The sequence below is a fragment of the Herbidospora yilanensis genome, from assembly GCF_001570565.1.
In the GTDB taxonomy this organism is placed as follows: Bacteria; Actinomycetota; Actinomycetes; order Streptosporangiales; family Streptosporangiaceae; genus Herbidospora; species Herbidospora yilanensis.
Genome location: NZ_BBXE01000039.1, coordinates 53,271 through 106,083 on the forward strand (window position 1 = coordinate 53,271; position 52,813 = coordinate 106,083).

The following is a 52,813-nucleotide window of genomic DNA, read 5'->3' on the forward strand; positions in this document are numbered from 1 at the left end:
ACCGGCGGGATGTTGCTCCAGGGGGCGGCGCTGGCGTGGATCGCCGCCGCGGACGACTTCGCGCCCTGGGCGGTCGCCGCCGCCCTGGTCGGAGCGGGCACCGCCATGGTCTACCCCACGTTGCTGGCGGCCGTGGCCGACGTCGCGCACCCGTCGTGGCGGGCCCGCGCCGTGGGGGTCTATCGGTGGTGGCGCGACTTCGGATTCGCGGTGGGCGCGGTCGCCGCCGGGCTGCTCGCCGACTCCTTCGGCGTGCGCGTCGCGGTGGTCGTCACCGCCGCGGTGACCGTAATGTCCGGCCTGGTGGTGGCCGTACGGATGCGGGAGACACGGCCGGGTCCAGGCGCGGTCAAAGCTTCGCTTTAGATTCATATAGCTGGGTGTTAGGCTTGAAAAATCTATAGCTGGCTCTGCGCCGTGCAGGAGGCGTCATGACCGACCCCGTAGAGACCGTTCCCCGCCGTTCGCTTCTCCTGGGCGCCGCCCTGGCGGGCGGCGGGCTGCTCACCGGCGCGTGCACGAACGCGAACGCCGGTGCGGGCGCTTCCGGAGGCGCTCCGGCACCCGCGTCCGCGAAGTTCGACCCGCGTGACTGGACGTCGGTGCGGGCGCAGTTCCCGCTGACCCCGAACCTGGCGCACTTCTCGGCGTTCATGTTGTCCTCCCATCCGGCCCCGGTGACCGCCGCGATCACCAAGTTCCGGCAGGGACTGGACGCCAACCCGATCGAGTTCGGCATGGGCATGGCCGACTTCGAGTTCAGCTCCCAGGCCCGCCAGGCGCTGGCCAAGTACATCGGCACCCAGCCCAACGAGATCGCGCTCACCGACAGCGCGACCATGGGCATCGGCCTGCTCTACGGGGGGCTGGCGCTCAAGGAGGGCGACGAGATCCTCACCACCTCCCACGAGTTCTACTCCACCTATGAGGCGGTGCGGCTGCGGGCGACGGCCACCGGCGCGAAGGTGCGCACCATCCGGCTCTACGACGACCCCGCCCAGGCGAAGGCCGACCAGATGGTCGCGCGGGTGAAGGCCGCGATCACCTCGAAGACGCGGGTGCTGGCGATGACCTGGGTGCACTCGATCACCGGCGTGAAGATCCCGGTCAAGCAGATCGCCGCCCTGCTCGCGACCGTCAACGCCGGCCGGAGGGAGCCCGACCGGGTGCTGCTGTGCGTCGACGGCGTGCACGGCTTCGCCGCCGAGGCCGCCACCATGAAGGACCTGGGCGCCGACTTCTTCGTCACCTCGACGCACAAGTGGCTGTTCGGACCGCGCGGCACGGGCTTCGTCTGGGGCACCCCGGCGGCGTGGCGGCGGCACCGGCAGATCATCCCGAGCTTCTCGATGCCGGCCTTCCAGGGCTGGTTCACCGGCCAGCCTCCGGGCGGCGCACCCGGCGACCTGGCCACGCCGGGCGGCTACCACACCTTCGAGCACCGGTGGGCGCTGCCCGCCGCCGTGGAGTTCCACACGGCGATCGGTCCCGCGCGGGTGGCCGAGCAGATCAAAACCCAGAGCGAGCAGCTCAAGGCCGGGCTCGCGGGCCTGCGGCACGTGCGCCTGGTCACGCCCCGGTCGGCCGAGGTGTCGGCGGGCGTCATCTGCTGCGCGGTCGAGGGCATGCACCCGGAGGCCGTGGTGGAGCGCCTGGTCAAGGAGCACCAGGTCGCGGCGGCGGCGACACCGTACCGGGAGACCTATGTGCGGTTCGGGCCGAGCATGGTGACCACGTCGCAGGAGGTCGACAAGGCCGTGCGCGCGATGGCGGCGCTGGCCTGAGACGCGAAGGGAACCGGCCGGGCCCCTGGGCGCCCGGCCGGTTCCGTCTTTCCGGGGTCAGACGTTGATGGTCCGGTCGGCCCACATCGTCCAGGTGGCCAGTTCCTTCATCGAGGAGCGGTGGGTGCCGTTCGCGACGTTCGCCTCGTTGATGCCGCGGGCGTCCAGGCAGGTGCCGCAGGAGCCGATCTCGGCGTTCTTGGTGACCAGGCCGCGGATCATGTTGCCCACGTTGTAGTAGCCGTCAGGGGTCTTCTGCCCGGCCATCACCGCGGAGACGGCGTCGCCGAACATGAAGACCTTGACCTCGTTACCGTCGTCCTCCAGCATCTGCCGGGCCCACCGGATGCCGTTGTAGGTGCGCTCGCTGCCGTAGGGGGCGTCGTGCAGGACGAAAAGAATCCTCATCGCTTGCTCCTCCAGAAGGATCGAATCGCGGACGGCACCACGCCGCCCGAACGCTCGGAGGCCGCCCCGAGGCGCCCCCGGAAAATCTTCGAGATCCGGTCCACGGCGATGACGAGGATCACCACCGAGGCCATGAGCGTGGCCAGTTCCTGGTAGCGGAACAGGTGCAGCGCGATGCCGAGGGCCTGGCCGATGCCGCCCGCCCCGACGAAGCCGATGACCACGGAGCTACGGATGTTGCACTCCCACTGGTAGAGGATCTGGGAGGCGATCACCGCACGCGCCTGCGGCACGATGCCGAGCAGGGCCGTGGTGAGCCGGGAGCCGCCCGTCAGCCGCATCGCCTCCACCGGGCCGGGGTCGACGGCCTCCAACTGCTCGGAGCAGAGTTTGGCCAGCACCCCCGCCGAGTGCAGGGCGATCGCGTAGACGCCCGCCGCCGGGCCGAGCCCGACCGTCGCGACGAACAACAACGCCCACAGGAGTTCGTGGACGCTGCGCAGGGTGGTCGCGACGGTCCGCGCGCCGGCCGACAGCCAGCGCGGGGCCTGCACGTTCCCGGCCATCAGCACCGCGAGCGGAAGGCCGATCAGGACGCCGAGCAGCAGCGCCGCCACCGAGATCTGGATGGTCTCCACGGCCGCCGTGGCGACCCGGCCGAGCAGGTCGGCGTCCAGGTCCGGCGGGAACAGGCCGCCGACGATCTGGACGGCGCCCTCCCGGCCCTCGATCAGGGAGCCGAGACCGATGCCGGTGCCCGCGACGGACCAGCCGATGACGACCAGTGCGACGAGCGTGAGCACGACGCGGGGAGCACGCCGCGGCGCGGGTGGCAGGGCCGTCGTCACGCGTTCCTGCTGCAGTGTCATGACCTCAGCTCCGCCGGTCCGCCGTAGATCTGCTCCAGCCGCCGGGCGTCGGGCGGGTCTCCGTCGTGGACGACCAGACCGTCGCGCAACGCCACGACGCGGTCGAACCGGCGGGCGACGTCGAGGTCGTGGGTGGTGGCGATGAGCGTGGCGCCGCTGCCGTCCAGATGGTCGAGGGCGACCGCCGCGCGTACCGGGTCGAGACCTGAGGTGCACTCGTCGGCGAGCAGCAGGCCAGGTGCGGTGAACAGGGCGCGGGCCAGTGCGACGCGCTGCCTCTCCCCGCCGGACAGGCGCTCGACGCGGGTGCGCAGTAACGGGGTGATGTCGTGGATGGCGGCCAGCTCGGCCAGCCGGGCGGCGAACCGCGCCGGCACCCCTCCGGCGAGCACCACGGCCCAGTCGGCCGGCCGCCAGGCGTGCGCGACCCCGGCCAGGATGTTGGTACGCGCGGTGAGCCCGACGATCAGGTCGTCGCGCTGGCGTACACATCCGATGCGGCGGCGCAGCCGGGTGACCTCGGCGCGGCGTCCGAACGGGTCGGCGCCGTCGATCGCGACCTCCCCCTCCGAAGGGCGCACGGCGCCGATGATGACGCGGAGCAGGGTCGTCTTGCCCGCGCCCGATGGACCGAGCAGCGCGACCCGCTCCCCCGGCCCGACCTTGAGATGCACACCGGACAGGACGGTGCGACCGGCGAAGGCCACCGTGACCCCGCCGACGTGCACCTCCATCGCCTGTACGGTCATGGCTGTCCTTGCTTGGGGGTCAGCAGCCCGAGGCCGGCGGCCTGTTCGCGTACCTCGTCGTAGTCCGCGGCGGTGACGGGGGCGTACTTCTTGGCCCTCATCAGGTCGAGCAGTTCCGGCTGGTCGATCGCGAGGAAGGCGTCGGTGACGGCCGTGCGCGCCGCCTCGGGCAGATCGGGATGGGCCACCCACGGGTAACCCATGACCTCGCGCGTCTCGATCACCTGCAGCGCACCCTTCTCGACGCTGCCCTGCTTCTCCAGGCGGTGCAGGATGCGCAACTCGATGCCGCCCGCGTCGACGTCGCCCTTCGCGACGGCCTGCGCGGTGGCGTCGTGGCCGCCGGTGAAGGTGACCGCCTTGAGCGGCGGGCAGGCCATCATGTCGCCGGTGTCGCAGCGGGCCCCCGCCTGGGTGATCATGATCCGGGGGTAGAGGCTGCCGGAGGTGGAGCTGATGTCGCCGAAGGCGAAGGTGCCGCCGCCCGCGACGACGTCCTTGGTGGTCTTGTACGGCGACCCGGCCTTCACCACCACGGCCGAGAGGTATTCGGGCGTCCCGGTCTCCTGGTCGACCTCGGTGACCAGAGGCACGATCTTCGTCTGCGCCTCGGCCTGGACGTAGGTCAGCCCGCCCAGGTAGGCGACGTCGAGCTTCCCGGCGGACAGGGCGGCTACCACGCCGGCGTAGTTGGTGGCCACGAACAGCTCCACCTCGGTGCCGAGCTTGCTTGCGAGGTAGGCGCGGAAGGGTTCGTACTGGGCGCGCTGCTTCTCCGGGGAGATGTTGGGCACCACGCCCACCCGCAGCTTTGCCGGGATCCCGGCGGCCAGGTGGGCGGTGTGCCCGCCGGTGCCGCAGCCGACGGCGGCCAGCAGCAGGACGGTGACGGCGGCGAGCAGTCTCCTGGTCATCGTCCCTCCCCGCCGGGCAGGACGAACGGCGCGACCGGGGCGAGCTCGACGCCGAGCGTGCTGGCGCCGATCAGCTCCTTGCCGGTGCGGTTGTTGATGGGCATGAACAGGCCCGCCTGCACGTCGCGCCAGATGCGCTCATAAGCCGAGCCGCGCCGGTAGGCGGCCCCGCCGACGACGTCGATCAACCGGTTGACCACGGCCGCGGCGTTGTTGGTGCAGACGTTCTTGACCAGCGCGCAGCGGGCCAGTCCTTCCTGTACGGGTAACTGGGCGACCAGCGCACCGCTCATGACGTCGGCGGCGTGCCGCTGGAGCATGGCCCTGCTGGTCTCGATGGCGATCTCGGCGTCGGCGATCGCGTCCTGGGTCCGGCTGTCACGCTCCAGGCCGTTGCGGCGGGCCAGGTCGACGGCCCAGTCGAGGGCGGCCACGGCGAGGCCTGTGTAGACCGCGCCGAAGCTGGGCGTGGTCCACGAAAGGATCATGTCGAGCACCTGGACGTCGAAGTGGCCGACCGGGATCGACTGCAGCACGGCCATGTCGGGCACGAACAGTCCGTCGAACACGATGTCGTCACTGCGGGTGGCCCGCATGCCGAGGGTGTCCCAGGTCGGCTCGATCGTCACGCCCGGGGTGCTCGGGTCGACCATCACGATCAGCACCTTCGGCCCGTCGGGGGCCTCGTCCCAGCGGGCGGTCGCGGCCCACATGGTGGCGATGGCGCTGTTGGTGCCGAAGGTCTTGCGGCCGTGCAGTTGGAAACCGCCGGGCACCTTGGTGGCCCTGGTCTTGGCGTCCATGAACAGGGCGGGGATGCCGGGCTCGCTGGCGATGGCGGCCAGCACGAGGCCGTCCTGACCGGCGATGCGCAGGACCTGCTCCAACGGGGGCGCTCCGGTACGCCGCCAGGTGTGCGCCCACGATCCGAGGGGGGCGGCGTGCATGGCGTACGACAGGGCGGTGGCGCCGTCGGCGGTGGCGAGGCGTTCCAGCACCCGCAGCAGCTCGCCCTGGCCGGCGCCGAGCCCGCCCAGTTCTTCCGGCACGGTGAGGCGGAGCAGCCCGCCCGCCCGCAGGTCGTCGTAGTTGTCGGCGGGGAAGGTGTTGTCCCGGTCGTGCCGGGCCGCGCGCTCGCTCAGGGCCGGCAGGACCTTGTCGGCCAGAGCGAGGAACGACTGTTCGCGTTCCGTCAGGAGCTGACGCATGGTTGATATCTCCTCGAGACTCGATGAGATGGCCGGACGCGACGGCGGGTGCCGCCGCCCGGGTCATGGACGGTTCGTGAGCGCGTCGTCTCTGACGTGCCGCGGCAGGAGGAACAGACCGGCGAGGCCGGAGAACAGGGCGAGTGCGGTGAGCGCGCCCGCGGCGGTCGTGAAAGCGTCGGGACCGGCTTGGGCGATGCCGCCGATCACGGCGACGCCGAGCAGGGAGGCCGCTTGACGGGCGGTGTTGAGCACGCCCGAGGCGGCGGGCACCAGATCAGGGGCCAGCCGTCTGATGGCCTCGGTGCTGGCCGGCGCCATCACGAGACCGACGCCCAGGCCAGCCACCGCGAGCGCGGCGACGGCCGGACCCGAGGTGAAAAGGGCGAAGCCCGACGCGCCGACGCCGAGGGCGACCATGCCGGCGGCCATGATCGGCCCGCCGCCGATCCGGTCGCTGAGCCATCCGGCGACCGGTGACACCAGCCCGGCCGCCACCGCCATGGGCAGCAGCGCCAGCCCCGTGTCGATCGCGTCGCCGCCGAGTTCTCCCTGGACCCGTACCGAGACCAGGAGCATCAGGCCCGCCAGGACGCCGAACTGGGCGGCGCCGAGCCATCCGGCGACCAGGAACGCGCGGTCGCGGAACACCCGGGGCGGCATCAGAGGATCGGGGTGGCGGCGTTGCCGCGCGGTGAACACGGCGATCAGCACGGCGGCGGGCACCAGCCACGGCAGCCGGCCCGGTCCGAGCAGCGCGTAGGACGTGGTGGCCAGCCCCACGCCGATCAGCACGACGCCACCCCAGTCGAGCCGCCCCCGGGAGGCCGTGACGCCCGGCGGCACCCAGCGCCGGGCCAGCACCACCGCGGCCAGGCACACCGGCACGTTCACCAGGAAGACCCAGCGCCAGCCCCAGGTCGTGACGACCAGACCGCCGCCGACGGGACCGAGTACGGCGGCCAGCGCCATCGTCGCGCTCACCAGGCCGAGCGCGGCGCCGCGCCGTTCGGCGGGGAAGACGGTGGCGATCAGGGTGAGCGCCTGCGGCACGATCATCGCCCCGCCGACCCCCTGCGCCACCCGCGCGGCGACCAGCTGCGGCAACGAGGCGGCCAGCCCCCCGGCCAGCGACGCCAGGGCGAACACGACAAGGCCCGCGATCAGCAGACGCCGCGGGCCGTGCACACCACCGAGCCGCCCGGCGGTGATGAGCAGGGCGGCGTACGCGATGACGAATCCGTTGAAGACCCACAGGACGTCGTCGAGCCCGGCGCCGAAGGAGACGGTCAAGGCGGGGACCATCACCTGGACGACGGTCGAGTCGATCATGACGACGAACGCGGACAGGCAGAGAACGGCGACCGAACCGGCGACTCCGGCCGACTGGACGGATTCCTCTCGGGTGGACATGCGCACTCCCGGGGCACAGGATCGGTCGAATTCCCACACTTACTTTAGAATTATATAGTCATATTCTCCGGCGCCTCCGACGCTGTCAAGGCCCCCGTAAGGAGGCCTTGCATCACGTACGGAGCCGCCTCCATCTGGAAATCCATCAGCGGATGAAGCCGCCGCACCGTGCCCTCCAAAGCGAGCAGGCAGAGCAGCGGAAACACGAATTCCGGCTCCGCGAAAACGGCGTGGCTCCGCTGCAGGTCGAACAGCCTGACCGCGAAGGGGCCCAGCTCGAAGTCCTGCGCGACCGCACCTGAGCTGCGGTTCACCAGATCGGCGACCTCGCGCTGAAATCCGGCCACATCGGCACCATCGGCAACTCCCCGCGCACTGGCCAGCAGAATGCGCGCGCAAGATTCGCCGTCGCCTTTGATCATTCCGCCGAAGAATCGCGTGAAGCTGGTCCGCGCCATTTCACTGAGCGGGAACATGAATCCGGCGTCGAGCACGACGACCTCGCCGCCGGCGCGGATGTAGGCGTTTCCCTGGTGCAGGTCGACGTGGATGAATCCGCGTACGAAAAGCATGTGGTAAACCGCGCGGACCAGGGTTGTCACGCCGCGTTCCACCGCTGCCCGGTCGCCCGGCTCCTTCGTCAGCCCTTCGACGAACGTCATCGTGATGACGCCGCCGGCGGTCAGCTCGTCCACCGCCTCCGGGACGATCACGCCCGCCACGTCCGCGAGATCGGCGCGCAGCCGGTGGAGATGCCGGGTCTCCCGGTCGAAGTCGAGCTGGCCGCGCAACGCCTCGCCCAGCTGGCCGACGATGTCGGTCAGCGGCAGCCGGGCCAGACGGGGTATCCGGGCGGCGAAGCGGGCCAGTCCGCCGACGACGGCGGTGTCGGCGGCGAACACGCGGGCCACCCCCGGCCGCCTGACCTTGACCGCGAGGTCGCGGCCCTGCCAGGTCATCCGGTAGACGCACGCGATCGAGCCGCTCGCGATCGGCGGACGCGCCAGCGCCGCGAGCATCTCGTCGGGAGGCCGCGCGAAGGACCGCCGGGCGGTCAGCAGCGCGTCCTTCGCGGACATGGGCGCCACGTGGTCGTGCAGCCGGCCCAGCTCCGCGGCCAGGGTCTCCCCCACGACGTCGACCCGGGTCGCCAGCAGTTGCCCGGCCTTGAGGAAGGCACCGCCGAGCCGTTCGAGCAGGCGGGCCACCTCCGCGGCCGGCGCCGCCCGCCGCCGGGTCACCAGGGCCACCACCGCCATCCGGCCCAGCGCGATCACCAGGTGGACGGCCACCTGGACGACGCGGAGGGCCACGGTCATCGCCGTGCCCCCGCCCCGGCAAGCGCGATCTCGACCGCCTCGCGCAGCGACTCGGGGGTGCCGTCGAAGTCGTCGCAGGCCAGCGGAACGGCCGGCCCGCTCCGGGTGAAGTCGGTCCGGTGCCCGCTGTCGAGCCGGGACACCCGGACACGGCGGGGCAGCCAGTCCTCGGCGCGATCGCCGAGTTCCAGCGCCTGCCAGCGGCGGACCGCCTCCCCTCGCTGCTCGACCACGCGGTCGACGACCACGCCGGTGCCGGGCACGAAGCACTCCCGCACCGCCAGGCCGTTCAAGCGAGCCGGTCCCCGGTACACGCGGGTGCCCGCGCCCGGCTCGCCGTCGTGGGAGAGCTGGAGCACGGGATGGGGCCAGGCCATCAGGTCGATGTAGCCGATGTCGGTGAGCGGAAGGCAGTCGAAGGCCAGGCGGTCGACGACCTGGATCGGCTTGCGCATGGTCGGCAGGAAGGTGCTGATCCGGCAGTCGCCGGGCTCGCGGTCCTCCTCCATCCACACGTAGGTGCCGAACAACACGTCGGGTTTGATCACGAAGATCGCGGTCACCGCCGTCTCCGGAGCGGCGGAGAAGCGGCGCGCGAACAGGTACCGCATCGGGTTGGCCCCGATGGCGGCCTCGACACCGAAGGCATAGGACACGAGCCGGCCCGCGCGGAAATTCGCCCGAGCCGGCCCGGCAACACGCACGTCATCCATCGCTAAGGGTGCCTACGCGAGCAGTCGTGCCAGCTCGGCGGGGATCACCGCGCTGGCGATCGGGACGTGGTGCAGGAGGTTCCCGATCTCGATGTCGGCGGCCAGGAGCTCACCGACCTGACGACCTTCGCTGTCGTACAGCGCGTAGTGCTTGTTCGTTCGCGACACGTCCCCGATCGGGGGGACCATCGCGACCCGCGACTCCAGACGGACCACCTGGTCGCCCGTGTCGACGGTCGTGCCGAGCTGCTCTACCTCGAACCGAGGATAGATCATGGTGATACAGTCCTTGATGGGCATCGGTGTCCCATCGTCCGGGGTCGGACTCGGCTTGACCCGCGCCCCTTCCGACTTGCCAGGCGTGTTCGACACCTTGACCTGGCCGAAGAGCTCGCTGTGCCCCGTCACCTGAAGCGACAGGAACTGGGCCGTGATCGTGGCGCTGGCCCAGTTCAGCTCGCCGGCGGCGTGCGGGTCGTGGCGACGGTAGATCGCCATGCCGTGGAGGTCGACGATGTCCTCACCGAGACCGTCGATGCGCACGTGGATGCGCTCGCGGACGATGAACGTCTCCAGAGCCGACGGCGTCAGCGTGTAAGGGCGGATGGGGTAGAGGTTCCCCGGCCCTCCCCACGCTGAGTCGTGGCCCCGGACGACCTCCGCCGGAGAGAGGGACGCGGGGTCGATGTCCGCCGCGACCCCCCTCTCCAGGAGTTGTCTGAGGATTCCCTGTGGTTCGCTCACAGTTCAACCTTTCGAGTGAGAGCGATGGTGGTGGCCCTGCGCCGCCCTCGTCAGTCGTCGAGGGAGGACATCAGGGCGTCGAGCGAATCGATGACATGCGCGAAGTCCACGGTCCGCTCGCGGAGGCGGGTCTTGTCGACCGTCTGGTCGCCGAGCTCCACCGCGAGCACCTCGATCAGCCGGTCGAGGTTGTTGTAGGCGACGCTCACCGGGAAGTGGGCCAGCGGCGTCTCGTGCCGGGGGTCGGCGGGCGGGCCGCCCGACTCCAGCAGTCCCGTCGATCCGCTCTGCTCCCGCCAGGCCCGCTCCACCGTCACGTCGTACTGGTGGAAGGTCCCGTAGTAGTGCGGCTTCCAGCGTTCGCGGAGCTCGTTGGCGCTGATGCGCCGTTCGAGGTAGTCCACCGCGGCGGGGACGAACACCTCGCGGTACTCCTTCAGCAGAGGACCGACGTCCGGCGATGTCGTCGGCAACGGACTGTCAGCGATGGTCATGTCGTCTCCCAACCAGGGCTCGGAAGGTCTGAACGTCGATCCTCAGTTGAGTGCTTTAAATTCATATAGTCAAGGCGATCGAATGCTGAAGAGTTCCAATGAACAAACCAGCCTTTGAATACCCTGATCAGGGCCTCTACCTGGAGAAACCTTCCGGAACCCGGTTGACGACGCGCCTGTCAATATCGTTAGTTACTTCGTGGAGGCGTTGGGTGCCTGGTGGCCCTCCCGGTCTACAAAACCGATGGGGCGGCGGTCGACGTCGCCGGCGGGTTCGATTCCCGTTCGCCTCCGCTTTCGCTCCACCGCGGGATTCTTCAGGGTGAGGAGTGGCGCGCATGCACGTAGTCGCGACCGCCGGTCATGTCGACCACGGGAAGTCGACCCTCGTCCGCGCCCTCACCGGGATGGAACCCGACCGCTGGGCCGAGGAACGGCGGCGAGGGCTGACGATCGACCTGGGGTTCGCATGGCGCACCATGCCCTCGGGACGCGCGCTGGCCTTCGTCGACGTTCCCGGCCACGAGCGGTTCGTGACCAACATGATGGCCGGGATCGGCCCGGTGCCCGCCGTGCTGATCGTGGTCGCGGCCGACGAGGGATGGATGCCCCAGTCGGCCGAGCACCTCGCCGTCATCGACGCGTTGGGCGTGCACCACGGACTGCTCGTCGTCACCAGGTCGGACCGGGGGGACGCCGAGCTGGCCATCGAGGAGGCCCGGCTGGAGCTGGCCGATTCCTCGCTGGCCGACGTGCCCGCCGTGGCCGTCAGCAGCATCACCGGTGCGGGCATCGACGACCTGGTGACCGCCCTCGACGAACTCGTCGCCTCACTTCCCGCCCCCGACGACGCGGCGCCGGTCCGGTTGTGGATCGACCGCGCGTTCACCATCAAGGGCATGGGCACCGTCGTGACCGGGACCCTCCCGGCCGGGACGGTGAACGTCGGCGACGAACTCCAGCTCAGCCCGTCGGGCCGGATCGTGAAGATCCGCGGCATGGAGTCGCTCAAGCGGAAGGTCGAGACGGTGACGGGCGTGGCCCGGGTCGCCCTCAACCTCAAGGGCGTCGACCTCGACGAGTGCCGGCGAGGGATGGCCCTGGTCACCCCCGGCCGGTGGAGCGACGCCGACACCGTCGACGTGCGGCTGCGCGCGGGCACCTCCGACCTGCTGCCTCGGGAGTCGTTGTTGCACGTCGGATCGGCGTCGGTGAGCGTGCGGATCCGGCGGCTGGGCGAGACCACGGCGCGGCTGACGCTCGAACACCCCCTGCCGCTGCACGTCGGCGACCGCGTGATCCTCCGCGATCCTGGCTCACGACGGGTGACCGGCCTGACGGTGCTCGACGTGCGTCCGCCGCCGTTCCGGCGCCGGGGCGCGGCGGTCCGCGCGGCCGACGAGCTGGCCGAGTGGCCCGACCCGCCGACCGCCCACGAGCTGCTGGCCCGTCACCACTACCTCAAGGAGCACGACTTCGGCCTGATGGGCCTGCGCGCGGTCGGCCGGGCGGTCGACGGCGACTGGCGGGTGGACCCGGGGTGGTGGGTCAGCCAATGCCAGCGGCTCAGCGCCCTCGCCAAGGACTACGCCCTGGGCAACCCTCTCGCTCCGACGCTTCCCGTCGAGGTGGCCCGGCAACTGCTGGACCTGCCCGACCGGCGGCTCGTCGAGGCGCTGGTGCGGCCTCCGCTGCGAATCGAGGCCGGGCGGATCCACCGGCCCGCCGACCGGCCCAAGCTCCCCGAGGCGATCGCCGCCGCCGTGCGCCGCCTGGAGCGGGAGCTGGAGACGACGCCGTTCCAGGCGCCGGAGGCGGGCCGGCTCGCCCAGCTCGGGCTGGACTCCCGCGCCGCCATCGCCGCGCACAAGGTCGGCGCCGTCTTACGGCTGGCCGAAGGGGTCGTGCTGCCGATCGCGGCAGAGCCGCGAGCCGTGGAGATCCTCGGGGAACTGCCACAACCGTTCACCGCGAGTGAGGCCCGCAGCGCGCTGAGTACGAGCCGACGGGTCGTCATTCCGTTGCTCGAATTTCTCGACGAACGTGGGCATACCGTCCGCGTCGACAACACGAGCCGGCGAATGAGGCCTCGGTTGATTGTCTGAACTTCGCGCGGAACTCGGAAGGTCCAGCAGACAGCCGTTGAGGCGCCATGAAGCCCTCTTTCCGCCATCTGCGAATGGCCGAGGGCATGCGTGCTCGTCACCCTCGACACCCCGATCTCGTCGCCGCCGCGTTGCCGCTGGTCACCGAACACGGCGCAGCCGTCACCACAGGACAGATCGCCCGAGCCGCGGGCATCGGCGAAGGCACGATCTTCCGTGTCTTCGCCGACAAGAGTGAACTAATGGACGCCTGTACCGCCGAGGCGATGAACCCCGACCACGTTCTGCGCGAACTGGCATCCATCCCGCAGGACGATCCGCTCCCTGACCGGCTGGCCCAGGCGGCCGAGGCCTTGCGCGCTCACCTTGAACGCATGGGCACGGTGATCGGCGCCCTCCACACCTCCGGTCACCGCCGCGAACGTCCTTCCGGCGAGAACCCGGCGCCGGGCGGCAGAGAGGCTTCGATGAAGGCGACCTGCGAGGCCGTCGCCGAACTGATCGAGCCCGACCGCGATCTGCTGCGACTGGAACCCGAGAAGGTCGCCTCGCTCTTTCTGGGAATGCTCTTCACCCGCTCTCAAATGGCTTCCCACCAGGGAGAACCGTCTCCCGAAGAGCTGGTGGACACTCTTCTCAACGGCGCCCTCGCCGACCCGGGGAGGACACGATGACCATCACGCTGAACCACGCCATCGTCCCCGCCGTCGACAACCGGGAGGCGGCCCGGTTCTTCGCCTCCGTCATGGGCCTGCGACGGCTTCCACCCGCGGGCCGAAACGGCCACTTCGCCCCCGTGCGGATCAACGACGCGCTGACCTTGGACTTCATGACCGTGGACAGCCCCGTCGGCGTGCACCTGGCCTTCGACGTGGACCCCGCCACCTTCGAACAGATTCTGGACCGCCTGCAGCGGACGGGTGTGCCCTACGGCAACCACCCGGCCCACCCCGACAACGGCCGCATCGATCATCCGTTGTGCCCGCGCGGGCTGTTCTTCGTCGACGCCGCCCGCAACCTCTACGAGGTGATGTCCCCGGCGTGACGGTCAATGGCTGGACAGTTCGCCCGACAGCCTGCCGTGGATTCGTTCAGGCCGATGATCTCCACGATCTTCCCCCGCGCTGCGTATCTGGCCTGGACGGCATCCAGAGCGGCGACGCTGGAGGCATCCCAGACGTGCGCGCACGACAGGTCGCATCGCTCGCCGGCGGGCGGACCGGGCACTGGTGTGCGCGGAATGACGCCCGCCATCGCCGGCCGCGCTGGGCGGCGGCAGCGAATCCATGTTCGCCTTCTTCCGTAACGCCGAGATCTGCGTCTACGGAAGGCCGAGGGCGGTTACGGCAGTGCCGCCAGCAGCGCCTTCTCCAGAACGTCGTCCTCCTCGGGGGCGACCGTCCGCAGGTCGACCAGCACCCGCCCGCGTTCGGCCCGCACGATCACCGGCGTCTCCCCCGCCCGCAGCGCCGCCATGACGGCCGCCTCACCCGACGGCCCGCAGCTCAGCTCGACCAGCACCGACGGCAGCCGTTCCGCGGGCAGGCTGCCCCCGCCGACCATGCCCGTGCCCTCCCGCACACGGGCCCGCCACCCGATCGAGCCGGCCAGCCGGTCGGCCCGGCGGGTGAGCTCGTGGAGGGGCGCGTCCAGCATGCGCCACACGGGCAGTTCGCTCCGGCGTCCGCCCAGATGAGACAGCAAAGTGGCCTCCAGGGCGGCCAAGGTCAGCTTGTCGATGCGCACCGCTCGGGCGATCGGATGCCGGGACAGGCGCTGCACCAGCGTGCCGTCGCCGACGACGATCCCCGCCTGGGGGCCGCCGAACAGCTTGTCGGCGGAGAAGACCGTCAGGTCGGCCCCGGCCGACAGGCTCTCCGCCAAGGTCGGCTCATCGCCCAGGTGGCCGGTGAGCAGTCCCGATCCCAGGTCGTGCAGGAGCGGAAGGCCCGCCTCGTGAGCGGCGGCGACCAGGGCGGGCAGCGGCGGCGCGGCCGTGAAGCCTTCGATGCGGTAGTTCGACGGGTGCACCACGAGGACCATCGCGGTGCGGTCGGTGACGGCGTTCACGTAGTCGGCCAGGTGGGTGCGGTTGGTCGAGCCGACCTCGACGAGCCGGGCTCCGGCGGCCTCCATGATGTCCGGGATACGGAACTCGCCGCCGATCTCGACCAGTTCGCCGCGCGAGACGATCACCTCGCGGTCGCGGGCGAACGCGCCGAGCGCGAGGAACAACGCCGCCGCGGCGTTGTTGACCGCGAGGGCGCCGGGGGCGCCGCTCAGCTCGCGGAGCAGGGTGTTCACGGTGGCGCCGCGTTTGCCCCGGCCGCCCGTGGCCAGGTCGAACTCGACCGTGGAATAGCCGGCGGCGGCGTTCACCGCGGCTCGCGCCGCCTCCGACAGGGGCGCGCGGCCGAGGTTGGTGTGGAGCACGACCCCGGTGGCGTTGATCACCGGCCTGACCCGGGCCGCGTCGAGAGTGGTCAGTGAAGCGGCCACCGTCTCCGCGACCTCGTCGGGGGACGGCACGGTCCCGCCTTCGCCGATGGCACAACGGGCGTCGTCGAGCACCCGGCGGACCTTGTCGGTCACCAACGGGCGGCCCCATGTGGCGGCCATCTCTCCCATGAGCGGTAACGCGAGGACGGCATCGGTCTTCGGCAACGCGCGGCGGGGGTCGATGGTCATCTGGATTCCCTTCACGCGCCGGCGTGGACGGAGATGTGGCCAGGGCGCCCGGCGACGGCCTCGCCGATGACGGCCGTGGACACGTCGTGCTCCCGCAGCTTCTCGACCAGGTCCGCCGCCGACGGCGGCACCGCCAGCAGCAGGCCGCCCGAGGTCTGCGCGTCGTGCAGCAGGATCGCGACCTCCTCGTCGACCGACACCGCGACGTCGACCCAGTCGGTCAGGAAGCTCATGTTCGCTTTGGTGCCGCCGGGCACGAACCCCTTGGCGGCCAGTTCGCGAGCGTCGGGCAGCAGGGGCACGCGGTCGGCGTCGACCTTGGCGGCCAGGCCGCTGGCGCTGAGCATACGCCGCAGGTGGCCGAGCAGCCCGAAGCCGGTCACGTCGGTGGCGGCCCGTACTCCGGCTGCTACCGCGGCGCGGGCGGCGTGCGCGTTCAGGGTGGTCATCGACGTGACGGCCTCGGCAAGTGTGGCGGGGTCGGCGGCGTCCTGCTTGAGGGCGGTGACGATGACGCCGGTCCCGAGCGGTTTGGTCAGCACGAGCAGGTCACCGGGGCGCACCTTGTCGATGGTCATCAACTGCGTGGGGTCGGCCAGGCCGATGACGGCCATGCCGTATTTCGGGACGGGGTCGGCGATCGTGTGGCCGCCGACCACGGCGCAGCCGCCTTCGGCGGCCTTGGTGGACGCGCCGCGCATGACGTCGGCGAGCATCTCCAGTGGCAGGCCGTCGCCCGGCCAGGCCGCCAGGTTGAGCGCGGCGACGGGACGGCCGCCCATGGCGTACACGTCGGACATGGCGTTGGCCGCGGCCACGCGGCCCCAGTCGTAGGGGTCGTCGAGGACGGGGGTGAAGAAGTCGGTGGTCAGGATGAGCGCCTGGCCGTCGCCCAAGCGGAGCACGGCGGCGTCGTCGCCCTCGGGCAGGCCCACCAGCAGGTCGTCGGCGGCACCGGCGCCGAACCCGTTGAGGCTGGTCATGAGCGTTTCGAGTGACGCCTGCGGCAGTTTGCAGGCGCATCCCGCGCCGGGCGACAACGTGGTCAGTCGGACGGTGGTGTTTTCCCTCATGGGGCCCTTCCCGGACGTGCGTCGGCGGAACGGGGCGGCTGCCCCGGCGGCTCGGCGCCACCGGGACCGCCGCCTGGGAGGCCGTCAGTGGCCGGTGGCGCACATCCGGTAACCGTCGTTGATGATCATCTGGGCCATGCCCGCGTATGCCCTCGGGTCGTCGGGCACGATCGCCGCCAGCCCGTCGCAGTAGCGGTTGAACATGCAGAACGCCGCCGAGATGAGCACCGAGTCGTGGATCTCGGTGTCGGTGGCGCCGGCCTGCCGGGCCGCGTCGACCAGTTCGGCGGTCACGGCGTGGCCGCCTTCGACGGTCGCTCCGGCGATCTTGATCAGGGCGCGGAGCTTGGGCGAGATCGGGGCGCTGTCGACGTCGTCGAGCACCTTGTCGACCAGGGCCCGCCCGCCCTCGATCTGGGCGGCGCTGACCTCGGAGTGGGTGGAGCTGCAGAACTTGCAGTGGTTGAGCACCGACACGTAGGTCGCGATGAGCTCGCGGTCACCCCGCCCGAGCGAGTGGGGGCTGCGCAGCAGCGTCTCGGCGAGTTCGCCGAGAGGGCGCCCGGTCTCGGGGCGGTACTGGAACAGACCGGGCGTGCCGGGAGCAAGCTCGGGGGACATGGCGATGTGCGGCATTGGTCTCTCCTCTGGAAATGGCGAGTACGCCCGCGGAGCCGCCGGACGAGCGTCAGGTTTCGACCCGACTCTTCCCAGTAGAGGACTTTAAGTTTATATAGTCAATAAGGGCCGCATGATCCTTGAGATCGGATTCCGTCGATGGTCTCTACATCTAAGTCAAGCTCACTCGACCGGTGCCATCAGACCGAGCAGCACGCTGGAGCGCACGATGGCGTCGGTGTCGCCGGTGAGCTGCAGCCGTCCCGAGGCCAGGGCCTCGAACGGGGTCAGTCGCTTGGCGCCGATCTCGACGAAGGTGCGCGCGTCGGTGCTGGCCACCACGGCGGGCTCGCCGTCGGCCGGTCCTTCGAGGGCCACCGGCTTGCCGTGGGTGACGGTGATGTGGAAGACCACGTCGTCGACGCGGAACTCGTAGGACTCGTCGATCTCCGTGGCGCGCTCGGGGTCGATCATCGCCTGGACCGCCAGGAAGCCCCAGTGGGCGCGGGTCTCGACGTCGGGCGTGGGAGCGTCGAGGAAGTTCAGCCCCCAGCGGGCCATGGAGAGCACCGGTTCGCGCAGCTCGTGGCCGAGCTCGGTCAGCGCGTAGCCCTGGTCGCGGGACTGCGGGCGGGTGATGACGCCCAGCTCGTGGAGCACTTTGAGGCGTTCGGCGAGCAGGTTGGTGCCGATGCCCGGCAGCGCCTCCAGGAGCTCGCCGTAACGGCGGGGCCCGAGCAGGAGTTCGCGGATGATGAGCAGGGTCCAGCGCTCTCCGATGACGTCGAGGGCTGCCGCCAGCCCGCAGTACTGGCCGTAGTTGCGGCGCACGTGACCCATGGCAGCCTCCTTGCTTCGCCTGGTTACTTTAATTATACATAGAATACGTAAGTTGTCTCGGCAACCCCGAGGAGGGCACATGACCCAAGGCGTCCACGTCCCGGTCGTCACCGAAGGCGCCGCCACCGGCGACATCGCTGACCTCTACCACGAAATCCGTGACCACTTCGGGCTCGGTCTGGTGCCCGACGTCTTCAAGCTCGTCAGCACTCGCTCGTCATTTCTCAAGGTGTTCTGGGACGGCTACCGCTCGGTCTTCGACGACGGCGAGTTGCCGCGCGACGTGAAGGAGCTCATCGCGGCGTACGTGGCCCGCGAGGTCTCCTGCCAGTACTGCGTCGACGCGCACGTGCTCTTCCTCGATCTGCTGAACGCCGACGCCACGTTGAAGGCGAGCCTGGGGGTGAAGGACGTCGAGCAGATGGAGCTGCCGGAGCCGGTGCGCGAGCTGCTGCGCCTGTCCGGGCGCATCACGAACGAATCCCACCGCATCACCGAGGCCGACTTCGCCAAGGCGCGCGCGTGCGGCTGGAGCGACGCGCAGATCCTGGAGGCGCTCTGGACCGCCTGCCAGTTCAACTGGGTGACCCGGATGGTGAGCGCGGCCGGGCTGGTCTCCCTGGGGCAGCTCGCCGAGGTCGAGACGCTCACACCACGGTGAAGGTGAGCGACGGGTGCTCCCCGTCGCTCACCCCGAACAGCACCGTCTGCCCGGCGGTCAGCCGGCCGCTGAGCAGCTGGGCCGACAGCGTGTCGTCGAGCTCGCGCCTGACCGCGCCGCGCAGCGGGCGGGCGCCCATGACCGGATCGTCCCCCAGCCGGGCGAGGAGCTCCCGGGCGGGCGCGGTCACCTGGAGCCGGATGCCCGCGCTCTCGAACAGGCGCCGGGCCAGGTCGGTCACGGCCATGTCGACGATGCTCAGCAACTCGGCATGGCCGAGCCGGGCGAAGACCACGATGTCGTCGAGCCGGTTCAGGAACTCGGGCCGCAGGTACCGGCGAAGCTCGGTCAGGACGAGGCTGCCGGCCACCCGCTCCCCCACGAACCCAGTGCTGAGGTGGGAGGCCTCACGGGCCCCGAGGTTGGTGGTCAGGATGACCACGGCGCTGGTGAAGGTGACGGTGCGGCCGTCGCCTGAGGTCAGCCTGCCTTCCTCGATGAGCTGGAGCAGCACGTCCAGCACGTCGGGGTGGGCCTTCTCGATCTCGTCGAACAACACGACGCTGAACGGCTTGCGCCGGACCCGGTCGGTGAGCTGCCCGCCGTCCTCGAATCCGACGTAGCCGGGCGGGGCGCCGATCAGCCGGGAGACGGAGTGGCGTTCGGCGTACTCGCTCATGTCGAGCTGGATCAGCGCGTCGTCGGCGCCGAACAGCACCCCGGCCAGAGCGCGGGCCAGTTCGGTCTTGCCGACTCCCGAGGGGCCGGCGAACAGGAACGACCCGACGGGGCGGTCGGGATCGGCGACCCCCGCCCGGGACCGCCTGATGGCCGCGCCGAGGGAGGCGATGGCGGCGTCCTGGCCGACGACGCGGGCCCGCAGTTCGCCTTCCAGCCCTCGCAGGCGGATCAGGTCCTCGGAGGTCAGCCGTTCGAGCGGGATGCCCGTCATCGCGGTGAGCACCTCGGCGACCAGTTCCTCGTCGACCTTGTCGCGGGTCTGGCCGGCGGTCAGGGAGCGGACCCGGGCCAGCGCCCCGGCCTCGTCGATGACGTCGATGGCCTTGTCGGGCAGGGCGCGGCCGGTGACGTGCCGGTCGGTCAGGCGTGCGGCGGCCACCAGCGCCTCGTCGGTGATGACGACCTGGTGATGCGTCTCATAGTGGGGTCGCAGGCCCTTGAGGATGCCGATGGTGGCCGCGACGCTGGGGGCCTCCAGGGTGATCGGCTGGAAGCGGCGGTCCATCGTGACGTCACCGGCGAAGTACCGGCGGTACTCCTCCGGGGTGGTGGCCCCGATCACGCGCAGTTCGCCCCTGGCCAGCAGCGGTTTGACGATCGCAGCGGCATCGAGCGCGCCGGCCCGGTCGCCGGCGCCGATCAGGGCGTGGATCTCATCGATGAACAGCACGACGTCGCCGTCGGTGCGGGCCTCGTTGAGGATGGTGCGCAGGCGTTCCTCGAAGACGCCGCGTTCCCGGGCCCCTGCGATCAGCGAGCCGAGGTCCAGCGCGTACAGGCGTTTGCCGCGCAGTTCCTCCGGCACCGCCCCGGCGACCACCCGTTGCGCGAGCGCCTCGACCAGGACGGTCTTCCCCACGCCCGGCTCGCCGATCAGCAACGGGCTGTTCTTGGTCCGCCGCAGCAGCACCTGCACCAGCCGGTCGAGTTCGTGGTCCCGTCCGATCACCGGGTCGAGCTCGCCGGAGCGGGCCGCGTCGGTGAGGCTGCGGCCGAACCGCGACAGCAGCAGGTCGACCGAGCGCACCGGCCCGGTGGCGGCGCGGATCGGCTCGGGGACCTGGTCCAGCAGTTCGTAGACGCGTTCACGGACGCGGACCGGGTCGACGGACAGGCCGTGCAGCACGGCGACGGCGGGGTCGTCCTCGTCGGCGAGCAGGCCGAGCAGCATGTGCTCGGTGTCGACGGTGTCCTCGCCGAGGCGGCGGGCCTCCTCGGCGGCGCGGGCCATCAGCCGGGTCGCGGGTTCCCCGAGCGGGATCGGTCCCGGCGTGAAGACGGGCCCGGGGCCGACCACGATCTCGATCTGCTCGTGGACGAGGTCGAGTTCGACCCGCATCTCGTGGAACACCGCTCCGGCGATCCCTCCGGCCTGGACCAGGCCGAGCAGCAGATGTTCGGTGCCGATGGTGTTGCGATTGAACATCCTGGCCTCTTCCTGGGCCAGGACGACCGCCTTGCGCGCACGTGCGCTGAGCCGGTCCACCATCGTCGCTCCTCGCGTGGCCACCCCGTCATGGAGTCATTTTTTTTTGGATCCCGGTCTTCCGCCTCGACCCGGGCCCGCGCGAAGCCCGCCCACCAGATGTCCTCGAGGAAGGCGCGCAGTCTGGCCAGGGTGCTCTGGCTGGCCCGGTAGAGGCGGCGGGTGCCCTGCCGGCGCTCGACCACGAGGCCGGCCTCCCGCAGGACCTTCAGATGCTGGGAAACCGCCGACCGGGTGACCGCGAAGTGCTCCGCGATCCGCCCGGCCGGAAGTTCCGTGGAGGCGATGAGATGCAGGATCGCCCGGCGGGTCGGGTCGGCGATGGCCCGCAGGACCACGTCGAGCTCCTCGTCCGGGGGCTGTCCGCCCATCTCATCGGCGCTCATGCGGGGCTCAGCGCTGCCAGAGCCCGACGGTGATGCCGTCGGGGTCCTTGAACGTGGCCATGGTGCCGATGCCCGGGATCTCGTACGGCGGCACGTCGCGCTGGCCGCCGTTGGCCTCGACCTGCTTGAGGGTCTCCTCGGCGTTGTCGACGACGAGGTAGACGACCAGGGCGGGGGCGGCGTCGGGGTTCTCGCCGATGCCGCCGGGGATGCCCTCGGCGGAGCCGGTGTCGACCATGCCGTAGCCCATCTGGGGGTCGACGTCGATCTTCCAGCCGAAGACCTCGGAGTAGAAGCTGCGGGAGACGCCCGCGTTCTTGGAGGTGAGGTCGAACCAGGCGATGGGGTTGCCCATGATGTGTCCCTTCTCGTTAGTTTTCGCGGATGGGGGAAGGCTCGGGGGACGGCGCCATGTCGAACTCGGGCCGCTTGATGATGAAGGCCGCCAGCACGCCGACCAGGGTGATGACGGTGAGCACGATCGTGGCCGGGGTGAACCCGTCGACGAAGCTCTCGGCGCTGCCGTAGCCGCCGGTCGCGGTGAAGGTGGCGGCCGCGGCGGCGACGCCGAAGACCGCGCCGACCTGGCGGACGGTGTTGCTGACGCCCGCCGCGATGCCCGCTTCCATCGGGTTCACCGAGCGCATGACGGCGGAGGCCACGGTCGGGAAGGCGATGGAGACGCCCACACCGGCGAGCAGCAGCGGGAAGATCATCGCGCCGTAGCCGGTGCCGGCGTCGGCCATGAAGGCGATGGCGCCGAAGCCGATGGCGTGCAGCAGCAGGCCGATGATGACCAGCGGGCGCTCGCCCATCTTGTCGGCCAGCTTCCCGGCGATCGGGGAGATGAAGATGGCCAGGCCGACCCAGGGCAGCATGCGCAGGCCAACGCCGAGCGGCGAGTTGCCTTCGGCGAGCTGCAGGTACTGGGCGAACACGAAGCCGTTGCCGTAGAGGGCGGCGGCCAGGACGAAGCCCGCGATGCATCCGCCGGTGAAGCTGAGGTTGGCGAACATGCCGATCGGCATCATCGGGCTGGGGGCCTTGGTCTGCCAGTACACGAACAGGATCAGCGCGATCAGGCCGCCGATGAAGCCGATGAGGATGGTCGGCTCGGTCCAGCCGACGTCGCCACCCCGGATGAGCGACTGCGCGATGCCGAACACGCCGAGCGTCGACAGGATCAGGCCCACGATGTCGATGCCGCGCACGGCACCCCGGGTGTCGGCGATGCGCATCATGCTCAGCACGATCAGCGCGATGCCGACCGGGACGTTCAGCCAGAAGATCCACTGCCAGGCGAAGCCCTGGATGACCAGGCCGCCGACCAGCGGCCCGGCGGCCACGGCGACACCGGAGATGGCGCCCCAGATGCCGAAGGCGGCGCCGCGCTCCTGTGGCGGGGTGGCGTCGGTGATGACCGCCAGTGCCAGCGCGATGGCGATGCCGCCGCCGATGCCCTGCGCGGCGCGGGCCGCGATCAGGGTCTCGATGGTGGTGCTGAGCGCGCAAACGGCCGAGGCCAGCGTGAATATCGCGATGCCCGCGACGAACAGGTTCCGCCGCCCGAAGCGGTCACCGAGTGCGGCGCCGGTCAGGATGAACGCCGCGAAGCCCAGTTCGTAGGCGTTGACGGTCCAGCCGAGCCCGGCGACGCCGGCGCCGAGCTCCTCGTGCAGGGTCGGCAGCGCGGTGGTCACGACGAGGACGTCGAGGCCGACCATGAAGGACGCGAACGAGGCCAGGATGAGCGTCCAGCGTTGGCGGTCCTTGGGGAACTGCGAGGAGACGTCGGTCATGGTCACTCCAACCAGACAGGGGGGAAGGGTCGGGCAGCGCCTCGCGCGCTCCAGGCCCGGCCGAAAGATCACTGTATGGTTTTAAACGTTAGTGGCTGCTTCCGAAAGCGTCAACTGTCACTTGGTGGTGGGCGGATGCCCATGAAGGCGCCGGGGTCGCTCCCGTGGAATCTCTCACCGAACGATATTGACTATATATTTATAAAGTAATCCACTGGAAGTCATGAACCGGAGAACCCCCTTACGCGTGGGCGGCGCGCTGGCCGTCCTCGCCCTGGCCTTCGGCAGCGCGCCCAGCGCCGCCGCGCCCTCCCCGGCGCCGGACGCGGTGCTCAACAGTCCGAATGTCAAGCAGGTGGCCAACGTCCCCAAACCCGGCCCGTTCGCCGCGCCGATGGCGCCGATGACCGATCTGGCCTTCACCGGCGATCACGCGATCGCCGGCAACTTCGAGGGTTTCGTCGTGTACGACATCCGCACCCCCACGGCCCCGAAGCCGGTCAGCCAGGTCCTGTGCCCCGGGGCGCAGAACGACCTGTCCGTCCACGGTGACCTGCTGTTCCTGTCCACCGACGACCCGCGCAGCGATGACACCTGCAAGAGCACGCCCGCTTCGCCGGCCGACCCGGAGGCGTGGGAGGGCATCAAGATCTTCAACATCAGGGACAAGTCGAACCCGCGCTACGTGGGGGCCGTGCGCACACCGTGCGGCTCGCACACCAACACGCTGGTGCCCGGCGAGGGCCGGGACAAGGACTCGGTCCTCCTGTACGTCTCCTCCTACGGTCCCGCCCCGACCAACCCGACCTGCCAGCCGCCGCACAACGGCATCGCGATCGTGAAGGTCCCGGTCAAGTCGCCCGAGAAGGCCAAGATCGCCGCCCAGCCGGTGTTGTTCCCCGGCGGCGGCAACCCGGGCGACGAGGGCGCCACCTGGTTCCCGACCAGCGGCTGCCACGACCTGGCCGCCTACCCGGCCAAGGACCTGATGGCCGGGGCGTGCATGGGCGACGGCATCCTGATCGACATCTCCGACCGGCTCAAGCCCCGCGTGATCGACACCGAACGCGACGTGGAGAACTTCGCCTTCTGGCACTCGGCGCTGTTCAACGACAAGGGCGACAAGGTCGTCTTCACCGACGAACTCGGCGGCGGCATGGCCCCCACCTGCAACACGATGGTCGGCGCGGAGAGGGGCGCCAACGCCGTCTACACGATCGAGAAGCGCAGGCTGGTCAAGCAGAGCTACTACAAGATCCCGCGCGAGCAGGGACCGACGGAGAACTGCGTGGCCCACTACGGCTCCCTGGTGCCCGTCGCCGGGCGCGACGTCATGGTGCAGGCCTGGTACCAGGGCGGCGTGTCGATCTGGGAGTTCACCGACCCCCGCCGGCCCAGGGAGATCGGCTACTTCGACCGGCCCCCGCTGTCGGACGAGCAGCTCATGCTCGGCGGCGCCTGGTCGGCGTACTACTACAACGGCTACGTCTACGTGACCGACACCCAGAAGGGCCTGGACGTACTGGATCTGACCGACCCCGGCCTGCGATCGGCCAAGGACGTGAAGCTCAAGGAGTTCAACGCGCAGACCCAGTACGCCAGGAAGGCATGAGCCGCTCAGCGGGCCGAGACGAGCGAACGGGTGGCGCATTCGCAGTCCATCGCCGCCCGTTCCTCCGGCCGGGGCCGCATGTGCAGCACCATCGCCACCACCATCGGGATGAAGACGATGCTGTTGTAGAACAGGTGCAGCTCAACCCTCGGGATGAGGAGCTGGATCAGGCTGGTCGGCACCGCCTTGCCGGCGATGTACGAGCCGGTCAGCGCCTGGATGAGGAGCAGCAGATGCTCCAGGTGGTGCCAGGCCTGGATGCCGAGGGAGATCGTCCACCAGGTCCTGGCGCGGCCGGTGAAGCCGGGCCGGAGCAGGATCAGCCCGATGAGCATGAGCAGGGCGTATCCGTAGTGCATCCACTCCGAGTGCACCAGCCACGGGAACGGCACGCCCAGGACACCGCGGGCCTCGTGCAGCGGCCAGCCCAGCGCGTAGATCTGGATCGCCTGGGTGATGTGCTCGGCCCAGTGCGCGACGACGATCACGAGATAGACCCAGAGGGCGAGGTGGTGGTAGCGGTTGTTGATGGCCCATGAGCGCATGGCGAACCTCCGTCAGTACCAGGTGATGGTGGGGAACCAGATGACGCCGGTCCGGGCGAGCAGCCGGACGTCCCAGTAGAGGAAGGTGAAGACCCCGGCGATGAGGAGGGCCGACCCGGCGACCACGGCGACCCGGCCCGGCTTGGAGGTGAGCCAGCGCTGGACCCGCCCGCCGGTGGCGACCGCCAGCAGCAGGAACAGCACCGCGAGCACGACGATGTTGCCCAGCGACTGGGTGAGGAACGACAACGCGCCATAGAGGGGGTTGCCGCTGTCGGCGACGTCGCGGAAGAGCTGCCGGTAGAGGCCGAAGGGACGACCGATGAGGAACAGGCCGATGAGCACGCCCATGACCAGCGACCGGGCGTGCGGGAACCGGGCCGAGATCTTCGCCAGCGGGTCGGGCACCAGGTGCAGCGCCGCCAGCCCGAGATAGATCATGACCAGCCCGAGGATGCCGAACACGACCAGCGACTGGATCAGACGTGGGGCCAGCCCGGAGGTGACGGTGGCGGTGGAGTACTGCGGCATGTTCGTGCCGAAGAAGGCGACCACGACCCCGTAGAGGGCCGAGACGACCGTCATCCCGGCGACGAGCCAGCCGAGGGGCACGAGGGCCTGGGTGATGCGGCCCTTGATGGACCGGCGTTCGCCGAGCATGGGCGCGACCGCGCCGAGAGCGGCGATGTTACAGGCCGTGAACGTGCCGCCGAGGCCGCTGGCGAAGGCGAACAACACGCCGGAGAGCACGCCGGCGATGGGCGTGCCGGTGGCCTCATGGCCGATGATCGCGCTGGTGACGTTCTCGCCGATGACCTTGTCGACGAAGGGCGCCGACCACAACACGGTCAGGGCGAAGCCGCCGAGGAAGCTGAACAGCACGATGCGACCCCGATGGTCGGGGATGTCCGTGCGCGGGGGCGCGGTGGACTGGGGCTGGGTGGCCGTCACGTTGGCCGTCCTTTCTCGTGGGGGGTGATGAGCCGGAATCCGACGGAGTCGCCGAACCCCTGCTCGGTGCCGAGGTGACGCAGGAAGGCGGCCAGCGACTCGATCCACGTGCTGGCCGAGAGGGGCCCGGCGTCGACCACGTTCAGCCCGCTGCCGCCGAGCAGGCGGGTCACCGCGTCCTTGGCGCCGGGGTCGTCGCCCGCGATGGGCACGGTGAGGCCGTCGCCTGGCCGGACGGCGCGCAGCCGCCGGGCCGAGACGCAGTTCAGCGCCTTGACGACCGCGCTCTTGTGGAAGGCGTCGGCGACGAGTTCGGCCGAGGTCCGGGGCCCGCCAGGCGGCAGGTCTCCGGGGTCGGGGTTGGAGACGTCGACGACGATCCGCCCGGCCAGGCCGCGCGCCGCCAGTGGGCCGATGACGTGACAGGTCACCCGGAGCCGGGTGGCCAGGATCACGATCGGCGCCCGCGCGACGACCGCCGACAGATCGGCGGCGACCGCCCCGGGCAAGGTGGCGGCCACCATCTCGGCGGTCCGGCGGGTCCCGCCCGCCAGGATCGGCCGATGGCCACTGCGGTGCAGCAGTTCGGCGATGGCGGCGCCCATCGAGCCGCATCCGACGACCCCGACGGGTTCGCCGGTCACCGCCGGCTTCCCGGCACGGCGAACGCGTCCAGCGCCTGGTAGAGCTCCTGGGGCACGTCGATGGCGATGAGGTCGCCCTCGACGCGCCGCATGCAGGCCACCGTCTGGGCGCCCCGGGCGACGAGCTGGCCGGGGCCGTTGCCGACGCGGAAGTAGTCGAAGGCCATGACGATGCGGTTGAGGTCGATGCTGCGCAGCGTCATGCGGATCGACACCTGGTCGAAGGCCTGCAACTCGGCGAAGTACTCGCACGAGCACGACACGGTGACCAGGGCGAGGTCGGAGTAGAGGCCGCGCAGCACTCCGGGCGCGTGGTCGGCCAGGAACCGTTCCCGGCAGGCGCCCTGCCAGGCGACGTAGTTGGCGAAGTACACGTTGCCGACGAGGTTGGTGTCGGCGAAGGTCACCAGGTGTTCGTAGGCGAAGTGGGGGTTCACGGTGTTCCCTTCACAAGGACGGCCACGGCCACCGGCCGGGGTTCACCGCTGATGCGCACGATCGCCGAGGCGATGCGATGCGGCCCGCCGCGCAACAGCACCCATCCCTGCTCGTAGACCCCGGAGACGGTGAGCGGCACCCCGCCGGTGTCGCCCGCCGAATCCAGACAGGAACGTGCCGTGCGCAACCGCGCGTGCGTGCAGGCGGCGGGCTCGCCGGTGAGCCGTGTGATCGGATGGGGCTCCCCTGGCGGCTCCTCGGCGTCGAGGGCCACGTGGTCGATCGCGCAGCCCAGCGAGGCCGCGCCGGTGACCTCCAGGTCGAGGCCGGGGCCTGTCTCGACCTTGACGCTGACGTCGGGCAGCAGGCTCTCCAGCCCGCGCTCGAGAAGGGGTCCGAGCAGGACGGCGGGCCAGCCGTCGCGCGGTTCAAGCGGGCCGATGTCGCGCAGCCGCAACCGGCTCCAGCTGAGCACCGGCCGGCCGTCGGCATGGTGCACGGACACGTCATAAACGTGCTCGGCCCCATCCTGGTGGCGCTCCACCGCGGACAAACGCAGCTCCGCCGGGTATGGCCCGGCCTCGTGCACCGTGATCGCCTGGCAACCGACCGGCAGCAGGCGGCGGCCGGGCACGCAGGCCTGGAGCGCGTGGATGGTGGCGTCGGTGAACGTGGGGTCGCCCAGCTGTGTCCCGTCCAGTGACCAGCGGGTCGCGGCGTCCACGACGGCGACGCAGGCGGTCGCCTCCAGGTGGTCGTAGCGGCGGACCCGCTGGAAGGCGGGGCCGTGGAAGAAGGTGGGCCCGTACAGGTCGGCCCCGTCGTGCGGTGGCAACGCCGAGACTCGGCGCAGCGGCTCGACGGGGTCGGGCGGGACGCCCGCGACGGCGGTGAAGTGGTCGGCGGCGTAGCCGCTCTCGTCGCTGCGCAGCACCACCCGCACGCCGTCCGGGCCGGTCAGCGCGCAGACGCGGACCGTTCGCACTCCGTCGGCCGGCACGATGACCGGCCGGTCGAAGCGCGCCTCGCCCAGAGAGGTGACCCGCCGCCCGGTGAGCGTCGCGGCGGCCTCGGCCATGATCTCCAGCGCGACCACGGCGGGCAGCACGGCGATCCCGTCGATGAGGTGGTCGCGGAGCCGGGGATGGATGTCGAGCCCGAGGTCGGCCTCGGCGACCAGTTCGACACCCGGGACGTGCAGCCGGGTCCGGGTGAGCAGCGGCCCCGCCACGTCACCGGGACGGTCGAGCTGGGGCAGCCGGCCGGTCGCCAGGAGGGTCGGGCCGTCGGAGGTCAGCACCTCGTGGAGGAGTTCCACGCCGCGCTCGGCAGGGAGAGGGTCGACGCCGGACCGGCGCAGGCCGTCGAGCACGTCGAGACGCTCCCCCATGCCCGCGCCCGACCACGCCGTCCAGTCGACGTTGCGGACCCGGCAGCCCGGCGCCTGGAGCGCGAGGACACGGGCGAGTTCGCGCATGCGGCCGTTGGCCAGGGCGTAGTGGGCCTCGCCGGGGAGGCCGAAGCGGCCGATGACCGACCCGAAGGTGACCAGATGGCGCAGCCTCGCGACGTCGATCGCCGCCAGGACGTTCTTCAGCCCGTGGTACTTCGCGGCGGCGTGCCGGGCGAGGTCGTCGTCGGTCAGTTCGGCGAAGCGTTTGGGCTCGTTGACGCCGCCGCTGTGGATGATCGCGGTGACCGGCTCGTCGATCGCCCGCCGCACGGCGGCCGGGTCGGCGAGGTCGGCCCGGAGGTAGGCGTACCGGATGCCGTTCTCGGCGAGGACGGCCAGGTTGCCGCGCAGTTCCTCGTCGGAGGACGGGCCGGCGCGGCCGAGCAGCAGCAACCGGCACCCGTAGGCGGTACCGAGGGCCAGGGCCGAGCGGAAGCCGATGCCCTTCCCGCCGCCCGTGACCAGCACGACGTCCTCCGAGGCCAGCGGCGGTTCACCGGTTCCGGCCGGTGCGGGGCGGAAGACCGGGACACTCACCCCGTTCTCGGCGTGCACCTCGACGGGGCCCTCGAACGGGGCGGCGAGCACGGTCGCGACCGATTCCGCGTCGCGGGCGCGGATCCACCGCAACCACCGGCCGGGATGTTCGGCGCGCACCGAGGCCAGGAACCCCGACGCGCTGTCGCCGTGGTCGACGACGGTCACCGGCGATCCGGTACGGACGGCCGAGACCAGCGTGGCGACGTCGTCATCGGAGGGGTCCTCCGGCAGGAAGACGAGTTCGGCCGCAGAGCCCGCACGGAGCGAGAGGGCCTCTCGTAACGGCCCCCGGCCACTGATCCGCCACGCGTGCGGGCGGGCTGCGGAGGCCAGTTCGACGGGCTCGGTGTCCTCGACGAGCAGCCGATGCCAGCTCGCCACCCCCTCCAGCGGCGGTTCAGTCTCGTCGGCCGCCGGGAGCGCCGCGATCAACGCGGCGAGTTCGGCGACGGAGACGTCGGCGGACATCAGGGGTTCGGCCGGGACGGCGCGGCCGAGGACCGTGGCCGCCTCCCCGGCGAGCTGCACCACCCGCAACGAGTTCAGGTGCAGGTCACTGAGCAGCCGGTCGTCCTGCCCGACGGCCTCGACGGGAAGTTCCAGCAATCCCGCGACCAGTTCACGAACGGTCCCGGGAACGTCGTCGGAGGTCGTGCGGACCTCCGGAACGGCCTCGGTGACGAGCGGCTCGTAGCCGGCTTCTACCTGCGGCGCCTGCTCGCAGGGGTTCTCCAGGAACCTCGGCTCCCGCCACAGGTCGAAAGGCCGGTGCGAACGATGCGCGAAGATCGGCCGCGGGTCGGTCACCAGGCCGAGCGCGAACAGCGCGGCGACGGCCTGGAGAGGGGCCGCCGCAGAGGGGCTTCCGACGTCCATCGCCACGACCGGCAGCGGGGTCAGCGCGGTGGCCAGCGAGGTGAGGGACCGCCCCGGGCCGATCTCCACCAGCAGGTCGCAGTCCTCGGCCAGTGCGGACACGGCGTCGGCGAACCTCACGGGCGCGGTGAGCTGCTCGGTCAGCAGGTCTCGCAGGTCGGTCTCCGGTGTCGGCCGGGCACCGAGCACGGTGGAGTAGACCGGGCGGCTGACCGCGCCGAAGACCAGGTCGCGCAGGTGTTCGGCGAGCACCGGGCGTGCCTCGGTGAAGGCGGGTGAGTGGAAGGCGTGGCTGACCCGCAGCTCTCGCGCGGTCACTCCGCGATCCCGGCACCGGGTCATCAGCGCGGCCAGGTCCTCGTCCGGCCCGGCCACCACGTGGGAGGTGCCGTGTTCGGCCGCGACCACCAGGCGCGTGCCCGCGATCAGCGCGTCGGCCAGGCTCCGGTCGGCCATGACGGACACCATGCCGGTGCCGGGAGTGCCGTGGGTCTTCATGATCTTGCCTCGGACGGCGGCGAGCTCGACGGCCTGTGCTTCGGTGAGCGCGCCGGCCCAGTGCAGGGCGGTGATCTCCCCCAGGCTGTGGCCGGTGGCGGCGTGCGCGGTGACGCCGAGGGAGCTCAGCCAGCGCAGGCCCGCCATCGAGGCCCGCACCACCCCCGGCTGGACCACCGCGGTGTCGACGGTGTCCGAGAGCCCGTCGAAGTACGCCGCAAGTTCGGGATCGAACCCGCCGAGCGCCCCCGGCCCGGCGGGCACCCCCGCCCCCTGACCGGTGAACAGGTACCCGGCGCGGCCGGCCGGTCCCTCCCCCACCGCGCCTCCGGGGAAGACCGTGAAACCGTCGTCGAGCGCGGCGACGGCCCTGCGGGCACGTTCGCCGAGCTGCGCGGGATCGGCGGCGACCAGCGCCGCCCGGAAGGCGGGCCGCTCGCCGGGAAGGTGGCTCGCCGCGAGATCGGCCAGCTCGCCGAACGCCATCGTCGACGCCGTCGCGACGATGCGATCGAGGGTCCGCCGCAGTTCGTCGCGGCTGTCGGCCCCAAGGAGGACCAGTTCGTGGCTCGGCGGCCGATGCGCGAGCAGACGTTCGCGTGGAGTCAGCGCGGCCCGGCGGATCGTCGCCGCCGATTCCAGCACCACATGGGTGTTGATGCCGCCGAACCCCATCGCGCTGACCCCGGCCCGCAGCGGTTGGTCCTGCGGCCAGGGTTCGGCGTCCGCCAGCACCCGCAAGGGAGCGTCGTCCGCACGCAGACCCGGATGGGGCGTGTCGCAGCCGGTCGTCGGCGGGAGCACCTGCCGGTGCAGGGCCATCGCGGCCTTGAGCAGCCCGGCCAGCCCGGCGGCGGCCTTGGTGTGGCCGATGTTGGCCTTGATCGAGCCGAGCGCGGCGGGAGTCGTGGTCCGTCTGCCCCGCTGCGCCTCGATCAGGGTGGCGATCTCCACGGCGTCGCCGACGGCAGTGCCGGTGCCGTGGCCCTCGAACAGGGCGACGTCTTCCGGGCCGTAGTCGAGGTGCTCGTAGGCCCGGCCCACCGCGAGTAGCTGGCCCGCCTGTTCCGGGCGGGTGATGCCGCCCCGTCCGTCGGACGACACGCCCCAGTCGCGGATCAGCGCGAGCGGGGCCCGGCCTTCGGCCAGCGCGTCTTCGGCCCGCATCAGCACGACCATGCCGCAGCCCTCGCCGGGCCAGAAGCCGGTCGGGTGGTCATCGTAGATCCGCATGGCGTCTGTCGCGATCGCGCCGGTCCGGGCGAATCCGACCAGCTCGAACGGGTCGAGACTGAGGTCGACGCCTCCGGCGATCACGACGTCGGCCGCCCCGGCGCGCAGCGTGTTGCCCGCCGTGACGACCGACAGCAGGGACGACGCGCACGCGCCGTCGACGGTGTAGCCGCCGCCGTGGAAGTCGAAGTGGTTGCAGATGCGCCCGGCGATGGTGTTGGCCAGCCCACCCGCCAGGCTCTCGTCGTTCGGCTCGGGGAAGGGCTGTTTGAAACGGTGCTCGACGGTGGCCAGGAACCTGGCGAGCTCGGGCGCCTCCCAGCCCTCCTCCGTCAACGCCTGCTGCATCACCCGGCGGACATAGGGCCAGCGCAGCCGCAGCCCGTTGGCGCGGCTGAACTCGCCGTTCATGGTGTTCCCCACGACCACGCCGACCCGGTTTCCGTCGAGCCCGGCCCCGTCGGCGTACCCGGCGGAGGCCAGGGCGTCGGCGGCCACCTCCAGGGCGAGCCAGTGGGCGGTGTCGGTGACCCGGTGGACCGGCCCGGGGATGCGGAATCGGGCCCGGTCGAAGGTCCAGCCCTCCAGCACGGCCGCGAACCTGGCATAGGTGCCGTCGCGGTCGCCGGTGTAGTCGGCCAGGTTCAGCCGGGCCGGCGGGATGGGCCGGAAGGATCGACGCCGGGACAGGACCGACTCCCAGAGCTGGTCCGGGTCGTCGGCGCCCGGGTAACGGCAGGCGGCGCCGACGATGGCGATGGTGGCGCGGTCGTACACGGGATCACGTCCTGTTTGCGGTGGCGACGAGCTGTGGCACGGGTTCCTCGGCGGGGGTCTCGGCACGGGCGCGCAGCGAGATCACCCCGAGGGCCGCGCCGCGCAGCGCGCAGACGATGACCAGTGCGAAGAACAGGCCGAACGCGATGTGCACGTGCACCAGCAGGCCGTAGACCGCCGCCGTGGCCACGCCGAAGGCGACCTGGTTGGCGGGCTTCACGGGCGTCGTGCCCGGGTCGGTGATCATGTAGTTGGTGAACAGGATGAACGCCGTGCCGGTCATGACGGTCAGCGCGGTCACCGTGGCCGTGCCGTCGATGCCGGTCCTGATCACCGCCTGTGCGGCGAAGCCGATGACCCAGCCGAGGATGAGCGGGATCTTCTTGGTGAGCATGGCGTTGATCACCGTGCCGGAGATCAGGATGAACGCCGGCAGCACCCAGTCGAGCGGCCCGCTGATCCACTCGGTGAAGTGGTAGGGGGGCGCGATGCTCACCCACGGGAAGACGATCAGCACCACGACGATGCCGAAGTTCGACGGGTTGAGCACGTGCCGGAACTTGCCGTGGAGCCGGATCCGGATCAGGTACTTGGAGGCGATGGCCACGATCACCGCGAAGATCACCGGGGCGAGGCGGTCGTTGGCGTACAGGAGCATCGCGCAGGCCAGCGCGGTGATGTGGGCCGGCAGCAGGAACGTGACCAGCCCCTTGAAGCCGCCGCCCCGGAACTTGGGCGCGCGCCCGGTCGCCGTGGCGTCGAGCCACTCCAGCCCGATCTCCAGGATGTACGCGGCCGCCAGCGCCGCCAGCGGAGTGACGTACGCCTGCTCGAAACCGAGCACGGCGTGGCCGAGGATGTTGAACGCCGTGATCGAGATCGCGAACCGGCGCAGCGCGATGACGCGGGGGTCTTTCATCGGGTCTCCTTGACGGTTCCGTCGTCGCCGAGCAGGACCGTGTGCCATCCGGAGGTGAGCCGCAGGTCGGCGCTGTGCCGGACCCCGCAGGCGTCCCGCCAGGTGAGGGTGGCGTCGGCGGCCGGTCCGGACAGGGCGAACAGCAACTCGGGCGACGAGACACCGGCGTGCCCGGCGGCCGGGTACACCTGGCCGGTGGTGACCCCGGCCGCGCCCGAACGCAGCCGCACCGCGGCGCCGATGGCCGGTGTCGGGGTGGCGGCTCCCTGGCAGGTGGCCGGGCGGGTCAGCGTCAGCCCGAGGTGGGGCAGGTCGGTGGTCCTGGTGTTGCGGTAGAAGTGCGACTGCCGCCACTGGTTGCCGATGGCGTAGTCGAGGCGTCCGTCGTGGTCGACGTCGGCCAGCGCGATGCCCCGGGTGGGGCCGCCGTCGTCGAGGCCGAGCCGGCCGCCCAGGTCGTGGAAGCGGCCGTCCGGGCCGCGGACGAAGAAGCGGTCGGGGTCGCTTCCCGACAGGTCGTCGGTGATCTGGAAGCGCGGCCACATGTCCGGGTTCACCAGCAGGGCGTCGTTGGTCATGGCCAGTTCCTGCAGCTCCGGCCAGCGGTTGGTCTCGCCCTTGATGAAGCCCGTGGCCTGGACGATCTGCAGGTCGCCCGTGCCGGCGAAGTCGCCCATCTTCACGTCCCAGCCCCAGCCGGAACGGGAGATGCCGACCTGTTCGCTGTGGTCGTCGTAGGAGGCGATGCCCTCGGCCTTGAAGGCGACGCCGTCGGCGCTGAGCCAGGCGAAGTTGCTCTCGTGCAGGCCGTAGTTCTGGGTGATGTTGCTGACCACCATGTCGGGCACCTCGTCGGCGTTGAGGTCGCCGAAGGCGACGCCCATGCCCTTGAAGGAGTCCCAGCCGAGGGCCTTGGACTTCGGCGTGGTGAAGTGCCGCACCCCTTCCATCAGCTCGAAGCGCGGCGCGCCCGGAGTGGAGATGTTGCGCAGCAGGCGGTCGGGGCCGAAGTCGTTGGCGACGTACAGGTCGGGCCGGCCGTCGGAGTCGAGGTCCTGGGCGCCCATCGCGAGCGTCCAGCCGTCGCCCATCTCGGCGTCGAAGGCCCCGGCCGCTTCGGCGAAGCGGCCCTCGCCCCGGGCGAGCAGGATGCGGTTGCGCCCGGCGTTGTAGGCGCCCGACATCGAGTCCTGCATCTGGATCTGGAACTGGACGGCCGTCGGGTCGAGGATGCGCGCGTTGTCGGGGAAGTAGTTGCCGATCGCCACGTCGGTCCGGCCGTCGCCGTCGAAGTCGGCCAGCGAGACCGCGTTGGTGTTCCAGATCTCGTACGGCGTGACCATCTCCGTCGGCGTGAAGCCGCTGCCCGAGTTCAGGTGCAGGATCGGGCTGCGGCCCCAGAAGTAGACGAGCAGGTCGGTGCGGCCGTCGTCGTTGTAGTCGCCGGGCACACAGCCCATCGGCGCCATCGCCGTGGTGTACGGCAGCGCCCCCGCCGTCAGCGGGCGGGCGGCGTACCGGGCGCCGGTGCCGGGGGCGGGCAGCAGCCGGACCGAGTCGTCGCGGGGATCGACCAGGCAGACGTCGTCGGGCCGGCCGTTGGCGTCCACGTCGGCCAGCGCGACCGCGCCGCCGAGCGAGGAGATCCAGTGGTCGATCTTCTTGTAGACCGGCGCGACGACCCGGATGGAGCGTTCCGTGGCCGCGCCGTTCAACGGGAGCCGCTGGAAGGAGAAACCCTTGGCCAGCGCGTCGGCCGTCGCGGGCGCGGCGGCGGGCGGGCGGGCCACCTGCCAGCCGGCCAGCACCAGGACGACCGCCACGATCTGCACCAGGCGTCTTCTGATCGGGGACGTCACCGTGTCACCTCTCCCAGGGCGGAGGCCCAGGCGTGCCGGACACCGGCCCGCCAGGCTTCGTAGGTTTCGGGGGTGTCGGGGCGGCCGTCGAGTGCGGCCAGCGCGTCGTCGGTCCACCGCGCGGCGGCCGGCACGTCGACACCGGTGAGGATCTTCACGGCCGAGGCGGTCTCGTCGGTGACGATTCCCGACAGCAGATGCGCCTTGGCCGCGAACGCCGCTCCTTGCGCCAGCGCGGCGGCGTAGCCCTCACCGGCGGTGACCAGGCGGTTCAGCGCCTCCGGCGACTGGGCCCCCGTGTAGGCGGCGGCCAGCCCGATGCCCGCCCACAGGTCGGCGCGGCGGCCTGCGGGCAGGCCGCCGATCACCTCGGCGACGCGGGCGGGTTCGGCGCCCGCGTAGAACCACAACGCGCGCCCCGCGCCCTGGTCGCGGATCGAACGGCAGTCGTCCGGCACGCGGGCCTCGATCCAGCCGTTGCCGAACACCTTCACCGGGTGGAAGAACGCCTGGTGGAAGCCCCAGCCGTCCCAGGCCAGCCAGCGCAGCACCGGCGGCCCGAACCGGACCCCGCGCCAGGGCCGCAGCCGCAGGCGCGCGTAGGCCCATCCGGCGCCGACCAGCAGCAGGTGGACGTAGCGGCCGCCGGTCGCCCGGTCGAGTTCGCGCAGACGCCGGCCGCCGCCGAGGGTGACCAGGTCGAGGATGACGGCGCTCATCGCGGCGCCTTCGTAGGCGAAGCCGCGGACCCGCGCGCTCAGCCTCTCGATGCCGAGTTCGGCCGGATCGCGGGAGAGCATCCCGTTGTACCCGGAGGCGAAGGCGGCGACCACCGAATCGAGCACCGGCGCGACCGCCGGGTCGGCGAGCCGGAACCCGCGCGCGCCGAGATCAAGATCTTCGGGTCGGAGGGTGAGCGGGCGGCGGAGTGCCGATCTCACAAGGGAATACGACGTTGCCACAGAAGGCAACAAATAACATCGCGAAAAGCGATGTCAACGGACGATTCGACGGAAAGTCTGCGACGTGCGCAAACAAATTGTATAAGGATCTATTGAATAGGTTGACGGCGAATCAGCCGTTGACCTGGGCCTCGAACCGGCTCAGAATGAATGCCCAGCCAGAGTGGTGTGCCAGGTAGGACTCCATGAGCAGCGGGGTGAGGTTTTCCCAGCCCTTGTGGGTCATCTCCACGCGCGTCAACGCCGGCCCGAGCGGCTTGAATAGCAACTCGACCTCGGTGAGCGTGGGCGTCTGGATTACCTCCCACGTGAACGACACCAGATTCGGCGGATCCCACCGGAGAATGTGCCCCCAGTCGCGTTCCCGGCCGTCGTCGAGAATTTCGTAAATGCGCCCGCCCACGCGTTCTTCGAGGCAGACGTCACGCACGCGGCCGGGTTCGATGGCGATCGCCTCGACGGGCCACCAGGTCGCCAGCTTCCGGGTGAAGGTGCTGAACGTGCGGGACTGGTCGGCCTCGACGTTGACCGCGTGACGGATGGGTTCGACGTTGGTCTCGGCCGGGCTGGTCATCGGCGCTACCCCTGCGTGCGGCGGACGGACAGGGGCAAGTCTGCCAGACGGATCAGCCCGCCACCTGTTCATCGCGCAAGCCGTCGTGGCCCTCGGCGGAGTCGCGGGCCCGCGCCATGCTCTCGCGCCACAACGACTCGACGACCTCGCGGAGCTGGGCCAGCGCGTCCTCGCTGGCCCGGTAGATCCGCTTGGTGCCGTCGCGCCGCTCCAGGACCAGGCCCGCGTCCTTGAGGATCTGCAGGTGCTGGGAGACGGCCGATCGGGTGACCTCGAAATGCTCGGCGATGCGGCCGGCGGGGAGTTCCTCCGTGGCGACCAGACGCAGGATCGCCCGCCTGCGGGGCTCGGCGATCGCCCGCAGCACCTCGTCCACGTCACCATTCATGAAGTCAGATCCTAGCCAGGGGGCGAGACCCCTGAATGACTACGAGAGTAGGCACCACCTTTCGTTAGCGTCAACTTTCACAACGAGGTCAGGACGAGGGTCAGGCACCGCGCACGGCGGAGTGCTCCCGCTCGCGTACCGGGGTCACCGGCAACTGGCGGCGGGGTTTCGGGCGGCCGGAGGCCAGCGGGAAGCGTTGCAGGCGCCATTCGAGCATGCCCTCCTCAAGCCTGCGCCCGCACCGGCCGTGTGACTTGAGCAGCCACAACGCCTCCCGGGCGAGCAGGCAGTGGGAGCTGCGGCAGTAGACGACGACCTCGGCGCCGACCGGCAGCTCCTCCACCCGGGTGCGCAGTTCCTCGACGGGCATGGAGATCGCCCCCGGGATGTGGGCGGCGAGATACTCGACCGCCGGACGGACGTCGATCAACAGGGTCCGGCCGTCCCCTCGGCGGCGCAGCAGTTCCTCACGGGTGATCGTGGCATCCGATGCGGCCACCCTCAGGGGCACCACCCGGGGAGCCTCCGCCTCCGGAGCCCGCCTGCGCGTCACCTGGCGCAGGCTGGCGTACAGGGCGGCGACGTCGTCTCCGGCGAGCCGGTAGTAGATGCGGGTGCCGTCCCGGCGGCTGCACACCAGTCCCGCGTCCCGCAGCACCTTCAGCTGGGCCGAGGTGTTGCCGATCGGCACCCCCGCCGCGGTCGCGAGGTCCTCGACGTTGCGCTCGGCCTGGGAGAGCAGGTCGAGCAGGTGGAGCCGGACGGGATTCGCCAGCGCCTTGGCGACTCGGGCGAACTCGGCGAGCACCGTGGTCACGTTGTCGGTGGTCATGTCTACCTTGCCTTTCCCGTCTTCTGCTGGAGGGGTGTGGTGCTAGGCGTTCCAGCGCTTGAGCCAGTTGCCTTCCTGATCGGCCTTCTCCTCGTGGAACAGGGGCGAGGGGTCGAAGAGGGTCACCTCGGGCGCGGGTTCGCGCAGGAAGTCCCCCTCGCCCTTCGCCGAGATCCGGTCGCCGAGTTCGATGTAGCAGGCGCCCCGCCCGTCGAACCACGGGTCGGGCGCCTCGTGTCCCAGATGCCGGGCGACGCCGTTCGCCACGACGTCGGCGGCCCCTTCGGCGAAGACCGCGGCCTTGGGCAGCGGCTTGCCGTTCGGCAGGATCAGCGCGCTGGCGTCGCCGATCGCCCAGACACCTGCCGTGGCGGTCGCGAAGGTGCGCGGGGCGACGGGGAGCCACCCGCCCAGCGCCGCCGGCGGCCGGTGCGGCGGCACCACGGCCAGCAGGTCGTAACGTTCCCGGACGCCGCCGGCGAAGACGAGTTCGCCGTCGGAGACCGACTCGATCGTGTGTTGCCCGTGGAAGCCGATGCCCGACTGGGTGAGCATGCCGACCAGCGCCCGGCCGACGGCCGGACCGGCGACCGGCATCGGCAGCGGGTCGGGGGTGAACACGTCGACGGTCACCTGGTCGCGTACCCCGGTCTCGGTCAGCAGGTCGGCCGCGAGCAGCGCGCCTTCGAAGGGCGCGGCCGGGCACTTGAACGGCACCCGCGCGACCAGGACGGCCAGCCGGCCGCGCCGTAAGGCGGTCAGCTTCTCGCGCATCGCGGCGGCGCCGCCGAGGGTGTAGAACTCGCCGGCCCGGCCGCTGTCCAGGGCCTCGGTCAGTCCCGGTACGGCTCCCGCGTCGAGTTCGGCGCCCAGGGCGACGACCAGCGCGTCGCAGTCGAGCACGCCGGAGTCGGTGTGCACCCGGCGGGTGTCCAGGTCGACGCGCTCCACCGTGGCGCGGATCATCTCGACGCCGGGCAGGGATTCGGGGGTGGGCCTGACCCGGACCTTCTCGGGGGTGCGCCAGCCGCGCATGACCCAGAGCAGGGACAGGCCCAGGACTCCGTCGAAGGAACGGTCGACCAGCAGGACACGGTCGGCGTCGGGCAGTCGTTCGCGAAGGGCTTCGGCGACGGTGAGGCCGCCCGCTCCGGCTCCCAGGACGACAACGGTGTTGGTCACGGTGTGCTCCCGTCGAATCGAATCGATCTTTTCGGTGCGGCTCTGACCAGTCGAATTACGGGACAGACGCCCCGCCGAAAGCTATACTCCTCCATGCATCCATTAATCCATTGCTCATTGGAGGATTATATGGTCGGAGACAGCGAGAGAAAAGCCTCCCTTTTCGACCAGATCGCACGGGTCGGTAAAGCTCTTGGTCATGGCAAGCGTCTGGAGCTGCTTGACCTGCTCGCACAGCGCGAGCAGAGCGTGGAGGCCCTCGCGCACACGGCCGGGATGGGGGTCACGAGCACTTCGGCGCACCTCCAGACCCTCCGCCACGGCGGCCTGGTCGCCACCCGGCGCGACGGCCAGCGGGTGCTCTACCGCCTGGCGGGCGACGATGTGGTCGAGCTCTATGCCCGGCTGCGGGCGGTGGCCGCCACCCGGCTGGCCGACGTCCAGGTCGCCGTGGTCGCCTACCTGGGAGAGCAGACCGAGGAGGTGACCCGCGACGAACTGCTGCGACGCGCCGAGACCGGCCGCGTCACGATCCTCGACGTCCGCCCCCAGGGCGAGTACGACGCGGGCCACATCCCCGGGGCGGTGTGCATCCCCGTCGACGACCTGCCGGAGCGGCTGAACGAGTTGCCGCCCGACACGGAGGTGGTGGCCTACTGCCGGGGCGCCTACTGCGTCTTCGCCCCGGAGGCGGTGCGCATCCTGAAGGCGCACGGCATTCCGGCGGCCCGGCTGAACGAGGGAATGCTCGAGTGGCAGGTCGCCGGGCTCCCCATAGAAAAGGAGCAGTCAAACATTCAAAAGGATTCGTGAATTGCCCGAGCTGGGCCGATGACGAACGCGGTTGACTGGGCGAAAAATCCCGATTTACCCTCCGGAACGCCGCCGTCCGAATACCGCGAGGGATTTCCATGGCCCGTCTCGGCATGCTCATCGACCTGCGTACGTGTATCGGTTGCCACGCCTGTTCCGTCGCCTGCAAGGCGGAGTTCGACGTCCCGCTCGGGAACTTCCGCGACACCGTGAAATACGTCGAGGAGGGCGCATATCCCAAGGTCACCCGGCATTTCATCCCGGTGTTGTGCAACCACTGCGAGGACGCGCCCTGCCTCAGCGCGTGCCCGACGGGCGCGGTCGTCCGGCTCGACGACGGCCAGGTCACGATCGAGGACGGCGACTGCAACCTCAACCGGGCGTGCATGGCCGCCTGCCCCTATGACGCGATCTACGTCGACGAGGACCGGGGCGCCGCCGCCAAGTGCACGTTCTGCGACCACCGCACCGCCGAGGGACGGCAACCGGCGTGCGTGGACGCCTGCCCGACGAACTGCCGCGTCTTCGGCGACCTCGACGACCCGGAGAGCGAGATCGCCGTCCGGGCCGCCGCCAACGACGTCACCGTGTGGAAGGAGTCGGCGGGCACCCGGCCGAAGGTGCTCTACGTCGACCCCAAGAACGCGCTCCCGCTGATCGAGGAGCAGGGCGTGCAGGTCGACACCACGGCCGACCTGTCCGGCGAGCCGGCGTGACGGTCGCGTGGGGCCCGCTGCTGGCGGCCTATGTCGTGCTGGTGGGCCTGCCGACCGGGCTCACCCTGATGACCTGGTGGGTCGGCCGGTCCGGCGCGTCGGTCCGGCTGGAGCGGATCGGCGCCTGGGGTGCGCTGGTGGCGCTGGTCGCGATCAGCGTCCTTTTGGTGGCCGACCTGGGGCGGCCCGAGCGGTTCCACCTGATGCTGGTCCGCTTCGACAATCTCGCCTCGCCCATCTCGTGGGGCGCCAAGCTGATCGCGCTGAAGATCCTGCTGCTCCTCCTCGTCGTCCACGCCGTCGAGCGTCGCCGGCCACCCGACCGGCCGCTCCCCCGCCTCACCAAGGTCGTCGCCGTCCTGCTCCTGGCCGTGAGCTTCGCGCTCGCCCTCTATCCGGCCGCGCTGCTCGCCCGCTCGTGGGCGTCCCCGCTGGCCGGAGGCGCGGGGGTGCTGTTCGTGCTCACCGCCCTGCTGATGGGCGCGGCGGTGGTCGTGCTGTTGGGCGGCGAGGGGCGGACCGCGCTGCTCGGTCTGCTGGCGGCCTCGGCGGTGGCGCTGGCCGTGGAGGCACTCGCGCTGGCCGGGCGGCCCGGTGACCGGCTGCTGCTGGCCGAGCTCACGACCGGCGGTTCCGCGCCGCTGTTCTGGGGGGTGGCCGTGGGCGCCGGGCTGCTGCTGCCCGCCGCCGGGTTGCTCACGCTGCCGCGCAACCGCGTGGTGACGGCCCTGTGCGCCGTCGCCGTGCTCGCCGGCGCGGCGGCCACCCGATACCTGCTGTTCGCGGTCGGCTCGTAGGAGGAGCACGCATGTCAACGTGGACCTTGACCCGGCGTGACCTGCTGCGCGCCGCCGCCGTCGCCGGAGTGGGCGCGGCCGGGCTGGGCGGCATCGAGGTCGTGCACCGGATGACCACCGAGCCCCGCGCCGCGGGGAAGACCGTCGGCGCGGTGCGCCGCGTCGCCTCGATGTGCCAGATGTGCACGACCGCCTGCGGCATCATCGCCAACGTCAAGGACGGCCGCCTGCTCACGATCGAGGGCAACCCGGCCGACCCCAACAGCCGGGGCGCGGTCTGCGCCAAAGGGGTGGCCGGCCCGTCGATCCTGTACGACCCCAGCCGCCTGCTCTACCCGCTCAGACGGGTCGGCCGCCGGGGCGAGGGCCGGTGGCGGCGCATCACCTGGGACGAGGCGTACACGGAGATCGCCGACCGGCTGCGGGCGATCCGCGAGAGCGGGCGCCCGGAGGAGTTCGCCTTCCAGCAGGGCCGTAACCGCTCGACCGACATCGTGGCCCGCTTCCTGGACGCCTTCGGCACCCCCTCGGCCTTCAACCACCGCGCGTTGTGCTCGCTCAACCGGCGGGCCGCGATCCTGACCACGATCGGCGACTCCGACTGGGACCTCGGCGACTACGAGAACAGCCGCTACATCCTCAACTTCGGCAGCAACTGGGCCGAGGCACACCAGGGCCACATCCCGGTCGCCACCCGGATGATGCGGGCCCGCGAACGCGGCGCCAAGATCGTCACCTTCGACGCCCGCCTGTCGAACACCGCCGCCCTCTCCGACGAGTGGTACGCCGTCCGCCCCGGCACCGACGGCCTGATCGCCCTGGCCATCTCGAACGTCATCTGTCAGGAGGGGCTGTGGGACCGGGAGTGGTTCGACCGGTGGACGAACTACCCGGCCGAGAAGTACGCCGAGCACGTCCGGGCGTACACCCCCGAAATGGCGCAGGCCGAGAGTGGTGTGCCCGCCGAGGCGATCCGGCGTATCGCCCGCGAGTTCGCCGGGGCCACGCCGCGCTGCACCACGATCTGCAACCGGGGCTCGGCCGCCCACCGCAACGGTTTCCACAACGACCGCGCCATCACCGTGCTCAACGCCCTGGTCGGCAACATGGGCGAGGAGGGCGGCTGGTGCTGGCACCCGATGAGCGCCTGGGACAAGAAGGCGCTGCCCGAGCCCGGCCCGATCGCGCCCAAGCCGACCGCGCGCAGCCTCATCGCCGAGGCGAAGGACTGGCCGCTGGCCAACGCCTGGCAGAGCAACAAGATGCGGGTCGGCGAGATCGTCTACCTGTGGATCAAGCAACGGCGGCAGCGGATCTCGGCGCTGATGACCTACAACTGCGACCAGGCCTGGGCGTGGCCGGAGGCGAACCTGGTGCGCGAGGTGCTGGCCGACGAGGACCTCGTGCCGTTCCACGTCTGCCTCGACGTGATGGCGTCGGAGACCTCGAACCTGGCCGACATCATCCTCCCGTGGACGACGTACCTGGAACGGTGGGACATCGACTCCCGCCCGCCCCAGGGCCTGGTCGACTACGTCGGACTGCGGCAGCCGGTCGTGCCGCCCCTGGGCGAGTCCAAAGACCTGCGAGAGATCTTCCCCGAGCTGGCCCGGCGCATCGGCGGCGGCATGGAGCACTACTTCCCGTGGGCCACCCAGGAGGAGTACTTCGAGCAGTACTTCGCTCCCGTTCCGGGCGGCTTCGGCCACATGCGGGAGGCGGGCGTCCACGTCGACCCGGCGAAGAAGCCCAACTATCTCCCGTACGAGAAGGAGCTCACCGCCGAGGAGCTGGAGGGCACCCGGACCGAAGACGGGGTGATCCACGGCCCGGACGGCGCGATCGGGGTCATGGTCGACGGGACGGCCAGGCGCGGTTTCGGCACCCCGTCGCGCAAGGTCGAGGTGCACAGCCAGTTCGTCAACGACCGGGGCCGCGAGGCCGACCGCACGATCTCCCCGCTGCCGGTGTACGAACCCATCCCCGGACACCGCGAACAACTCGCCCAGGGCCGGCTCATCATGATCAGCTTCAAGTGGAACGTGCACAACGCCCACCGCACCCTGCAGTCCAAGTGGCTCCAGGAGATCTCGCATACCAACCCCGCCTGGCTCAACCCGGCCACCGCGTCAGGGCTCGGGCTGGCCCACGGCGACTGGATCGAGGTCACCAGCTACCGGCCCATCGATCCGGAGGTGCCGCGCGGCGACGGCTCCCAGCTCGGCTCGCTGCGCACCCGCGTCCACCTGACCGAGGGCATCCACCCGCAGGTCATCGCCATCGCCCACAACGCCGGCCGGACCACCGGCGGGCCGGTCGCCTCCAACGGCCGCGACCGGGCGGTGCTGGTCGGCCATGAGCCGCCCGACCACGGGCGAGTCTGGTGGGCGGGTTCGCTGAGCGTCGCGCAGAACGACATCCTGCCCATCTATCCCGACCCGGTGTCGGGCCAGCAGGCCTACCACGACACGATGGTCACGGTCCGAAGGATCGAGGGCGGCGCGTGAACGGCGACGTGATCATGCTGATGTCACGGCTGGTCAGCACCGAGATCGACGCCCCGTTGCGGGAGGCGCTCGGTTGCCCCGAGCCGCTGGAGGACCTGTCGGCCGAGTTCTGCCGCCTGTTCGTCGGGCCACGCCCGGTCTGCCCGCCGTACGCGTCGGTGCGGCGGGGCGAGCCGATGATCGGCGGCCGTGCCGAGCGGCGGCTGAAGGAGTTCGCCGCCCGGCACGGTCTCGACGTGGTGGTGCCGCCGGGCTTCGCCGTGCTCGCCCTCGACCACCTCGGCGTGGAACTGGCGCTGCTCCACCACCTCAGTCCGGGGCCGGTCGCCGAGGAGTTGCTCGACGACCACGTGCGCCCGTGGGCCCTCGGCTACCTGCGGTCGCTGGAGGAGTCGGCCCGGCTGGAACCGTATGCGTCGGCCGCCCGGTGGTGCCGGGAGGAGATCACATGAAGTTCCTGGTGTGCAGGGCCGACAACTCGGCCGCCTCGTCGTGCGGGAAACCGAGGCGCACCAGCCGGTGCTGGCGGCCTTCGTCCATCTCCGCCTGGAGTTGCTGCACCGCGGCGTAACCCCGTCTGATCCCGGCCGGGCTCCACTCTCCGGCGGCAAGCACGACCAGGGAGTCGAAGACGTCCTGGTTCAGCCCCGCGCTGGAGATGAGGGTCTCGTGCCGCTGCTCGATCGCGCCGCGCAACCGGCCGAGCAGGGTGCGGTCGAGGGTGCCCTGGTGCTGGAGGTGGGCGACGCCGAAGGCGACGTGGCGGGCCTCGTCCTGACGGGCCATGCGGGCGACCTGGCGGGTCACCGGGTCGGGGGCGTTACGGTCGATGAAGGTCAGCAGGTTGAGGAAACTGCCCTCGCCGAGCACCGACAGCAGGAACGAGGCCATCGAGAAGTCGGGCTCCCGCAGCAGGGTCGCCAGCGACTCCCGGCCGCTGACCGAGGAGGTGCCCATCTCGCCGCCCGTCAGCAGCGCCCGCCGGGTGAAGACCTCGACGTGGCGGGCCTCGTCGGCGGCCTGCACCGCCAGCAGTTGCAGCACCTCGCGGAAGTGCGGATGGATGCGGGCCAGCAGCCGGGCCGGGACCACCAGCGCGGCCTGCTCGTTCTCCACCAGGAACGTCATGACCTGCACGACCGCGCGCTCGATCTCCGGCACCAGGTCGACCGGGGCGTCCCACGCGATGGCGGTGGCCGGATCCCACTGAGAGGCTGCCGCGTTGGCGTACAGGCTGGGAGCGAGATCTGCCCAGACGAGTTCCCGGGAGGCGAGGTCGGCGGCGATCGGCGGCCCACCCGGTTCGACGAGCGCGCCCCGAGCTGCGAGCCCCCAGTGGGCCGGAGGCTCGTTGACGATGCCGTGCGGCGAGGGGCCTCCGGCGCGTTCGGCGTGCACCCACCGATCGAGGTCGGCGCGACCTCGGGTGACCCAGACCCTGATCCCGTCGTCGTTGTCGTCCGCACGCCGGGTGAGGTGCCCCTTCGCCCGGCACCACACCTCGACGTGCATGACCAGCGCCGGATCGAGCCCCGCGACACCGAGCTCCTCCCCCGGCCGCAGCGGGCCGAGCGCCCGCTGCAGCAGGATGTGAGCGCCCTGTTCGAAACCCAGGTCGCCCAGGTCGAGCATCATGGCCGGTAGTCGGCGGCGGTGACGGCGCCGGCCGCGTCGTAGAAACCGGTCTCGTCGACGGCCCTCTCCAGTGGCGGGTAGCCGCTGACGCGGCCCGGCTCCCAGCGGGTCAGCCCCTCCAGGTCGAACAGCGGCCGGACCTTCGGGTCGGTGTACGACATCGACAGCAGCAGCTCGGCGAAGTCGGCCCTCGTCTGGTCGGACACGGTCTCGCCCACGGTCATGTTGCAGTGGTCGAAAGGCTCGGTCTGCCCGATGACCCGGGTCGAACCGGCGGGCAGGGTGCCCTCCTTGCCGAACAGCAGGTGGTTGGAGTCGATCATGCACGCGGCGGCGACGGTGCCCGACACCAGCGCGCGGGCGGCGTCCCGCTCACCGCCGATGTGGTCGCCGTGCAACCCGACGCCCACGTCGAAGCGCCGCACGTCCACCTGCACGTTCCGGGAGGCCAGGTAGGACAGCGGCAGCAGGGTTGCCTGCGGCGAGTCGACCGCGCCGACCGCGACGGTCTCGCCCTTGAGGTCGGCCACGTCCTTGAACGGCGAATCGGCCCGTACGACGATCAGCGACCTCAGATCACGATCGGTGTCCCGCATCACGAGCGGGGTGAGTGTGCGGCCGCTGGCCTGCGCCAGGCGGCGGCTGCGGATCCACGACAGCGGCGAGTTCCACGCCGCGTCGATGCGGCCCTGCGCCAGGTCTTCGGCCTGGCGCTCGTACTGGGAGTACAGGACGAAGTCGAAGGGCAGCCCGTTGTCGTTCAGCCACGACCGGAATCCGCCCCAGATGGTGACGACCTTGGGGTCGTAGGCCACCGCACCCATGAGAAGAGTCATCGCCCGCGCCTTCCTAGAACAGCGGCAGGCCGAGCGTGGCCCGTCCGACGAAGTCGTGCAGGGCCTCGGTGGTCGGGGCCATCACCCGCGCGGCGAGCGAGTCGCGGAACAGCCGCTCCACGCCCGTGGACTTGCGGAAGGCCGAGCCGCCGCAGACGCGCATCACTCCGTCGGCTACCTCCGCCGCCGCTTCGCCGGCGACGGCCTTGACCTGGAGAACTCGCAGCGTGGCGTCGGCGCGTCCGGTGCCGAGCGCGGCCAGCGTGTCGTCACGGAAAGTGCGCACCGTGTCGGTACGGGTGCGCAGCTGCGCGAACGCGGCACGCAGCTGTGGCTGCTCGGCCAGCGACTGCCCGAGATGGTCGAGGCGGGCTCCGACGAGGTGGTCGTGGGCCTTGGCGACCAGCGCCTCCATCAGGCCCAGGGAGAAGGAGGCGTTCAGCACCAGGAAGAACGGCAGCGCCGAGGCCAGCGCCTGGTTGAGCCCTTCGCCGTCGGCGCCGAGCATCGCCGAGCGGGAGACCGTCACGCCCTTGCCCTTGACGGGGTTGGAGGCGTTGCCGCGTAACCCGAACCCGTCGAAGGGCCCGCCGACATCGAGCCCGGCCGCGTCACTGGACACCAGCCAGATGGTCATCGGCCCGTCGGCGGCCAGGGGGCGGCTCGACCACACGTAGCTGTCGGCTTCTCCGGCGGCGGTGACCCAGCTCTTGTCGGAGTCGAGCCGCACCTCCTCGCCGTCGGCCGCCGCCGTGCCCAGCGGCGCCCAGAAGTGGCTTCGGGAACCGGTCTCGGAGAAGGCCAGCGTGGTGAGGTGGCCGTTGCCGGCGATCGCCTCGCGGGTGGCCTTGTCGCCGTGCGCCTCGATGAGCGCCGTGGCGGAGTAGTGCATCAGCAGGATCATCGCGGTCGACCCGCACACCCCCGCGACCCGCTCGATCACCTCGGCGGCGGCCTTCATGTCCTGCCCTCGGCCGCCGACCTCCTCGGCGCTGATCAGGCCGAGCAGTCCGGCCTTGGTTAGGGCGTCGATGCTCGCCCTGGGGAAGGTTCCGGAACGGTCCGTCTCGGCGGCCTGAGGGGCGATGGTGTCTTGTACGACGGCGTCCAGGGCGGCGTGATCGATGGGCATGACCATTCACCACTTTCGATATGCGCGAAAGGAGTCAATAATCTCGCGCGAAATTGCGAGTCGACAGGGCGAGCCTACGCACAGCAAGTGTTAGCGTCAACTGTCGGAAGCATCGTCGCAGCTGAGGTGGGCAGAATGAATAGTTTTCACCTTTACTTGGGCCATCTGAAAGAATTCTGGGAATTCTAAAAGACTTTAGATTTCGCAGGTCGCCGACATGGCGATAAACGATCAACGCGGCGAATGCGGTCGGCGATCATGGATGTCTGGAGACCATCCGGGTCGGCAAGGCACTTCCGTCGCCACACCCGCGTTTGCGGGGTTGCCCCGCGCTGTCCGGCGGGCGATGGTGAGCGATGCGCCCGCTTCCCTCGGCTGCCCCGCTTGTCAGGCTCCGGCGGGCCACAAGTGCCGCCGTCGCGATGGACGCACCCGCCCGCCGCACGCTGACCGTGTCGCTCTGGCCGCGGCCCGCCCGATCCTCACCTGGATCGCCGAACGCTTCCTGACCGCCGATGTCTTCGGCAACCTGCTCCTGCTGATCGAAACCGAGCACACTCTCGGGCCGCACCGGGCCGCCCGCAGAGCTCACCCGTTCCACGATCTTTCCGCCGACGACCCAGTGACCTATGACCAGGCGGGCGTCTTGCCCCACGTGTCGTCGGTATGTGTATGCAGATCGGCCGGTTTCGCACCCCACAGGCCGGCGCGAGGCCCACCCACCGTTCGTTCTAATCGCCGGCGGCTGGCGCGGTTTCAGACATGTCACTTTCTCCCTGATTAAGAAATCGGCGACTGACACCAATGGCGGAAGCTACTGGTGAAAAAGGCCTCCAGCAATGTTCTTGAAGGCTACAAGTGTGATCGCGCGCGGCTTCTCCAAATGGAGGCTCCAACTGAAATGCAAGAGATCGACAAGTATGGACGGATAAGTTGTCACCATGCGAAAGAGATTTTCTGTCCTCATCGTCCCGGCCGCGGTCGCCGTGCTCGTCGCTCCTGCCGCGGCCTCGGCCGCGTCGGAACTTTCGGCGGTTTCCCCGAGTCTGTCGGCTCCGCAGACCAAGGTCTTCTCCTTCCGGGGCATGAACCTGAAGATCCCCGCCGGCTGGAAGGTGCACCGTGACGGGGACAGGGTCGTGGTGGTGACCGGAAAATGTAAAAATCCAGAGCCTTTCGCCCCAAACTGCCGGGGATTCTGGGTGTTCGGCCCAAAGGCGTTCACCAATGTTCCGGTCGGGGGTGGTTCCCTCACCTACACGGGCAAGGAGCAGTTCCATCCCTTCAGCGGCGTGGTCCCCTGCCCGTTCAACGCCAAGACCAGCTGGTACCCCGGCAATGAGAAGGCGACCTCGACAGGTCTGCGCCAGGTGGGACGCGGCCACAGGGCCATGTACACCGCATGGCCCAACCTGTGCTTGACGAACGACGAGGGCAGGCGGACGGCGAGCTTCACCCAGCGGGAGTGGTTCCTGCCCACGTCGAAGATCCTGATAGTCGACGTCTGGAACACCCGAGCGCTGTCGGATGTGCTCAAACGCGCGACCTGGAGCTGACGCGCCGGCCGAGCTTTCCCGCGGAGTCCCGGGAGAGCCGGCCGATCGCGAGACCCGGCATCGGGCCGCGGGCAGCCCCAAGCCTGACGACACCGTCGGTCGCCCACGACGCCATCGCCGCCCGCGCCCGGCAACGAGGGGCGGCGGCAGATCGCGGTCGTGCCCGACTTGTGGCTTACAGGTCAGTCCACATCCGGATCTCGCGGTCGGACCCGGCGCTGACGAGGGTTCGCCCGTCGGGGCTGAAGGCCACCGCGTTGACGTCACCCGGATGGGTCAGGGTGTGCGCGAGCCTGTCGGCGCCGAGGTCCCAGAGCTGGACGGTTCCGTTCCCGTTCCCGTCGGCGAGAATCCGTCCGTCAGGGCGGTATGCCAGCGCCTTGATCTGCACGTCGCGGTTGTCGCCGGCGCCGATGGTGCCGCGATCGACAATCTGGCTGAGGTACTTCTCTCGCGTGTAGTCCCAGAGAACGACGCTCCCCTGCATCCCGGCGCTGGCCAGGGTGCGCCCGTCGGGGCTGAACGCCAGGACGGAGGTGAGCGGCTCCCCGGCCAGCCGGAAATTGATCCGGCGCCGCAGATCCCAGACGTACACCTCCCATTCCGCGGCCGCCATCGCGAGGTAGCCCCCGTCTGGGCTGATCGCCAGCGTCTCCGTCCACGCCGAATGGCCGGGTTCCGGCAGAAAGTCGGGATCCTTGTCCGCAGTCCAGTTCCACAGCCACACCCCAGCTTCTTTCTCTCCCCTGCTGCCGGTGGCCGCCAGTGTGTTCGTCCGAGGGGTGAAGGCCACCGACGGGCTGTGCGAAGAGTTGTCGAAGGTGCGGATCCGCCGCCTGCCGGCGACGTCCCACAAATACACGGCCGTCGTGTCGGCGACGGCGAGGACGCGCCCGTCGGGGCTCCACGCCACTGCGGCAGCAGCTCCCGCGTGGCCGGTCAGGACCGCGCCTGGCACTCCCTTGGCCATGGGCCAGATGTGAACGGTCCGATCGGCGCCGGCCGTGGCCAGCGTCTTCCCGTCAGGGCTGAACGCCACTGCGAGCACGGCGTCCTGGTGCTCGCCAACAACTTCAACTACGGGTGAGGAGTCGCCGCCGGCCAACCCGAACGCGGCCGTCACACCGGCCCCGGCCAGGACGCCGGCGCCGCCCAGCAGGAGCGTGCGGCGAGAAATCGTCATGTGGTCAGGTGTAGAAGATCGCGGTTGTGCCTGACTTGCGGGTGAATGACGTCCACAGAGCCCTGGAGCGCAGCTTTTTCACCTACGACGCCATGCCGATGAGCGGCCTCCACCATGGGCTGATCCGGCCGCCCGGCTCCGCCCACAAAGCCGGCGGCACCAGACAGTCGCCATGACGCTGGACGAAGCACTCGACGTGCTCCAACGCCCCAACGGCTCCGGCGTGTGGGACCGACTGCCGACCTCCCTGGAGGAGGACCTGGTCGCCGTCGAACGCGGGGCCAATCTCCCAATCAACCTCGGCGACCTCCCCGTTGACGACGCCGGGGTGGAATGGCTCCCCCCGCCCCGCGCTCCCCCTGCGTCCCTCGATGGAACGCATCGCCCGCCTGGGCCTGTACCGGATCTCACGCTACCCCCCGAGTTCACGCATCAGGCGGGCCACCGTGCAGCGCGCCACCTCGACACCCTCGCGGTGCAACTGCCGCCAGACCTCCCGGACACCGTAGACACCGTAGTTGTCGGCGTGGACCCGGCTGATCTCGGCTTTCAACCGCTGGTCTCGCACCGCGCGGGCGGAAGCACGCCTGCCCAGAGCGGCGTAGTAGGTGCTGGTTGCGATCTTCATCCCGTGCCGGCTGAGCACACGGCAGATCGGCTCGACCCCGAACACCTGCTTGAACTTCTCGATGAACACCTCCTCCCGGCTCGCGCTGGGCCTGATGCGGCCCGGCAGGGTCGACCTCGAGACGATCACGAACTTCTCGTGGAACACCGCCCCCCAGCGCCGCAACGGCTCATCCCTGCCCGCCGCGCAGGAGCGGCGCGGCTACCTGCTCCGGTCGATGGTCGGCGCGGACCGCCGCCGCATCGCGAACGCGATGAACACACTCCCCGTCACGGACGTCGATCAGGTGATGCTCGGCCGCACGTCGGAATTCTTCCAGCAAATCGTGCGCCACGACCCCAGCAGCACCTACCTGGAGGGCCTGGACCGCAGCGGCACCGTCGCGGACGTCACCGTGCCGGTCAGCTCCGTCACCGGCTGGTACGACATCTTCCTCGCCGACCAGCTCCAGGACTTCACCACCCTCGTCGACGCCGGCCGCCAGCCCCGGCTGACCGTCGGCCCGTGGTGGCACGCCGACCCGCGCGGCATGGGTGCCTCTATCACCCAGGTCGTCGAGTGGGCCTCCGCCGTCGCCACCGGCCAGGAGCCCCCGCACCAGGCCCCGGTGCGGCTGTATGTGATGGGCGCCGAAGAATGGCGCGACTTCGCCTCATGGCCACCTGCCGGGTACGAGCCCCGGCAACTGCATCTGCGCGCGGACGGCACCCTGGCCGGCACGGCGGGATCCGCACAACCGCCGTCGACGTTCATCTACGACCCGAACGATCCGACACCCTCCCTCGGCGGAGCCAAGCTCAACCCCACCGGGGCCGGCCCCGTCGACAACCGCAAACTGGAAGAGCGCCCCGACGTGCTCACCTTCACCGGAACACCGCTCACCGACGACCTGGAGGTCATCGGCCAAGTCACCGCGGACGTCTGGGTACGCGCGAACCGGCCCAGCGTCGACGTGTTCGTGCGGCTGTGCGACGACCTCGTGCACGTGACCACCGACGGCGCCACCCGCGCCACCGTGCACCTGTCGCCGACCGCCTACCGCTTCAAGAAGGGACACCGGCTCCGCGTCCAGGTCTCCGCCGGCGCCTTCCCCCGATTCGCCCGCAACCTCGGCGGCGTTGAACCCGCCGCGCACGCGACGACAGCACACACGACGGCCTTCGAACTCTTCCAGGACGAAGCACACGCGTCCGCGGTGACCATCCCAGCACGCTGATCGACGGTCACCCCGACATCCGGTCCGCGTCGTGCGCCAATCCACGCGGCTGCCGTCCAACGGTAGGTTCGTTCATCTGTCGCCGATTGCTACAAGTGCTGCACGCGCCCACAATTCCGTATCAGCGCCACGCGGGGCCACTGACGGCAATTGTCGTATATAAATGACGCGGAATTAACCTCAGAGTCGGGGATCGTCGGCATTTGCGCATTTCAGAGGGTTCTCCGAGGTCCGGACATTAGGCCGACCGCAACCTGGGAATATGGCCGGAACCGCGACCCCGAGAAATCCCTGAGCCTCGAAAAATGCCTTTACTTCCAGATTTACTTCATGTGAGGATCGCCTCCGGTTTGATCAAGTCGATCAGAAAGGCCGGAGTGAACGTATACCGACCGAGAACTGGTGTCTTAGGCCGTAGATACCGCCGCACCGCGCTGATAGCCGCGCTGGGGCTGTCCGCTTCCCTCATAACGACGCCCGCCACCGCCGAACCCACACC

General features: G+C 70.5%; 48 protein-coding genes, 1 tRNA gene and 2 pseudogenes (1 of these 51 running past the window's edge). 16 read left to right on the top strand and 35 right to left on the bottom strand.

The annotated features are described in order from the left end of the window. Together AW273_RS30115 and AW273_RS30120 are read left to right on the top strand one after the other, a co-directional pair. Positions 1-366, top strand: the final stretch of a protein-coding gene (locus AW273_RS30115) for an MFS transporter (protein ID WP_062355489.1). 873 nt of this gene lie to the left of the window's left edge; only the last 366 of its 1,239 coding nucleotides appear in the window; its start codon lies beyond the left edge, outside the window; the stop codon is at positions 364-366. 65 nt (positions 367-431) lie between these two features. After that, a complete protein-coding gene (locus AW273_RS30120) occupies positions 432-1,784 on the top strand; it encodes an aminotransferase class V-fold PLP-dependent enzyme (RefSeq protein WP_062355492.1) in 1,353 nt (450 codons plus the stop codon). Between the two features lie 57 nt (positions 1,785-1,841). Here the strand turns inward: AW273_RS30120 and AW273_RS30125 are convergent, their stop codons facing one another. The 10 genes from AW273_RS30125 to AW273_RS30170 all read right to left on the bottom strand — a co-directional run bounded on the left by AW273_RS30125 (position 1,842) and on the right by AW273_RS30170 (position 10,615). Beyond that, entirely contained in the window at positions 1,842-2,192 is a 351-nt protein-coding gene (locus AW273_RS30125) for a DsrE/DsrF/TusD sulfur relay family protein (RefSeq protein ID WP_062355493.1), read from the bottom strand. After that, positions 2,189-3,061, bottom strand: coding sequence for a phosphonate ABC transporter, permease protein PhnE (phnE, locus tag AW273_RS30130; protein ID WP_062355495.1), 873 nt, complete (start codon positions 3,059-3,061; stop codon positions 2,189-2,191). The genes AW273_RS30125 and phnE overlap by 4 nt, the downstream gene beginning before the upstream one ends. Continuing rightward, positions 3,058-3,810: an ATP-binding cassette domain-containing protein gene (locus AW273_RS30135; protein WP_062355497.1), complete on the bottom strand. Its 753-nt coding sequence runs from the start codon at positions 3,808-3,810 to the stop codon at positions 3,058-3,060. Before AW273_RS30135 ends, phnE begins: the two co-directional genes overlap by 4 nt. Next, positions 3,807-4,724 (bottom strand): phosphate/phosphite/phosphonate ABC transporter substrate-binding protein, encoded by a 918-nt coding sequence (phnD, locus tag AW273_RS30140; protein WP_062355500.1) that lies wholly within the window; start codon positions 4,722-4,724, stop codon positions 3,807-3,809. Before phnD ends, AW273_RS30135 begins: the two co-directional genes overlap by 4 nt. Then, positions 4,721-5,932 carry an acyl-CoA dehydrogenase family protein gene (locus AW273_RS30145; RefSeq protein WP_062355503.1) on the bottom strand — a complete coding sequence of 404 codons (1,212 nt, stop codon included), beginning with the start codon at positions 5,930-5,932 and terminating at the stop codon, positions 4,721-4,723. Before AW273_RS30145 ends, phnD begins: the two co-directional genes overlap by 4 nt. Positions 5,933-5,995: 63 nt before the next feature. Beyond that, on the bottom strand, positions 5,996-7,345 hold the full coding sequence (locus tag AW273_RS30150; protein ID WP_062355506.1) for an MFS transporter: 1,350 nt from the start codon (positions 7,343-7,345) through the stop codon (positions 5,996-5,998). 50 nt (positions 7,346-7,395) lie between these two features. After that, on the bottom strand, positions 7,396-8,664 hold the full coding sequence (locus AW273_RS30155; RefSeq protein ID WP_062355509.1) for an ABC1 kinase family protein: 1,269 nt from the start codon (positions 8,662-8,664) through the stop codon (positions 7,396-7,398). Continuing rightward, on the bottom strand, positions 8,661-9,320 hold the full coding sequence (locus AW273_RS30160; protein ID WP_062355512.1) for a hypothetical protein: 660 nt from the start codon (positions 9,318-9,320) through the stop codon (positions 8,661-8,663). The genes AW273_RS30155 and AW273_RS30160 overlap by 4 nt, the downstream gene beginning before the upstream one ends. Before the next feature lie 69 nt (positions 9,321-9,389). Next, positions 9,390-10,121 (bottom strand): DUF6073 family protein, encoded by a 732-nt coding sequence (locus AW273_RS30165; protein WP_062355515.1) that lies wholly within the window; start codon positions 10,119-10,121, stop codon positions 9,390-9,392. A gap of 50 nt (positions 10,122-10,171) precedes the next feature. Next, entirely contained in the window at positions 10,172-10,615 is a 444-nt protein-coding gene (locus tag AW273_RS30170; protein WP_062355518.1) for a hypothetical protein, read from the bottom strand. 201 nt (positions 10,616-10,816) lie between these two features. Between AW273_RS30170 and AW273_RS37575 the strand changes: the two genes are divergently transcribed. The 4 genes from AW273_RS37575 to AW273_RS30185 all read left to right on the top strand — a co-directional run bounded on the left by AW273_RS37575 (position 10,817) and on the right by AW273_RS30185 (position 13,765). Further along, positions 10,817-10,910 (top strand) — tRNA-OTHER (locus tag AW273_RS37575). Between the two features lie 43 nt (positions 10,911-10,953). Then, entirely contained in the window at positions 10,954-12,720 is a 1,767-nt protein-coding gene (gene selB / locus AW273_RS30175; protein ID WP_062355521.1) for a selenocysteine-specific translation elongation factor, read from the top strand. A 47-nt stretch (positions 12,721-12,767) separates the two neighbouring features. Next, complete coding sequence (locus AW273_RS30180; RefSeq protein WP_232327673.1) at positions 12,768-13,394, top strand: TetR/AcrR family transcriptional regulator; 627 nt, start codon at positions 12,768-12,770, stop codon at positions 13,392-13,394. After that, positions 13,391-13,765 carry a VOC family protein gene (locus AW273_RS30185; protein ID WP_062355524.1) on the top strand — a complete coding sequence of 125 codons (375 nt, stop codon included), beginning with the start codon at positions 13,391-13,393 and terminating at the stop codon, positions 13,763-13,765. The genes AW273_RS30180 and AW273_RS30185 overlap by 4 nt, the downstream gene beginning before the upstream one ends. 296 nt (positions 13,766-14,061) lie before the next feature. Here AW273_RS30185 and selA read toward each other — a convergent pair whose 3' ends face one another. The 4 genes from selA to AW273_RS30205 form a co-directional block, all read right to left on the bottom strand. Then, positions 14,062-15,408, bottom strand: a complete 1,347-nt coding sequence (gene selA, locus AW273_RS30190) for an L-seryl-tRNA(Sec) selenium transferase (RefSeq protein WP_062355527.1) — start codon at positions 15,406-15,408, stop codon at positions 14,062-14,064. Positions 15,409-15,419: 11 nt separating this feature from the next. After that, the gene (selD, locus tag AW273_RS30195; protein ID WP_062355530.1) at positions 15,420-16,481 is read right to left on the bottom strand and encodes a selenide, water dikinase SelD; all 1,062 of its coding nucleotides are present in this window, start codon (positions 16,479-16,481) and stop codon (positions 15,420-15,422) included. An 84-nt stretch (positions 16,482-16,565) separates the two neighbouring features. After that, positions 16,566-17,117 carry a carboxymuconolactone decarboxylase family protein gene (locus AW273_RS30200; protein ID WP_062355532.1) on the bottom strand — a complete coding sequence of 184 codons (552 nt, stop codon included), beginning with the start codon at positions 17,115-17,117 and terminating at the stop codon, positions 16,566-16,568. Positions 17,118-17,282: 165 nt separating this feature from the next. Further along, the gene (locus AW273_RS30205) at positions 17,283-17,939 is read right to left on the bottom strand and encodes a winged helix-turn-helix transcriptional regulator (protein ID WP_062355535.1); all 657 of its coding nucleotides are present in this window, start codon (positions 17,937-17,939) and stop codon (positions 17,283-17,285) included. Positions 17,940-18,018: 79 nt separating this feature from the next. Here AW273_RS30205 and AW273_RS30210 point away from each other — a divergent pair, with 79 nt between their 5' ends. Then, the gene (locus tag AW273_RS30210; protein WP_062355536.1) at positions 18,019-18,600 is read left to right on the top strand and encodes a peroxidase-related enzyme; all 582 of its coding nucleotides are present in this window, start codon (positions 18,019-18,021) and stop codon (positions 18,598-18,600) included. On the opposite strand, the gene AW273_RS30215 is transcribed toward AW273_RS30210, so the two are convergent. From AW273_RS30215 to AW273_RS30225, 4 genes and pseudogenes are all read right to left on the bottom strand, one after another. Next, positions 18,587-20,830, bottom strand: a complete 2,244-nt coding sequence (locus AW273_RS30215) for an ATP-dependent Clp protease ATP-binding subunit (RefSeq protein WP_063910152.1) — start codon at positions 20,828-20,830, stop codon at positions 18,587-18,589. The two genes, AW273_RS30210 and AW273_RS30215, sit on opposite strands and share 14 nt — an antisense overlap. 128 nt (positions 20,831-20,958) lie before the next feature. After that, positions 20,959-21,213, bottom strand: a pseudogene (locus AW273_RS39425) (ArsR/SmtB family transcription factor); the annotation flags it as partial. A gap of 7 nt (positions 21,214-21,220) precedes the next feature. Beyond that, positions 21,221-21,568, bottom strand: a complete 348-nt coding sequence (locus AW273_RS30220) for a VOC family protein (protein ID WP_062355539.1) — start codon at positions 21,566-21,568, stop codon at positions 21,221-21,223. A 16-nt stretch (positions 21,569-21,584) separates the two neighbouring features. Beyond that, positions 21,585-23,012 (bottom strand): DHA2 family efflux MFS transporter permease subunit, encoded by a 1,428-nt coding sequence (locus AW273_RS30225; RefSeq protein WP_062355542.1) that lies wholly within the window; start codon positions 23,010-23,012, stop codon positions 21,585-21,587. 223 nt (positions 23,013-23,235) lie between these two features. On the opposite strand from AW273_RS30225, the gene AW273_RS30230 reads away from it, so the two are divergent. Beyond that, positions 23,236-24,624, top strand: coding sequence for an LVIVD repeat-containing protein (locus AW273_RS30230; RefSeq protein ID WP_062355545.1), 1,389 nt, complete (start codon positions 23,236-23,238; stop codon positions 24,622-24,624). Positions 24,625-24,629: 5 nt separating this feature from the next. On the opposite strand, the gene AW273_RS30235 is transcribed toward AW273_RS30230, so the two are convergent. The 12 genes from AW273_RS30235 to AW273_RS30290 form a co-directional block, all read right to left on the bottom strand. After that, on the bottom strand, positions 24,630-25,169 hold the full coding sequence (locus AW273_RS30235; protein WP_062355548.1) for a hypothetical protein: 540 nt from the start codon (positions 25,167-25,169) through the stop codon (positions 24,630-24,632). A gap of 12 nt (positions 25,170-25,181) precedes the next feature. Next, entirely contained in the window at positions 25,182-26,120 is a 939-nt protein-coding gene (locus AW273_RS30240) for a hypothetical protein (RefSeq protein ID WP_062355551.1), read from the bottom strand. Then, positions 26,117-26,764 (bottom strand): NADPH-dependent F420 reductase, encoded by a 648-nt coding sequence (locus tag AW273_RS30245; RefSeq protein ID WP_062355554.1) that lies wholly within the window; start codon positions 26,762-26,764, stop codon positions 26,117-26,119. Before AW273_RS30245 ends, AW273_RS30240 begins: the two co-directional genes overlap by 4 nt. Then, the gene (locus AW273_RS30250) at positions 26,761-27,201 is read right to left on the bottom strand and encodes an acyl-CoA thioesterase (RefSeq protein WP_062355557.1); all 441 of its coding nucleotides are present in this window, start codon (positions 27,199-27,201) and stop codon (positions 26,761-26,763) included. Before AW273_RS30250 ends, AW273_RS30245 begins: the two co-directional genes overlap by 4 nt. Continuing rightward, positions 27,198-32,579 carry a type I polyketide synthase gene (locus tag AW273_RS30255; RefSeq protein WP_062355559.1) on the bottom strand — a complete coding sequence of 1,794 codons (5,382 nt, stop codon included), beginning with the start codon at positions 32,577-32,579 and terminating at the stop codon, positions 27,198-27,200. The genes AW273_RS30250 and AW273_RS30255 overlap by 4 nt, the downstream gene beginning before the upstream one ends. Positions 32,580-32,583: 4 nt before the next feature. Beyond that, positions 32,584-33,498, bottom strand: coding sequence for a hypothetical protein (locus AW273_RS30260; RefSeq protein ID WP_062355562.1), 915 nt, complete (start codon positions 33,496-33,498; stop codon positions 32,584-32,586). Further along, on the bottom strand, positions 33,495-35,357 hold the full coding sequence (locus AW273_RS30265; protein ID WP_062355566.1) for an FG-GAP repeat domain-containing protein: 1,863 nt from the start codon (positions 35,355-35,357) through the stop codon (positions 33,495-33,497). Before AW273_RS30265 ends, AW273_RS30260 begins: the two co-directional genes overlap by 4 nt. Next, positions 35,354-36,298 carry a DUF1702 family protein gene (locus tag AW273_RS30270; protein WP_062355569.1) on the bottom strand — a complete coding sequence of 315 codons (945 nt, stop codon included), beginning with the start codon at positions 36,296-36,298 and terminating at the stop codon, positions 35,354-35,356. Before AW273_RS30270 ends, AW273_RS30265 begins: the two co-directional genes overlap by 4 nt. 133 nt (positions 36,299-36,431) lie before the next feature. Continuing rightward, complete coding sequence (locus AW273_RS30275; protein ID WP_062355572.1) at positions 36,432-36,893, bottom strand: SRPBCC domain-containing protein; 462 nt, start codon at positions 36,891-36,893, stop codon at positions 36,432-36,434. 52 nt (positions 36,894-36,945) lie between these two features. Further along, a complete protein-coding gene (locus tag AW273_RS30280; RefSeq protein WP_062355575.1) occupies positions 36,946-37,281 on the bottom strand; it encodes an ArsR/SmtB family transcription factor in 336 nt (111 codons plus the stop codon). A gap of 100 nt (positions 37,282-37,381) precedes the next feature. Continuing rightward, positions 37,382-38,113, bottom strand: coding sequence for an ArsR/SmtB family transcription factor (locus tag AW273_RS30285; protein ID WP_063910153.1), 732 nt, complete (start codon positions 38,111-38,113; stop codon positions 37,382-37,384). A 42-nt stretch (positions 38,114-38,155) separates the two neighbouring features. Beyond that, a complete protein-coding gene (locus AW273_RS30290; protein WP_062355579.1) occupies positions 38,156-39,295 on the bottom strand; it encodes an NAD(P)/FAD-dependent oxidoreductase in 1,140 nt (379 codons plus the stop codon). 129 nt (positions 39,296-39,424) lie between these two features. Here AW273_RS30290 and AW273_RS30295 point away from each other — a divergent pair, with 129 nt between their 5' ends. The 5 genes from AW273_RS30295 (at position 39,425) to AW273_RS30315 (ending at position 44,580) form a co-directional block, all read left to right on the top strand. Continuing rightward, positions 39,425-40,108, top strand: coding sequence for an ArsR/SmtB family transcription factor (locus tag AW273_RS30295; RefSeq protein ID WP_062355580.1), 684 nt, complete (start codon positions 39,425-39,427; stop codon positions 40,106-40,108). 98 nt (positions 40,109-40,206) lie between these two features. After that, positions 40,207-40,824: a 4Fe-4S dicluster domain-containing protein gene (locus AW273_RS30300; RefSeq protein WP_063910154.1), complete on the top strand. Its 618-nt coding sequence runs from the start codon at positions 40,207-40,209 to the stop codon at positions 40,822-40,824. Beyond that, positions 40,821-41,621: an NrfD/PsrC family molybdoenzyme membrane anchor subunit gene (gene nrfD, locus AW273_RS30305; RefSeq protein ID WP_062355583.1), complete on the top strand. Its 801-nt coding sequence runs from the start codon at positions 40,821-40,823 to the stop codon at positions 41,619-41,621. Before AW273_RS30300 ends, nrfD begins: the two co-directional genes overlap by 4 nt. 11 nt (positions 41,622-41,632) lie before the next feature. Beyond that, complete coding sequence (locus AW273_RS30310) at positions 41,633-44,128, top strand: molybdopterin-containing oxidoreductase family protein (RefSeq protein WP_062355585.1); 2,496 nt, start codon at positions 41,633-41,635, stop codon at positions 44,126-44,128. Then, a complete protein-coding gene (locus tag AW273_RS30315; protein WP_062355588.1) occupies positions 44,125-44,580 on the top strand; it encodes a TorD/DmsD family molecular chaperone in 456 nt (151 codons plus the stop codon). Before AW273_RS30310 ends, AW273_RS30315 begins: the two co-directional genes overlap by 4 nt. On the opposite strand, the gene AW273_RS30320 is transcribed toward AW273_RS30315, so the two are convergent. The 3 genes from AW273_RS30320 to AW273_RS30330 are packed head-to-tail and all read right to left on the bottom strand — an operon-like array spanning position 44,573 to position 47,731. After that, complete coding sequence (locus AW273_RS30320; RefSeq protein WP_062355591.1) at positions 44,573-45,763, bottom strand: ferritin-like domain-containing protein; 1,191 nt, start codon at positions 45,761-45,763, stop codon at positions 44,573-44,575. The two genes, AW273_RS30315 and AW273_RS30320, sit on opposite strands and share 8 nt — an antisense overlap. Then, positions 45,760-46,599: a phosphate/phosphite/phosphonate ABC transporter substrate-binding protein gene (locus AW273_RS30325; RefSeq protein WP_062355593.1), complete on the bottom strand. Its 840-nt coding sequence runs from the start codon at positions 46,597-46,599 to the stop codon at positions 45,760-45,762. Before AW273_RS30325 ends, AW273_RS30320 begins: the two co-directional genes overlap by 4 nt. Positions 46,600-46,612: 13 nt before the next feature. Further along, positions 46,613-47,731: an acyl-CoA dehydrogenase family protein gene (locus AW273_RS30330; RefSeq protein ID WP_062355635.1), complete on the bottom strand. Its 1,119-nt coding sequence runs from the start codon at positions 47,729-47,731 to the stop codon at positions 46,613-46,615. Positions 47,732-48,077: 346 nt separating this feature from the next. On the opposite strand from AW273_RS30330, the gene AW273_RS39510 reads away from it, so the two are divergent. Continuing rightward, positions 48,078-48,515 carry a zinc finger domain-containing protein gene (locus AW273_RS39510; protein WP_439648646.1) on the top strand — a complete coding sequence of 146 codons (438 nt, stop codon included), beginning with the start codon at positions 48,078-48,080 and terminating at the stop codon, positions 48,513-48,515. A 157-nt stretch (positions 48,516-48,672) separates the two neighbouring features. Beyond that, positions 48,673-49,287, top strand: a complete 615-nt coding sequence (locus tag AW273_RS37580; RefSeq protein WP_157556314.1) for a hypothetical protein — start codon at positions 48,673-48,675, stop codon at positions 49,285-49,287. A gap of 175 nt (positions 49,288-49,462) precedes the next feature. On the opposite strand, the gene AW273_RS30340 is transcribed toward AW273_RS37580, so the two are convergent. Together AW273_RS30340 and AW273_RS30350 are read right to left on the bottom strand one after the other, a co-directional pair. Then, entirely contained in the window at positions 49,463-50,470 is a 1,008-nt protein-coding gene (locus tag AW273_RS30340; protein WP_062355600.1) for a WD40 repeat domain-containing protein, read from the bottom strand. Positions 50,471-50,888: 418 nt separating this feature from the next. Then, positions 50,889-51,140, bottom strand: a pseudogene (locus AW273_RS30350) (IS3 family transposase); the annotation flags it as partial. A 19-nt stretch (positions 51,141-51,159) separates the two neighbouring features. Between AW273_RS30350 and AW273_RS30355 the strand changes: the two are divergent. Beyond that, positions 51,160-52,314, top strand: a complete 1,155-nt coding sequence (locus tag AW273_RS30355; RefSeq protein WP_083950160.1) for a CocE/NonD family hydrolase — start codon at positions 51,160-51,162, stop codon at positions 52,312-52,314. Positions 52,315-52,813 lie beyond the last annotated feature (499 nt).

Coding starts and splice junctions, on each gene's coding strand:
- AW273_RS30120 (WP_062355492.1), top strand. CDS start 432: ATGACCGACCCCGTAGAGACCGTTCCCCGCCGTTCGCTTCTCCTGGGC.
- AW273_RS30125 (WP_062355493.1), bottom strand. CDS start 2,192: ATGAGGATTCTTTTCGTCCTGCACGACGCCCCCTACGGCAGCGAGCGC.
- phnE (WP_062355495.1), bottom strand. CDS start 3,061: ATGACACTGCAGCAGGAACGCGTGACGACGGCCCTGCCACCCGCGCCG.
- AW273_RS30135 (WP_062355497.1), bottom strand. CDS start 3,810: ATGACCGTACAGGCGATGGAGGTGCACGTCGGCGGGGTCACGGTGGCC.
- phnD (WP_062355500.1), bottom strand. CDS start 4,724: ATGACCAGGAGACTGCTCGCCGCCGTCACCGTCCTGCTGCTGGCCGCC.
- AW273_RS30145 (WP_062355503.1), bottom strand. CDS start 5,932: ATGCGTCAGCTCCTGACGGAACGCGAACAGTCGTTCCTCGCTCTGGCC.
- AW273_RS30150 (WP_062355506.1), bottom strand. CDS start 7,345: ATGTCCACCCGAGAGGAATCCGTCCAGTCGGCCGGAGTCGCCGGTTCG.
- AW273_RS30155 (WP_062355509.1), bottom strand. CDS start 8,664: ATGACCGTGGCCCTCCGCGTCGTCCAGGTGGCCGTCCACCTGGTGATC.
- AW273_RS30170 (WP_062355518.1), bottom strand. CDS start 10,615: ATGACCATCGCTGACAGTCCGTTGCCGACGACATCGCCGGACGTCGGT.
- selB (WP_062355521.1), top strand. CDS start 10,954: ATGCACGTAGTCGCGACCGCCGGTCATGTCGACCACGGGAAGTCGACC.
- AW273_RS30180 (WP_232327673.1), top strand. CDS start 12,768: ATGAAGCCCTCTTTCCGCCATCTGCGAATGGCCGAGGGCATGCGTGCT.
- AW273_RS30185 (WP_062355524.1), top strand. CDS start 13,391: ATGACCATCACGCTGAACCACGCCATCGTCCCCGCCGTCGACAACCGG.
- selA (WP_062355527.1), bottom strand. CDS start 15,408: ATGACCATCGACCCCCGCCGCGCGTTGCCGAAGACCGATGCCGTCCTC.
- selD (WP_062355530.1), bottom strand. CDS start 16,481: ATGAGGGAAAACACCACCGTCCGACTGACCACGTTGTCGCCCGGCGCG.
- AW273_RS30200 (WP_062355532.1), bottom strand. CDS start 17,117: ATGCCGCACATCGCCATGTCCCCCGAGCTTGCTCCCGGCACGCCCGGT.
- AW273_RS30205 (WP_062355535.1), bottom strand. CDS start 17,939: ATGGGTCACGTGCGCCGCAACTACGGCCAGTACTGCGGGCTGGCGGCA.
- AW273_RS30210 (WP_062355536.1), top strand. CDS start 18,019: ATGACCCAAGGCGTCCACGTCCCGGTCGTCACCGAAGGCGCCGCCACC.
- AW273_RS30215 (WP_063910152.1), bottom strand. CDS start 20,830: ATGGTGGACCGGCTCAGCGCACGTGCGCGCAAGGCGGTCGTCCTGGCC.
- AW273_RS30220 (WP_062355539.1), bottom strand. CDS start 21,568: ATGGGCAACCCCATCGCCTGGTTCGACCTCACCTCCAAGAACGCGGGC.
- AW273_RS30225 (WP_062355542.1), bottom strand. CDS start 23,012: ATGACCGACGTCTCCTCGCAGTTCCCCAAGGACCGCCAACGCTGGACG.
- AW273_RS30230 (WP_062355545.1), top strand. CDS start 23,236: ATGAACCGGAGAACCCCCTTACGCGTGGGCGGCGCGCTGGCCGTCCTC.
- AW273_RS30235 (WP_062355548.1), bottom strand. CDS start 25,169: ATGCGCTCATGGGCCATCAACAACCGCTACCACCACCTCGCCCTCTGG.
- AW273_RS30260 (WP_062355562.1), bottom strand. CDS start 33,498: ATGAAAGACCCCCGCGTCATCGCGCTGCGCCGGTTCGCGATCTCGATC.
- AW273_RS30275 (WP_062355572.1), bottom strand. CDS start 36,893: ATGACCAGCCCGGCCGAGACCAACGTCGAACCCATCCGTCACGCGGTC.
- AW273_RS30280 (WP_062355575.1), bottom strand. CDS start 37,281: ATGAATGGTGACGTGGACGAGGTGCTGCGGGCGATCGCCGAGCCCCGC.
- AW273_RS30285 (WP_063910153.1), bottom strand. CDS start 38,113: ATGACCACCGACAACGTGACCACGGTGCTCGCCGAGTTCGCCCGAGTC.
- AW273_RS30295 (WP_062355580.1), top strand. CDS start 39,425: ATGGTCGGAGACAGCGAGAGAAAAGCCTCCCTTTTCGACCAGATCGCA.
- AW273_RS30300 (WP_063910154.1), top strand. CDS start 40,207: ATGGCCCGTCTCGGCATGCTCATCGACCTGCGTACGTGTATCGGTTGC.
- AW273_RS30310 (WP_062355585.1), top strand. CDS start 41,633: ATGTCAACGTGGACCTTGACCCGGCGTGACCTGCTGCGCGCCGCCGCC.
- AW273_RS30320 (WP_062355591.1), bottom strand. CDS start 45,763: ATGATGCTCGACCTGGGCGACCTGGGTTTCGAACAGGGCGCTCACATC.
- AW273_RS30325 (WP_062355593.1), bottom strand. CDS start 46,599: ATGACTCTTCTCATGGGTGCGGTGGCCTACGACCCCAAGGTCGTCACC.
- AW273_RS30330 (WP_062355635.1), bottom strand. CDS start 47,731: ATGCCCATCGATCACGCCGCCCTGGACGCCGTCGTACAAGACACCATC.
- AW273_RS39510 (WP_439648646.1), top strand. CDS start 48,078: ATGGTGAGCGATGCGCCCGCTTCCCTCGGCTGCCCCGCTTGTCAGGCT.
- AW273_RS37580 (WP_157556314.1), top strand. CDS start 48,673: ATGCGAAAGAGATTTTCTGTCCTCATCGTCCCGGCCGCGGTCGCCGTG.
- AW273_RS30340 (WP_062355600.1), bottom strand. CDS start 50,470: ATGACGATTTCTCGCCGCACGCTCCTGCTGGGCGGCGCCGGCGTCCTG.
- AW273_RS30355 (WP_083950160.1), top strand. CDS start 51,160: ATGAACACCTCCTCCCGGCTCGCGCTGGGCCTGATGCGGCCCGGCAGG.